This window comes from Pseudomonas sp. TE3552, assembly GCF_056278945.1.
This window is the reverse complement of record NZ_JBWBQJ010000001.1, coordinates 6,202,656-6,259,290: the sequence shown is the minus strand read 5'-3', so window position 1 is coordinate 6,259,290 and position 56,635 is coordinate 6,202,656. Positions and strand designations below refer to the sequence as shown.

52 protein-coding genes, 4 tRNA genes and 2 pseudogenes (2 of these 58 only partly in view) are annotated in these 56,635 nt (G+C 58.9%); 25 read left to right on the top strand and 33 right to left on the bottom strand.

The window, feature by feature from the left end; translation table 11 throughout:
• From pgi to ACZ9BB_RS28415, 5 genes are all read left to right on the top strand, one after another.
• Nucleotides 1-1,117, top strand: partial view of a glucose-6-phosphate isomerase gene (gene pgi / locus ACZ9BB_RS28435; RefSeq protein ID WP_476218112.1) — the 3' portion only. The gene continues 548 nt to the left of window position 1, outside the view; 1,117 of the gene's 1,665 nt are visible here — the last part of the coding sequence; its start codon lies beyond the left edge, outside the window; it ends in the stop codon at nt 1,115-1,117.
• Between the two features lie 236 nt (nt 1,118-1,353).
• Nucleotides 1,354-3,291, top strand: coding sequence for an acetate--CoA ligase (gene acs / locus ACZ9BB_RS28430; RefSeq protein WP_476218110.1), 1,938 nt, complete (start codon nt 1,354-1,356; stop codon nt 3,289-3,291).
• A gap of 208 nt (nt 3,292-3,499) precedes the next feature.
• Nucleotides 3,500-4,516, top strand: coding sequence for a class I SAM-dependent rRNA methyltransferase (locus ACZ9BB_RS28425; RefSeq protein ID WP_476218108.1), 1,017 nt, complete (start codon nt 3,500-3,502; stop codon nt 4,514-4,516).
• 94 nt (nt 4,517-4,610) lie between these two features.
• Entirely contained in the window at nt 4,611-7,562 is a 2,952-nt protein-coding gene (locus ACZ9BB_RS28420) for a DUF748 domain-containing protein (protein ID WP_476218446.1), read from the top strand.
• Nucleotides 7,562-7,858: a DUF2845 domain-containing protein gene (locus ACZ9BB_RS28415; RefSeq protein WP_019582868.1), complete on the top strand. Its 297-nt coding sequence runs from the start codon at nt 7,562-7,564 to the stop codon at nt 7,856-7,858. Before ACZ9BB_RS28420 ends, ACZ9BB_RS28415 begins: the two co-directional genes overlap by 1 nt.
• Nucleotides 7,859-8,031: 173 nt before the next feature.
• Here ACZ9BB_RS28415 and ACZ9BB_RS28410 read toward each other — a convergent pair whose 3' ends face one another.
• Complete coding sequence (locus ACZ9BB_RS28410; protein WP_476218107.1) at nt 8,032-8,388, bottom strand: BON domain-containing protein; 357 nt, start codon at nt 8,386-8,388, stop codon at nt 8,032-8,034.
• A 323-nt stretch (nt 8,389-8,711) separates the two neighbouring features.
• Entirely contained in the window at nt 8,712-9,125 is a 414-nt protein-coding gene (locus ACZ9BB_RS28405) for a pilin (RefSeq protein ID WP_476218105.1), read from the bottom strand.
• A 226-nt stretch (nt 9,126-9,351) separates the two neighbouring features.
• Here ACZ9BB_RS28405 and pilB point away from each other — a divergent pair, with 226 nt between their 5' ends.
• Genes pilB through yacG form a run of 5 tightly spaced genes read left to right on the top strand, consistent with a single transcriptional unit; the run spans nt 9,352 to nt 13,963 of the window.
• Nucleotides 9,352-11,052 carry a type IV-A pilus assembly ATPase PilB gene (pilB, locus tag ACZ9BB_RS28400; RefSeq protein ID WP_476218103.1) on the top strand — a complete coding sequence of 567 codons (1,701 nt, stop codon included), beginning with the start codon at nt 9,352-9,354 and terminating at the stop codon, nt 11,050-11,052.
• A gap of 2 nt (nt 11,053-11,054) precedes the next feature.
• Nucleotides 11,055-12,272 carry a type II secretion system F family protein gene (locus ACZ9BB_RS28395; protein WP_476218101.1) on the top strand — a complete coding sequence of 406 codons (1,218 nt, stop codon included), beginning with the start codon at nt 11,055-11,057 and terminating at the stop codon, nt 12,270-12,272.
• Between the two features lies 1 nt (nt 12,273).
• Nucleotides 12,274-13,146 carry a prepilin peptidase gene (locus tag ACZ9BB_RS28390; RefSeq protein ID WP_476218099.1) on the top strand — a complete coding sequence of 291 codons (873 nt, stop codon included), beginning with the start codon at nt 12,274-12,276 and terminating at the stop codon, nt 13,144-13,146.
• Entirely contained in the window at nt 13,143-13,766 is a 624-nt protein-coding gene (coaE, locus tag ACZ9BB_RS28385; protein WP_476218098.1) for a dephospho-CoA kinase, read from the top strand. The genes ACZ9BB_RS28390 and coaE overlap by 4 nt, the downstream gene beginning before the upstream one ends.
• On the top strand, nt 13,763-13,963 hold the full coding sequence (gene yacG, locus ACZ9BB_RS28380) for a DNA gyrase inhibitor YacG (RefSeq protein ID WP_007938961.1): 201 nt from the start codon (nt 13,763-13,765) through the stop codon (nt 13,961-13,963). Before coaE ends, yacG begins: the two co-directional genes overlap by 4 nt.
• A gap of 9 nt (nt 13,964-13,972) precedes the next feature.
• Here yacG and ACZ9BB_RS28375 read toward each other — a convergent pair whose 3' ends face one another.
• The 3 genes from ACZ9BB_RS28375 to ACZ9BB_RS28365 all read right to left on the bottom strand — a co-directional run bounded on the left by ACZ9BB_RS28375 (nt 13,973) and on the right by ACZ9BB_RS28365 (nt 15,950).
• On the bottom strand, nt 13,973-14,188 hold the full coding sequence (locus ACZ9BB_RS28375) for a hypothetical protein (RefSeq protein ID WP_008015127.1): 216 nt from the start codon (nt 14,186-14,188) through the stop codon (nt 13,973-13,975).
• A gap of 63 nt (nt 14,189-14,251) precedes the next feature.
• The gene (locus ACZ9BB_RS28370) at nt 14,252-14,941 is read right to left on the bottom strand and encodes an energy-coupling factor ABC transporter permease (protein ID WP_476218095.1); all 690 of its coding nucleotides are present in this window, start codon (nt 14,939-14,941) and stop codon (nt 14,252-14,254) included.
• Nucleotides 14,942-15,017: 76 nt separating this feature from the next.
• Nucleotides 15,018-15,950, bottom strand: coding sequence for a LysR family transcriptional regulator (locus tag ACZ9BB_RS28365; protein WP_476218093.1), 933 nt, complete (start codon nt 15,948-15,950; stop codon nt 15,018-15,020).
• Nucleotides 15,951-16,071: 121 nt separating this feature from the next.
• On the opposite strand from ACZ9BB_RS28365, the gene ACZ9BB_RS28360 reads away from it, so the two are divergent.
• Nucleotides 16,072-16,314, top strand: coding sequence for a DUF2790 domain-containing protein (locus ACZ9BB_RS28360; protein ID WP_454187823.1), 243 nt, complete (start codon nt 16,072-16,074; stop codon nt 16,312-16,314).
• Nucleotides 16,315-16,334: 20 nt separating this feature from the next.
• On the opposite strand, the gene ACZ9BB_RS28355 is transcribed toward ACZ9BB_RS28360, so the two are convergent.
• From ACZ9BB_RS28355 to ACZ9BB_RS28340, 4 genes are all read right to left on the bottom strand, one after another.
• Complete coding sequence (locus tag ACZ9BB_RS28355) at nt 16,335-16,784, bottom strand: methyl-accepting chemotaxis protein (RefSeq protein WP_476218445.1); 450 nt, start codon at nt 16,782-16,784, stop codon at nt 16,335-16,337.
• Nucleotides 16,785-16,981: 197 nt separating this feature from the next.
• On the bottom strand, nt 16,982-18,250 hold the full coding sequence (locus ACZ9BB_RS28350) for an OprD family porin (protein ID WP_476218091.1): 1,269 nt from the start codon (nt 18,248-18,250) through the stop codon (nt 16,982-16,984).
• Between the two features lie 112 nt (nt 18,251-18,362).
• Entirely contained in the window at nt 18,363-19,574 is a 1,212-nt protein-coding gene (locus ACZ9BB_RS28345) for a benzoate/H(+) symporter BenE family transporter (RefSeq protein WP_476218089.1), read from the bottom strand.
• Nucleotides 19,575-19,699: 125 nt separating this feature from the next.
• Complete coding sequence (locus ACZ9BB_RS28340; RefSeq protein ID WP_476218087.1) at nt 19,700-21,043, bottom strand: aromatic acid/H+ symport family MFS transporter; 1,344 nt, start codon at nt 21,041-21,043, stop codon at nt 19,700-19,702.
• A gap of 255 nt (nt 21,044-21,298) precedes the next feature.
• Here ACZ9BB_RS28340 and ACZ9BB_RS28335 point away from each other — a divergent pair, with 255 nt between their 5' ends.
• The 6 genes from ACZ9BB_RS28335 to ACZ9BB_RS28310 all read left to right on the top strand — a co-directional run bounded on the left by ACZ9BB_RS28335 (nt 21,299) and on the right by ACZ9BB_RS28310 (nt 26,007).
• Nucleotides 21,299-22,402, top strand: a complete 1,104-nt coding sequence (locus ACZ9BB_RS28335) for an AI-2E family transporter (RefSeq protein ID WP_476218085.1) — start codon at nt 21,299-21,301, stop codon at nt 22,400-22,402.
• Nucleotides 22,403-22,424: 22 nt separating this feature from the next.
• On the top strand, nt 22,425-22,874 hold the full coding sequence (locus ACZ9BB_RS28330; RefSeq protein WP_476218084.1) for an ion channel: 450 nt from the start codon (nt 22,425-22,427) through the stop codon (nt 22,872-22,874).
• A gap of 87 nt (nt 22,875-22,961) precedes the next feature.
• Nucleotides 22,962-23,588: a DUF1780 domain-containing protein gene (locus ACZ9BB_RS28325; protein WP_476218082.1), complete on the top strand. Its 627-nt coding sequence runs from the start codon at nt 22,962-22,964 to the stop codon at nt 23,586-23,588.
• A gap of 153 nt (nt 23,589-23,741) precedes the next feature.
• The gene (locus ACZ9BB_RS28320; protein ID WP_123497141.1) at nt 23,742-23,915 is read left to right on the top strand and encodes a DUF3094 domain-containing protein; all 174 of its coding nucleotides are present in this window, start codon (nt 23,742-23,744) and stop codon (nt 23,913-23,915) included.
• Nucleotides 23,916-23,975: 60 nt separating this feature from the next.
• The gene (locus tag ACZ9BB_RS28315; protein WP_476218080.1) at nt 23,976-25,274 is read left to right on the top strand and encodes an NAD(P)/FAD-dependent oxidoreductase; all 1,299 of its coding nucleotides are present in this window, start codon (nt 23,976-23,978) and stop codon (nt 25,272-25,274) included.
• Between the two features lie 331 nt (nt 25,275-25,605).
• Nucleotides 25,606-26,007, top strand: a complete 402-nt coding sequence (locus ACZ9BB_RS28310) for an HvfA family oxazolone/thioamide-modified RiPP metallophore (RefSeq protein WP_476218078.1) — start codon at nt 25,606-25,608, stop codon at nt 26,005-26,007.
• Nucleotides 26,008-26,068: 61 nt separating this feature from the next.
• Here the strand turns inward: ACZ9BB_RS28310 and ACZ9BB_RS28305 are convergent, their stop codons facing one another.
• From ACZ9BB_RS28305 to rluD, 9 genes and pseudogenes are all read right to left on the bottom strand, one after another.
• On the bottom strand, nt 26,069-26,932 hold the full coding sequence (locus ACZ9BB_RS28305; protein WP_476218443.1) for a methyl-accepting chemotaxis protein: 864 nt from the start codon (nt 26,930-26,932) through the stop codon (nt 26,069-26,071).
• Nucleotides 26,924-27,694 (bottom strand): annotated as a pseudogene (locus tag ACZ9BB_RS28300) (MCP four helix bundle domain-containing protein); the annotation flags it as partial. The gene ACZ9BB_RS28305 and the pseudogene ACZ9BB_RS28300, both read right to left, overlap by 9 nt.
• Nucleotides 27,695-27,842: 148 nt before the next feature.
• A tRNA-Pro gene (locus ACZ9BB_RS28295) sits at nt 27,843-27,919 on the bottom strand.
• A 94-nt stretch (nt 27,920-28,013) separates the two neighbouring features.
• Nucleotides 28,014-28,089 (bottom strand) — tRNA-Lys (locus ACZ9BB_RS28290).
• Between the two features lie 5 nt (nt 28,090-28,094).
• A tRNA-Pro gene (locus ACZ9BB_RS28285) sits at nt 28,095-28,171 on the bottom strand.
• Between the two features lie 9 nt (nt 28,172-28,180).
• Nucleotides 28,181-28,256: transfer RNA gene (locus ACZ9BB_RS28280), tRNA-Asn, on the bottom strand.
• Nucleotides 28,257-28,554: 298 nt separating this feature from the next.
• Nucleotides 28,555-31,119 carry an ATP-dependent chaperone ClpB gene (gene clpB / locus ACZ9BB_RS28275; protein WP_476218076.1) on the bottom strand — a complete coding sequence of 855 codons (2,565 nt, stop codon included), beginning with the start codon at nt 31,117-31,119 and terminating at the stop codon, nt 28,555-28,557.
• Nucleotides 31,120-31,249: 130 nt separating this feature from the next.
• Entirely contained in the window at nt 31,250-31,975 is a 726-nt protein-coding gene (pgeF, locus tag ACZ9BB_RS28270; RefSeq protein WP_476218074.1) for a peptidoglycan editing factor PgeF, read from the bottom strand.
• Nucleotides 31,972-32,934: a 23S rRNA pseudouridine(1911/1915/1917) synthase RluD gene (gene rluD, locus ACZ9BB_RS28265; RefSeq protein WP_007901932.1), complete on the bottom strand. Its 963-nt coding sequence runs from the start codon at nt 32,932-32,934 to the stop codon at nt 31,972-31,974. The genes pgeF and rluD overlap by 4 nt, the downstream gene beginning before the upstream one ends.
• Nucleotides 32,935-33,085: 151 nt before the next feature.
• Between rluD and ACZ9BB_RS28260 the strand changes: the two genes are divergently transcribed.
• The 6 genes and pseudogenes from ACZ9BB_RS28260 (at nt 33,086) to ACZ9BB_RS28235 (ending at nt 39,972) form a co-directional block, all read left to right on the top strand.
• A complete protein-coding gene (locus ACZ9BB_RS28260) occupies nt 33,086-34,102 on the top strand; it encodes an outer membrane protein assembly factor BamD (protein ID WP_476218072.1) in 1,017 nt (338 codons plus the stop codon).
• Nucleotides 34,103-34,410: 308 nt separating this feature from the next.
• A complete protein-coding gene (locus ACZ9BB_RS28255; RefSeq protein WP_476218070.1) occupies nt 34,411-36,408 on the top strand; it encodes an S-type pyocin domain-containing protein in 1,998 nt (665 codons plus the stop codon).
• Nucleotides 36,398-36,658 carry a bacteriocin immunity protein gene (locus tag ACZ9BB_RS28250; protein WP_476218068.1) on the top strand — a complete coding sequence of 87 codons (261 nt, stop codon included), beginning with the start codon at nt 36,398-36,400 and terminating at the stop codon, nt 36,656-36,658. The genes ACZ9BB_RS28255 and ACZ9BB_RS28250 overlap by 11 nt, the downstream gene beginning before the upstream one ends.
• Before the next feature lie 156 nt (nt 36,659-36,814).
• A complete protein-coding gene (locus ACZ9BB_RS28245; protein WP_476218066.1) occupies nt 36,815-37,048 on the top strand; it encodes a PP0621 family protein in 234 nt (77 codons plus the stop codon).
• Nucleotides 37,038-38,629, top strand: a pseudogene (locus tag ACZ9BB_RS28240) (ATP-binding protein). The gene ACZ9BB_RS28245 and the pseudogene ACZ9BB_RS28240 overlap by 11 nt, the downstream one beginning before the upstream one ends.
• A gap of 2 nt (nt 38,630-38,631) precedes the next feature.
• The gene (locus tag ACZ9BB_RS28235) at nt 38,632-39,972 is read left to right on the top strand and encodes a sigma-54-dependent transcriptional regulator (protein WP_476218064.1); all 1,341 of its coding nucleotides are present in this window, start codon (nt 38,632-38,634) and stop codon (nt 39,970-39,972) included.
• A gap of 40 nt (nt 39,973-40,012) precedes the next feature.
• Here the strand turns inward: ACZ9BB_RS28235 and thiO are convergent, their stop codons facing one another.
• From thiO to ACZ9BB_RS28200, 7 genes are read right to left on the bottom strand one after another with little or no spacing between them, the layout of a single operon-like run.
• Nucleotides 40,013-41,113 (bottom strand): glycine oxidase ThiO, encoded by a 1,101-nt coding sequence (thiO, locus tag ACZ9BB_RS28230; protein WP_476218062.1) that lies wholly within the window; start codon nt 41,111-41,113, stop codon nt 40,013-40,015.
• Nucleotides 41,114-41,168: 55 nt separating this feature from the next.
• Nucleotides 41,169-41,570 (bottom strand): type IV pilin protein, encoded by a 402-nt coding sequence (locus tag ACZ9BB_RS28225; RefSeq protein WP_476218060.1) that lies wholly within the window; start codon nt 41,568-41,570, stop codon nt 41,169-41,171.
• A gap of 13 nt (nt 41,571-41,583) precedes the next feature.
• Nucleotides 41,584-44,706, bottom strand: a complete 3,123-nt coding sequence (locus tag ACZ9BB_RS28220; RefSeq protein WP_476218058.1) for a pilus assembly protein — start codon at nt 44,704-44,706, stop codon at nt 41,584-41,586.
• Nucleotides 44,693-45,172 carry a pilus assembly PilX family protein gene (locus ACZ9BB_RS28215; protein ID WP_476218056.1) on the bottom strand — a complete coding sequence of 160 codons (480 nt, stop codon included), beginning with the start codon at nt 45,170-45,172 and terminating at the stop codon, nt 44,693-44,695. The genes ACZ9BB_RS28220 and ACZ9BB_RS28215 overlap by 14 nt, the downstream gene beginning before the upstream one ends.
• Nucleotides 45,173-45,183: 11 nt before the next feature.
• Entirely contained in the window at nt 45,184-45,897 is a 714-nt protein-coding gene (locus ACZ9BB_RS28210; RefSeq protein WP_476218055.1) for a PilW family protein, read from the bottom strand.
• Complete coding sequence (gene pilV, locus ACZ9BB_RS28205) at nt 45,894-46,343, bottom strand: type IV pilus modification protein PilV (RefSeq protein WP_476218053.1); 450 nt, start codon at nt 46,341-46,343, stop codon at nt 45,894-45,896. Before pilV ends, ACZ9BB_RS28210 begins: the two co-directional genes overlap by 4 nt.
• Nucleotides 46,340-46,813, bottom strand: coding sequence for a GspH/FimT family pseudopilin (locus tag ACZ9BB_RS28200; RefSeq protein WP_476218051.1), 474 nt, complete (start codon nt 46,811-46,813; stop codon nt 46,340-46,342). Before ACZ9BB_RS28200 ends, pilV begins: the two co-directional genes overlap by 4 nt.
• Before the next feature lie 131 nt (nt 46,814-46,944).
• On the opposite strand from ACZ9BB_RS28200, the gene ACZ9BB_RS28195 reads away from it, so the two are divergent.
• Nucleotides 46,945-47,493 (top strand): GspH/FimT family pseudopilin, encoded by a 549-nt coding sequence (locus ACZ9BB_RS28195; RefSeq protein ID WP_476218049.1) that lies wholly within the window; start codon nt 46,945-46,947, stop codon nt 47,491-47,493.
• Here ACZ9BB_RS28195 and ispH read toward each other — a convergent pair.
• The 6 genes from ispH to murJ form a co-directional block, all read right to left on the bottom strand.
• Nucleotides 47,470-48,417, bottom strand: coding sequence for a 4-hydroxy-3-methylbut-2-enyl diphosphate reductase (gene ispH / locus ACZ9BB_RS28190; protein WP_105343783.1), 948 nt, complete (start codon nt 48,415-48,417; stop codon nt 47,470-47,472). The two genes, ACZ9BB_RS28195 and ispH, sit on opposite strands and share 24 nt — an antisense overlap.
• Before the next feature lie 61 nt (nt 48,418-48,478).
• Nucleotides 48,479-48,931 (bottom strand): FKBP-type peptidyl-prolyl cis-trans isomerase, encoded by a 453-nt coding sequence (fkpB, locus tag ACZ9BB_RS28185; RefSeq protein WP_476218047.1) that lies wholly within the window; start codon nt 48,929-48,931, stop codon nt 48,479-48,481.
• On the bottom strand, nt 48,924-49,436 hold the full coding sequence (gene lspA / locus ACZ9BB_RS28180) for a signal peptidase II (RefSeq protein ID WP_447794491.1): 513 nt from the start codon (nt 49,434-49,436) through the stop codon (nt 48,924-48,926). Before lspA ends, fkpB begins: the two co-directional genes overlap by 8 nt.
• A complete protein-coding gene (gene ileS, locus ACZ9BB_RS28175) occupies nt 49,429-52,260 on the bottom strand; it encodes an isoleucine--tRNA ligase (protein ID WP_476218045.1) in 2,832 nt (943 codons plus the stop codon). The genes lspA and ileS overlap by 8 nt, the downstream gene beginning before the upstream one ends.
• Nucleotides 52,261-53,211, bottom strand: a complete 951-nt coding sequence (ribF, locus tag ACZ9BB_RS28170; protein WP_476218043.1) for a bifunctional riboflavin kinase/FAD synthetase — start codon at nt 53,209-53,211, stop codon at nt 52,261-52,263.
• Between the two features lie 128 nt (nt 53,212-53,339).
• The gene (murJ, locus tag ACZ9BB_RS28165; protein WP_476218041.1) at nt 53,340-54,878 is read right to left on the bottom strand and encodes a murein biosynthesis integral membrane protein MurJ; all 1,539 of its coding nucleotides are present in this window, start codon (nt 54,876-54,878) and stop codon (nt 53,340-53,342) included.
• Between the two features lie 388 nt (nt 54,879-55,266).
• Here murJ and rpsT point away from each other — a divergent pair, with 388 nt between their 5' ends.
• Nucleotides 55,267-55,545: a 30S ribosomal protein S20 gene (rpsT, locus tag ACZ9BB_RS28160; RefSeq protein WP_007901883.1), complete on the top strand. Its 279-nt coding sequence runs from the start codon at nt 55,267-55,269 to the stop codon at nt 55,543-55,545.
• Nucleotides 55,546-55,662: 117 nt separating this feature from the next.
• Here the strand turns inward: rpsT and ACZ9BB_RS28155 are convergent, their stop codons facing one another.
• Nucleotides 55,663-56,127: a CreA family protein gene (locus ACZ9BB_RS28155; protein WP_007938427.1), complete on the bottom strand. Its 465-nt coding sequence runs from the start codon at nt 56,125-56,127 to the stop codon at nt 55,663-55,665.
• Between the two features lie 12 nt (nt 56,128-56,139).
• A protein-coding gene (gene proB, locus ACZ9BB_RS28150) for a glutamate 5-kinase (protein WP_019581269.1) crosses the window boundary here: on the bottom strand, nt 56,140-56,635 show its 3' portion. It continues 623 nt past the right edge of the window; only the last 496 of its 1,119 coding nucleotides appear in the window; the start codon falls outside the window, past its right edge; its stop codon occupies nt 56,140-56,142.

Genomic DNA, 56,635 nt, shown 5'->3' with positions numbered 1-56,635 from the left:
TTACCTGGCGAACATCGACGGCAGTGAATTCCACGAACTGACCATGAAGCTGCGCGCCGAGACCACGCTGTTCATCGTCTCGTCGAAATCCTTCAACACCCTCGAAACCCTGAAGAACGCCCAGGCCGCACGCGCCTGGTACCTGGCTCAGGGTGGTTCGGAAGCCGAGCTGTACCGTCACTTCATTGCCGTATCCAGCAACAATGCTGCTGCGGTGGCGTTCGGTATTCGCGAAGAAAACATCTTCCCGATGTGGGACTGGGTCGGCGGCCGTTACTCGCTGTGGTCGGCCATCGGTTTGCCGATTGCACTGGCCATCGGCATGTCGAACTTCAAGGAACTGCTGTCCGGTGCCTACACCATGGACCAGCATTTCCAGAGCGCGCCATTCGAACAGAACATGCCAGTGCTTCTGGCCTTGCTCGGCGTCTGGTATGGCAACTTCTGGGGTGCGCAGAGCCACGCGATCCTGCCGTACGACCACTACCTGCGCAACATCACCAAGCACTTGCAACAGCTGGACATGGAATCCAACGGCAAGAGCGTGCGCCAGGACGGCACGCCAGTGTCGACAGACACGGGCCCGGTAATCTGGGGCGGCGTCGGCTGCAACGGTCAACATGCTTACCACCAGCTGCTGCACCAGGGCACCCAACTGATCCCGGCCGACTTCATTGTGCCGATCGTCAGTTTCAACCCGGTGTCCGACCACCACCAGTGGCTGTACGCCAACTGCCTGTCGCAAAGCCAGGCGCTGATGCTCGGCAAGACCCGCGCCGAGGCCGAAGCCGAGCTGCGTGACAAGGGCATGGCCGAGGATGAAGTGCAGAAACTGGCGGCACACAAGGTGATCCCGGGCAACCGTCCGAGCAACACCCTGGTGGTCGAACGCATCAGCCCGCGTCGTCTTGGCGCGCTGGTGGCGCTGTACGAACACAAAGTCTTCGTGCAAAGCGTGGTCTGGGGCATCAACGCCTTCGACCAGTGGGGCGTGGAACTGGGCAAGGAACTGGGCAAAGGTGTCTATAACCGCCTGGTCGGCAGCGAAGAAACCCCGGCTGACGATGCATCCACCCAAGGCCTGATCAACTACTTCCGCGGTCGTCACCGCGGGTGATCTGACACCACACGACTAACCTTGTGGGAGCGAGCCTGCTCGCGATTGCGGTCTGACATTCAACATCAATGTTGAATGTCATGTCCCATCGCGAGCAAGCTCGCTCCCACATTGTTTTTGCGTCGGTCACAAGTTCGGCGGCCAGCCTCTTCCATACCGGTTGGGCGTTCGACTTGAACCCTTCCCCCACTCGGCGCATCTTTATTATTGTCGCAAAACAAGAATAAGGAACCGTCATGTTCGATATCAGCACGTTCCCCAAAGCCGATGCCGTCCGCCGGGCTGCGCACTTGAGTCAAGACGACTATCAACGCCTGTACCGTCAATCCGTCGAACACCCCAGCACCTTCTGGGCCGAACAGGCCACACGCTTTCTTGACTGGAGCGCGCCGTGGCAGACCGTCCAGCGGTATGACCTGAAAACCGGTGAGGCGAGCTGGTTTGCCGGCGGAAAGTTAAACGTCAGTTACAACTGCATCGACCGTCATCTGGAAACACGCGCCGATCAAATCGCGATCATCTGGGAAGGCGATGACCCCGCCGAATCCGCTCAGATCACCTACAAAAAACTCCATCACAACGTCTGTCGACTGGCCAATGTGCTCAAAAGCCGTGGCGTGAAAAAAGGCGACCGCGTGTGCATCTACATGCCGATGATCCCCGAAGCCGCCTACGCCATGCTCGCCTGCGCGCGGATCGGCGCGATTCATTCGGTGGTGTTCGGCGGATTCTCCCCGGACTCGCTGCGTGACCGGATCCTCGATGCCGACTGCCGCACCGTGATCACTGCCGACGAAGGCGTGCGCGGCGGTAAATTCGTGCCGCTCAAACAGAACGTCGACACGGCGCTGCAAAGCTGCCCCAACGTGAACACCGTGATCGTAGTCGAGCGTACCCAAGGCCAGGTCAACTGGGTCGACGATCGGGACATTTGGTACCACCAGGTTTTACGCGATGTCAGCGACGATTGTCCGCCAGAGCCGATGGACGCCGAAGACCCGCTGTTCATCCTCTACACCTCCGGCAGCACCGGCAAACCCAAAGGTGTGCTGCACACCACGGGCGGCTATCTGCTGCAAGCGGCGATGACCTTCAAGTACGTACTCGACTATCGCGACGGTGAAGTCTTCTGGTGCACCGCCGATGTCGGCTGGGTCACCGGCCACAGCTACATCGTCTATGGCCCGCTCGCCAACGGGGCCACCACGCTGATCTTCGAAGGCGTGCCGAGCTACCCCAGCACCTCGCGCTTCTGGCAGGTGATCGACAAGCACCATGTGAACATCTTCTACACCGCCCCGACTGCCCTGCGTGCGCTGATGCGTGAAGGTCCCGAGCCGTTGAAAGAAACGTCCCGCGAGAGCCTGCGATTACTCGGCACCGTCGGTGAGCCGATTAACCCGGAAGCCTGGGAGTGGTATTTCAATACGGTCGGCGAGCAGCGCTGCCCGATTGTCGATACCTGGTGGCAGACCGAAACCGGCGGCATCATGATTAGCCCCCTGGTCAGCGCCCAACGGATCAAACCCGGTTGCGCGTCCCAACCGATGTTCGGCGTACAGCCGGTGTTGCTCGATGAACACGGCAAGGAAATCAAAGGCGCCGGCAGCGGCGTGCTGGCCATCAAATCCAGCTGGCCGGCGCAGATCCGTAGCGTCTACGGCGATCCGAAACGGATGGTCGAAACCTACTTCAAGCCCTATCCCGGCTACTACTTCACCGGCGATGGCGCACGCCGCGACGAAGACGGCGATTACTGGATTACCGGGCGCATCGACGATGTCATCAACGTCTCCGGACACCGCATTGGCACCGCCGAAGTGGAAAGCGCCCTGGTGCTGCACGACAGCATTGCCGAGGCCGCCGTGGTCGGTTATCCCCATGACATCAAAGGCCAGGGCATCTATGCCTTCGTCACCCCCATGAACGGCGTCGAAGCCAATGACGAACTGAAGAAAGAACTGCTGGCCCATGTCAGCAAGGAAATCGGCAGCTTCGCCAAACCGGACTTGATCCAGTGGGCTGCGGCCCTGCCGAAAACCCGTTCGGGCAAGATCATGCGGCGGATTCTGCGCAAGATTGCCTGCAACGAACTGGACACTCTTGGCGACACCTCGACCCTCGCCGACCCGAGTGTGGTGCAAGGGTTGATCGACAAGCGCCTGAACCAATGAGCCCATGTTGTGCATTGGCGGAGGCCAAGGTGTAGCACTGGCAATCGAAAGAGCTTAAAAGCATCGCGAGCAGGCTCGCTCCCACAGTGGATTTGTGTCGTTCATCATTTCAGTGTGGGAGCGAGCCTGCTCGCGAAGGCAGCACCTCGGTTCTGCGCCAAGCTGTTAAACTCCCGCGCCCCCATTTCCCTCCTGCAAGGCGCCCAGCATGTCTTCCTTGAATCAGGCGCTGCGCGCCGCCCTCGATCGTCGTCAGGACTTGCTTGCCGAGCTGCATCAGCAAGGCACCGATTGCTATCGCCTGTTCCATGGCAGCCAGGAAGGTGCCGGCGGCCTGACCATCGACCGCTACGGTCCGCAACTGTTGGTGCAGAGCTTTCACCAATCGCTGGAACGCGATGCCCTGCTGCAATTGCACGAAATCGTCAATCAACACCTGGGCCTCGACACCCTGCTGGTCTACAACGACCGCTCCCGCGGCAACTCACGCATCGACCGCGAAGACACCGTTTACCGCGCCGACGAGGCCGCCCTGCAAGATTTGATCGGCCATGAATGGGGCCTGAACTACCGGGTGCGCGGGCGCCACGCCGGCCAGGATCCGTTGCTGTTTCTCGACCTGCGCAACGCCCGCGGCTGGGTCAAGGCACACAGCAAAAACAAAAGTGTGCTGAACCTGTTTGCCTACACCTGTGGCGTCGGCCTCAGCGCCGCGGCGGGTGGCGCAAGCGAGGTGTGCAACCTGGACTTTGCCGAAGGCAATCTGGCGGTCGGTCGTGAGAACGGCTTGCTCAACCCGCAATTGCCGACGATGGAATTCATCCAGTCAGATTACTTTCCCGCGATTCGTCAATTGGCCGGTCTGCCGATCAGCCAGCGTCGCGGCCAGAAACTGCCAAGCTATCAACGTCTGGACCCGCGTCAGTACGATTTGGTGCTGCTTGATCCTCCAGCCTGGGCCAAGAGTGCGTTCGGCACGGTCGACCTGTTACGCGACTACCAAAGCCTGCTCAAACCGGCACTGCTGACCACCGCCGACGATGGCGTACTGATATGCTGCAACAACCTGGCGAAGGTCAGCATGGACGATTGGCGCGAGCAGGTTTTGCGCTGCGCAGAGAAGGCCGGGCGCCCGGTGCGCGAGTGGACAGCGCTGACACCGGGCAGCGATTTCCCGTCGATGGATCAGCAGCCGCCACTGAAAACGCTGATTCTGCAGCTCTGAAAATTCGCACCGATAATCAGATAAATCCTATAAAGCCTGGTTGCTTCGGAACCGCAAACGCATGCCATACTCCAAGGCACTCCGATTCCGACAGATGAAGCCGCACATGCCCAAAGGATTGATTCGCGCTATCGGCGCCTTGTTGACTGCCCTGGCTCTTTATAGCCTGCTGGGGTTTCTGATTTTGCCGGGTATCGCGTTGCGAATCGCCAACCAACAATTGGCCAACTACGCCACGACACCCGCGACGATTCAGCGGATCGAACTCAACCCGTTCAGCCTTGAAGTCACCCTTTGGGGCCTGGTCATCGGCGAGCCGGGCAAGGAGCAAGTGGGCTTCGAGCGCCTGTATGCGAACCTGCAGATCGACAGTCTGTGGACCAAGGCGCTGCACCTGTCCGATATCGAACTGGACAAATCCAAGACCGAAATCCGCTTTAGCAAGGACGGCACGCTCAACCTGCTCGGGCTGTTCAAAATCCCCGCCAGCGAACCGACCCCGGTCGACCCAAACGCCAAACCCTTCCCGCTGCGGGTGGAGCGGATCAAACTGGCCGGCGGCTACGTGCACTTCGAAGATGCCCGGCCCAGCGAGCCGATCGAATTCCTCTACGACAAACTCGATTTCGAGCTGAAGAACCTCAGCACCCTGCCCGACGACAACGCCGACATGACCCTGGTCGCGGTCGGCCCGGCTGGCGGGCAGATCGACTGGACCGGCAATTTCAGCCTGACCCCGATCGCCTCTGAAGGTAAGCTGAAAATCACCGATGGCAAGATGAAATCCTTCTGGCCTTATGTGCGCGATGCTGTGCCACTGGTCCTGGAAAACGGCGTCCTGAACCTGAGCACCGACTACAAACTCAATCTGAACAAGGGCACCGAACTGCTGCTGAACAACGTCGCCGTCAGCATCGCGCCTTTCGCCATAAAGGCTCCGGACGGCCGACCGCTGGCGAAGCTCGAACGGCTGGACATTAGCGACACCACCGTGGATCTGGCCAAGCAGCAAGTGGTGGTCGGCAAGATTCGCAGCCAGAAACTGGAAACCTGGGCCGCCCTCGAAGCCGATGGGCAACTCGATTGGCAAAAACTGTTCGCCAGCCAGCCGTCCAAACAGGCTGCCAAAGCCAACGCCGAACCCACCAACACACCCGCGGCAGCCGATTCACCGAAGCCCGAACCGACTGCGCCGAGCAAGCCCTGGCAGGTGCTGCTCAAAGACGTGCAACTGCGCAATTATCAGGTGCACCTGGCCGACCGCAAGGCACAACCCGCCGTAGCGCTGGAGCTCGGCCCGCTGAACCTGGACCTGCAGAATTTCGACAGCCTCAATGGCTCCCCTTTCAACCTCAAGCTCGATACGGGCGTGGGCAAGCAAGGCAAGATCATGGCGGACGGCACGGTCAATCTGGCCCCGATCAGCGCCAAACTGAACGTGCAGACCAGGGATATCGACCTGCGCGTCGCCCAGTCCTACATCAACCCGTTCATTCGCCTCGAACTGCGCAGCGGCATGCTGGGCAGTGATCTGGCGGTCGACCTGAAGAGCACCGAGCCGCTGGCGTTCAGCGTCACAGGTAAAGCCCAGATCGATCAGTTGCATACCCTCGACACCCTGAAAACTCGCGACTTCCTCAAGTGGCAACAGTTGGTACTCGAAGGTCTGAACTATCAGCACGGCGACAGCCTGTCGATCGACAAGGTCAACCTGTTCCAGCCCTATGCGCGCTTCATGATCAACGATGATCGCACCACCAACATTGACGACCTGCTGATCCCGCAACCGCCGGACTCCGGCGCCAAAACGGCTGCTGCCAAACCTGCCAGCAAGGAAAAACCGCTGGGCATCCACATCGGCGGCATTGCCATCAATGACGGTTCGGCAAACTTCGCCGACTTCAGCCTGACGCCAAACTTCGCCACGGCCATTCAACAGCTGAACGGGCAGATCGGCACCATCGACAGTCGCCACGTAAAACCGGCCAGCGTCGACGTCAAAGGCAAGGTTGACCGCTATGCACCGGTGACTATCAAGGGTTCGGTCAACCCATTCGACCCGATGGCCAGCCTGGACATCGCCACCAGTTTCAAACGGGTGGAACTGACCACCCTGACGCCCTATTCCGGCAAGTTCGCCGGCTACCGCATCCGCAAGGGCCGGCTCAATCTCGACCTGCATTACAAGATCACCAACGGCCAGCTCCTGGCCGAAAACAAAGTGGTGGTCGAGCAGCTGCAACTGGGTGAAAAAGTCGACAGTCCGGATGCAGTAAGCCTGCCGCTGAAACTGGCGATTGCCTTGCTCAAGGATGTCGACGGCAAGATTTCCATCGAACTGCCGGTGAGCGGCGACCTGAACAACCCGCAGTTCAGCATCATGCCGATCATCTGGCAGACCCTGCGTAATCTGATCGTGAAAGCGGCTGCGGCGCCGTTCAAAATGATTGGCGGGCTGGTCAGCGGCGGTGGTTCAGAGGACCTGGGTACCGTGGCGTTTGCACCAGGTTCAAGTGACTTGAACAAGGAAGCCGAAGCGACATTGATCAAACTGTCCCAGGCGCTCAAGGAACGTCCGGCCCTGCGCCTGGAAATCGAAGGCACTGCCGCCAAGAGCAGCGACGGCCCGCTGCTCGCCGAGCAACGCCTGGAACGGGAATACCAGTACAACTACTACAAAATGCTCCAGCGCCGCGGTGACAAAGTGCCGGCCCAGGCCTCCATGCTCGAAGTGCCGGACAGCGAGAAAGGCCCGCTGCTCGAAGGAATCTACCGCACGCGCCTCAAGATCCAGCCGCCCGCGGAATGGAAGGATCTGGGCAAGGAAGAGCGCAACAAAAAAATGCGTGAAAGCGTGATCGGTTTCTGGAGCTCCAGCGAGGTTCTGTTGCGTCAACTGGGCCAGGAACGGGCCAGCAGCATCAAGGACTACCTGGTGGACAAAGGACAGTTGGCCGATGACCGTGTGTACTTCATCGACGCCAACCTCGGTGAGGCCGAAAGCGATGGCCGCGTGGTGACGGCCATGCATCTGGATGCCGAGTGATGGGCGCGCAATGGCTTATGAGCCTGGCCCTGGTATTGGCTGCCGGCCAAGCCGCGGCGGCCGATACCCTGCGCTGCGGCAGTCAATTGATCAGCGTCGGGGACAGGTCCAGCGAAGTGCTGCAAAAATGCGGAGAGCCCGTCGCCCGCGACCTGCTTGGCTACAAGCGCAGCGCCAATCGACGGGAAGAGTTTCAGGTCGAGGAATGGACCTACGGGCCCAACAGCGGGATGTACCAGTACCTGCGCTTTGAAGGAAACCGGTTGGTTCAAATCACCAGCAAACGCGGTAACTGAACTCGCTCCCACAGTTTTTTGCGTTGCTCCTAATAGAACAGGCCCCGACACGAATGTCGGGGCCTGTAACGGCCACGTCCATATGGCCTTTCGCATGAACTCTCAAAAAGCGACAGACGTATGACCTGGCCCGCCTGCCGCATCTTCTCCCGGTCCAGGCGAGAAGCCTTGCCTTACTCGGCTTTCAGGCCATCAGCGGATACCGCTTTGACGCCTTTGATTTTCTTGGCGATAGCCACGGCGGTTGCTTTCTGAGCGTCAGTCACCGCAACGGTAGACGACAGCGACACGACGCCTTTGTTGGTTTCGACTTTGATATCAGTGCCTGGAATGCCTTTTTCGGTCACCAGGTCTGCTTTGACTTTGGTCGTGATCCAGGTATCGGAAGTAGCCTCTTTGGCTTTGGTCACTTCACCGGCGGCCAGCACCATAGGAGCCTGGCTGGTTGGAGTGGTCTGTGCAAATGCAGCGCTGGTCATGGTCAGGGTCAGCGCGGTAGCAGTAGCGGCAGCGATAGCGAACTTCTTCATACGAGTAACTCCTGTTCTTCTGGAAAGTCTGCTGCGTGTCGTCTTGTCAGCAGGGTTACCAGAGACAGTGCGAACGCTATGCCAACTGCTCGATAAAAAATAAATACATATAAATCAATAACTTAATAACAATGACAATTTTCGAAATCATGCAAAATGCATGAGTACAAAATTATCGACATGCAACTTGCGGGTTTTAGCGCAGGCCTAAAGCCATGAATTGTCGGGGGTTTTCGTGATCATCCAAATCGCCCCCAAATGACCAACAAAAAAATGCCCCGCGTCGTGAGAAGCGGGGCATTGTTTATGCCGGGTGATATGGATCAGGTACCGGTGCAGCCTTTAGGTGCGTACTCTTGTAGAGCCGTCGTAGCGCAAGTCCAGCCACCGGCGAGGGTGCGCGAAAGCGTAACGGTTTTGCCGAGCACCGGCCCCGGTGCGTTGAGAATCGTGCAACCAATACTGCCCACACCGGTAGAGGCGGTACCTGTCGCTGTAATCGTGCAATTACCCGTGGGGGTCGTCGCGCCGATCCCGGCGGGGGCGGCAATATCGGTGCCTTGATTAATAATGTCTTCGAAAGGCACCTTCAGTGCCGAGATTTCTGCAACCGCAGCGGTGACCTTCGCCCGTGATTGGTACTTCGAATACTGCGGCAACGCAAACGTCGCCAGAATCCCGATGATCGCCACCACGATCAGCAGTTCGATCAGAGTAAAACCTTTTTGATTGTTCATAGACAGGCTCCATGCATGAGTCGAAATCTCATGATCTGAATAGGGCAAAGCACAGGTCATGCCAAGCCATGCGCGCCCCGGCAGGCGGGGCGCGAGATCGCGACAAAGACCTTTCCTACTCCCAGAAACCGCACTATCTGACACTTTTTGTCACCTCACACCGGCTGGTTTGGTTCCACTGCTTGACTAGGCTATAAGTCATTAACTGTCTGCGTCCGGTATCCCAATGAATGACATTGCCCTTAGCGGTCTGGCCAAGCAATTGGTATTGGCCGAGCTGATCACTGACCAAAGTGCACAACAGGCGTATCAGCAAGCCCAACGCAATCGAATCTCGCTGGTCAGCTATCTGGTGCAGAACAAACTGTTGAAAAGCTGGCAGGTCGCCGAGGTGGCCTCGGAGCATTTCGGCATGGCCCTGCTGGACCTCAACTGCCTGGACAAGGACACCCAACCCCGAGGGCTGGTCAGCGAAAAGCTGATCCGTCAGCACCACGCCCTGCCCCTCTGGCGGCGTGGTAACAAGCTGTTCGTGGGAATTTCCGACCCGACCAATCATCAAGCCATCAACGACATCCAGTTCAGCACCGGGCTAAGCACTGAAGCCATCCTGGTGGAAGACGACAAGCTCAGCGATGCCATCGAAAAATACTTCGACAGCCACGCCACCGGTATGGAGGACATGGCCGATGTCGACCTCGACGGTCTGGACATCGAGTCGGTCGATGAGCAGAAACAGGATTCCATTGCCGGGCAAGATGCCGACGACGCCCCCGTGGTGCGTTTCGTCCACAAAATGTTGCTTGATGCGATCAAGAGCGGTTCGTCCGATTTGCATTTCGAACCCTACGAAAAAACCTACCGCGTGCGGATGCGCACCGACGGCATGCTGCGGGAGGTCGCCAAGCCGCCGACGCAACTGGCCAACCGCATCGCATCCCGGCTGAAAGTCATGGCCAGCCTCGACATTTCCGAGCGACGCAGACCCCAGGACGGGCGCATCAAGATGCGCCTGTCCAAAAGCAAATCCATCGACTTTCGGGTCAACACCCTGCCAACCCTGTGGGGTGAGAAGGTGGTGATCCGGATCCTCGACCCCTCCAGCGCACAAATGGGCATCGATGCCCTCGGCTACGAGCCTGAGCAGAAAGACCTGTACATGGCCGCCCTCAAGCAGCCACAGGGGATGATCCTGGTGACCGGCCCCACCGGCTCAGGCAAGACCGTGTCGCTCTACACCGGCTTGAACATCCTCAACACTGTCGACATCAACATCTCCACGGCCGAAGATCCGGTAGAAATCAACCTGGAAGGCATCAACCAGGTCAACGTCAACCCCAAACAGGGAATGGATTTCGCCCAGGCGCTGCGCTCGTTTCTGCGCCAGGACCCGGACGTGATCATGGTCGGCGAAATCCGCGACCTCGAAACCGCCGAAATCGCCATCAAGGCCGCCCAGACCGGGCACATGGTGCTTTCCACCCTGCACACCAACAGCGCCGCGCAAACCCTGACCCGCCTGCACAACATGGGGATTCAAGGGTTCAACATCGCGACGTCGGTCAGCCTGATCATCGCCCAGCGTCTGGCGCGCAAGCTGTGCAGCCACTGCAAGAAGCCGATCGACATTCCCCGCGAGGCGCTGCTCAAAGAAGGCTTCCCCGAGGAACGCATCGGCTCGTTCACGATCTATGAACCGGTCGGTTGCGATCAGTGCAACGGCGGTTACAAAGGGCGAATAGGGATTTATGAAGTGGTAAAGAACACCCCAGACCTGCAACGGCTGATCATGGCCGAAGGCAATTCACTGGAAATCGACATTCAGATGCGCAAGGACGGCTTCAACGACCTGCGCACTTCGGGCCTGCTCAAGGCCATGCATGGCATCACCAGCCTTGAAGAAATCAACCGGGTCACCAAGGACTGAACATGGCGGTCAAAGCAGCGAAAATCAGCGTGTATGCCTGGGAAGGCACGGATCGCAAAGGTGCGAAAATGACCGGCGAGCTGACCGGACAAAATCCCGCGCTGATCAAGGCCCAGTTGCGCAAGCAGGGTATCAACCCGGGCAAGGTACGGAAAAAATCCGCGTCCATTTTCAGTGCCGGTAAGCGCATCAAACCCTTGGACATTGCCCTGTTTACCCGGCAGATGGCGACCATGATGAAAGCCGGCGTACCGCTCCTGCAATCGTTCGAGATCATCGGCGAAGGCTTCGATAACCCGAACATGCGCAAGCTGGTGGACGAACTGAAACAGGAAGTCTCGGCCGGTAACAGCTTCGCGGCTTCGCTGCGCAAAAAACCTCAGTATTTCGATGAGCTGTACTGCAACCTGGTGGATGCCGGCGAACAAGCCGGCGCCCTGGATACCCTGCTGGAGCGGGTGGCGACCTACAAGGAAAAGAGCGAAAGCCTCAAGGCCAAGATCAAGAAGGCCATGACCTACCCGTTGGCCGTGGTATTCGTCGCGATCATCGTGACCGGGATTCTACTGGTCAAGGTTGTGCCGCAGTTCGAGTCGGTGTTCTCGGGGTTTGGCGCCGAACTGCCGGCGTTCACCGTAATGGTCATCGGTTTGTCGGAGTTCATGCAGGACTGGTGGTGGATGATACTCGGCGTGCTGGCTGGGGGGATCTTCGGCCTGCGCCATGCCTTCAAGAATTCCCCTGGCTTTCGCGACCGGACGGATACCTGGCTGCTGAAACTGCCATTGGTTGGCACGCTCATGTACAAGTCCGCCGTGGCCCGATACGCCCGCACCCTGTCGACGACGTTTGCCGCCGGCGTGCCACTGGTCGAAGCCCTGGAGTCAGTGGCGGGCGCGACCGGCAATATCGTGTTCAAGCGAGCGGTGTTGCGCATCAAGCAGGATGTTTCCACCGGCATGCAGTTGAATTTTTCCATGCGCACCTCCGGTATCTTTCCGACGATGGCGATCCAGATGACGGCCATTGGCGAAGAATCTGGCGCACTGGACGACATGCTCGACAAAGTCGCGAGCTTCTACGAGGCCGAGGTGGACAACATGGTCGATAACCTGACCAGCCTGATGGAGCCATTCATCATGGTAGTGCTGGGGGTTATCGTCGGCGGGCTGGTGGTTGCAATGTACCTGCCCATCTTCCAACTCGGCTCAGCGATCTGATATGTCCTTGAACGAATTCCTGAGTCTCAACCCGTTGGCCTTCGTGATCGTCGCCGGGGTGATCGGCTTGCTGATCGGCAGCTTTCTCAATGTGGTGGTCTGGCGCCTGCCGAAAATGCTTGAGCGTGAATGGCGCCTGCAAGCCCATGACGTACTGGATTTGCCACCCGAAGCGCCTGGCCCGGCTTATAACCTGATACTGCCCCACTCCGAATGTCCCCACTGTGGCCATCGGATTCGAGCGTGGGAAAACATTCCCGTACTCAGTTATCTGTTTTTACGCGGGCGCTGCTCGAACTGCGCCGCGCCCATCAGCAAACGTTACCCGCTGACCGAACTGGCTTGCGGCCTGCTGTCGGCGTTGGTCGCCTGGCATTTCGGTTTCGGCTGGCAGGCCTGCATGGTGCTGGTCTTTAGCTGGGGCCTTTTGGCAATGAGCCTGATCGACGCCGACCATCAGCTGTTGCCGGACGCGCTGGTACTGCCGTTGATGTGGCTGGGGTTGATCGTCAACAGCTTCGGGCTCTTCGTCTCACTGCATGACGCGCTGTGGGGCACGGTGGCCGGCTACATGGCGTTGTGGTCGGTGTTCTGGCTGTTCAAGCTGATCACCGGCAAGGACGGCATCGGCTACGGTGATTTCAAGCTATTGGCGATGCTTGGCGCCTGGGGCGGCTGGCAGATCCTGCCCATGACCATCCTGCTGTCATCGCTGCTGGGGGCCATCATCGGGGTGATTTTGCTGCGCCTGCGGGACGCGAAAACCTCGACGCCGCTACCCTTTGGCCCCTATCTGGCCATTGCCGGCTGGATTGCCTTGCTCTGGGGTGGTCAAATAACCGGCTTCTATTGGCTGTTTGTCGGTTTGAAATGAATACCCCTGTGGAAAAACCCTGGATTCTCGGCCTGACCGGCGGCATCGGCAGCGGCAAAAGCGCGGCCGCCCAGCACTTCATCGACCTTGGCGTGCACGTGGTGGACGCCGATCATGCGGCTCGCTGGGTGGTGGAGCCGGGACGCCCGGCACTGGCGAAGATCGCCGAACACTTTAGCCCCCGCGTACTGCAAGCCGACGGCCAACTGGATCGTGCGGCCCTGCGCAAGCTGATCTTCGAAGTGCCAGATGAGCGCCGCTGGCTCGAAGCACTGCTGCATCCGCTGATCGCCGAGGAAATCGCCCACCATCTGGCCAAGGCACAATCACCTTACGCGATTCTGGTTTCGCCGCTGCTGATCGAGTCCGGGCAGTACGCCATGACCCAACGGGTCCTGGTGATCGATGCCCCGGAACAGTTACAGATCGAACGCACCCTGCGACGTGACCAGACTAGCGAACAGCAGGTCCAGGCGATCCTCAAGGCCCAGGCCGGCCGACAGGACCGCGTGAGCCATGCCGACGATGTGGTGGTCAACGACCGCGACCTCGCCTGGCTGCACAGCGAGGTCGAACGCCTGCATCACTTTTACCTTACTTTGCGTGGAGGCCAGTCATGAGCCAAACCCCAACCGTCGATTGCCCAACCTGCGGCGCCCCCGTCGAATGGAGCCCCGAGAACAAATTCCGGCCGTTCTGTTCGGATCGTTGCAAACTGATCGACCTGGGCGCCTGGGCGTCGGAAGAACACAAGATTCCGGTGCCTCCCGATGCCGAGGACGAGCTGTTCAGCGGCGACTTCGATCCGCGTCACTGATCACGACCCTCAGGGCCGCATAAAACCATAGTCCTGGCCCTCGTCGAGGTTCTCGGCGAGAAACCGCAACTCATCGGCCAGGTCTTCGACATTGCGTACCGCCTTGCTCTGCTGCACCACCGCACTGAGCAAGGCGCGCAGGCTCAATCCCGGATCGAAGCCCACCTCTTGCGCCACATCCAGACTCTGACGCAACTCTTGCCTGGCCCATTCGTAGACACTCATTTCCATGCTCCTGAAGGTTTTCAGGAGCATGGATTCGTCAACGTTTTTTGGATTTGATGTGGATCAAGATTTGGGATCGTCATCTTTCCAGGGCGCCGAAAGATAGCGCGTGCGATTGAATGTCTCCAGCCACTCGGGGCAGAACACCACCAATGCGCTGACCACCATGCCGTTGATAAACGCTTCCGGAAAAATGAGCAGCCACAGATATCCGACAAAATCTTCCAGCCAATATGGCATGGCAAAACGCTCGTCATACCACAGCAGCGTCAGTGCCAGAATCAGGCATGACAACGCCGACAACGCGGCGGCCAAAAAACCGGAACAGAAGATATACACAAAGGGATTACGCGGTTGGGCACGCTCCACCAGGATGGCGCAGCACTCGGTGACCAGCACCGGTAGCAGAATCAGCAGCGCGCCGTTGACCCCCACTGCCGCCATGTCCTGCCGCCCGAGCAGCACCAACCCCACTTGCGCCACCAACCCGCCGACAATCGCCAACGGCCAATCCAGCAGTAACGTCACGGCCGTCATGCCGATGAAGTGATAGGACACGCCGGTATCAAAATCCCGGCGTACCAGCCAGAGCATGAACAGCGCGAACACCGTGCCGAACAACAGATGCTGGCGGCGGCTATCGCTGAACAGTTCGACCCAGGGTACTCGCGCAATGGCCCAGATCAGCACTGGCGCATAGATCAACCACCCCACCGTCAGGGTTTCGGAGGACAGTAACTCGGCACCGATCATGGCTGGGCACACTCCCTTGACTTGCCGAAAGAGAACAGGCCCTCAGTCTACACCGCCCTTTGCACGCCCTTCGACGTCAGGCCCAATGCCGTGGATCGTTCATCACCGCGTCATGTTCGGCGAACAGCTTGGGCAATTCGACCTTGAGAAAGGCCACCCAGGTCCGGACCTTGGCATCGAGAAAACGCCGCGACGGATACAATGCGTACACATTGCGTTGACGGGGGCGCCACGCCGGCAGCAGGCGCAGTAACGTGCCGTCGCTCAACGGGCGCGTGGCGGTATAGAACGGAATCAGGCTGATCCCCATGCCGGCCTCTGACGCCTTGACCATTGACTCGGCGACGTTGCATTGAAAGGTCTTGGCCGGGTGGACGGCATGCTCCCCATGGTCGTCCTTGAACACCCATTGATCGCTGTACAACGGGTCGATCATGCGCAAGCACCGATGATCGTTCAGTGCCAGTGGCGTGTCCGGTACGCCCCGGCGTTGCAGGTACTCCGGCGAGGCGCAGGGCACGCTGTAAATCTGCCCGATGGCATGGGCGACCAATTGCGAGTCGGCCAGTTCATGGGCAATCGAAATCACCACGTCGTGCCGGTCCTCCCACGGATCTGGATTACGTTGCGACAGGGTCAGCTCGAACACCACATCAGGGTAAATCTCGCTGTAGCGGGCGATCAACGGCGTGATCAACACGCCCAGGCCATTCATGCTGTGCACCCGCAATCGTCCACTGGGTTTGAGATGGGCGCCGCGGGCCTCTGCCGTTGCCTCCTCCATTTCTTCGAGTATTTGCCGGCTGCGCAGCAAGAACCGTTCCCCGGCCTCGGTCAGGCTCAACCTGCGTGTGGTGCGTTGCAGCAAGCGAGCTTGCACATGCTCCTCCAGATCCGCCACCAATCGCGACACTTGCGCGGTCGACAGGTCCAACGCATCGGCGGCGGCGGTAAAACTTGCGCTGTCCACCACGCGGACGAACACCCGCAAGTTATTGAGCAGATCCATAAGCCCTCCAGGGGCGGTGACTGTTACGTTTCATGTAAGGCAGCATCAGGCGTTGGCCCCTTTATCGGTCGCGGGCAAGGCCTAGAATTGAGCCATCGGAATCAACACGGAGTACGGAAAAATGAAAACCCTGATCAGCCTGTTTCTGACCCTCGCCGCCACCTCGGCCCTGGCCGCCGGCAACGCGCCAGCCGCCACCTCGTACAACCCGGCGCAGCCGCTGGACATCGCTAAGGTGGTTTCAGTGACGAACACCGCAACCGCTTGCGGGGTTGTGCCAGCGACCATGGAGTATGTCGATCATCAAGGCCAGACCCATCGTGTGACCTACGAGGTCATGGGTGATTGCACCAGCAACCTGTAATCACTGGCACACCGCGCGACTCACTCGATCATCCGTTTCGCCCGTAAGGCCAGGTCATGTAAACCGGCCAGCCGCGCCATGATGCGCTCGACCACTTCCACCCTGGCCACCGCACCGCTTTGCAGCTCGCCCATCGAGTGCAACGCTACCTGGGCTTTTTCCAGACCTAGGCGGGTTGAACCAGACAACTGCTGCAGCCCCTGGCGTGCGTTTTCAGCGGACTGCTCCAGCCCCGTCGCGATTTGCCTGATCTGTGCACTGGAGTCCGCCGCCTGACGCGAAAGGTTGCGCACCTCATCCGCCACCACCGCAAACCCGCGGCCGTGACTACCCGCCCGCGCGGCTTCAATGGCGGCATTCAACGCCAACAGGTTAGTCTGACGGGAAATATCCTGGATGCTGCCGACGATCGAGCCAATCCGAAACGATTGACGGCCGAGCTCGTCGAACACTTGATCCAGACGCTGCATGTAGAGGTTCAGATCATCCAGCACACTAGCCGACGACTGCATGCTCAGCGTACTGGCCTTCACCCGTTCGCCTGCCGCGCGCGCCAGCTGATTGGCGAAGCGCATGTCTTCCTCGGTTTGCAGCACGGACTCGGTCAGCTTCTCCAGCGTCACGGACACAGCACCGAATGGATGCGGTCGTTGTGCTTGTTCAGTACTCATAACAGCTTCCACGTGTAGCTGAGGATCAGGCGGTTTTCGTCGATATCACTGCGGTAGTTGGAGCGCGCCATAACATTACGCACGCGGATCCCGAGGCCTTTGAGACTGCCACTCTGCAGCACATAACCGAGGTCCAGATCACGTTCGCGGTCCTTGCCTTCAAACCCCTTGCCGGTGTCGACATTGTTGCCGCTGATGTAACGCACGGTGCTGGTCAAGCCTGGCATGCCGAGGGCCGCGAAATCGTAGTCGTAACGCGCCTGCCAGGAACGCTCATCGGTGTAGGCGAACTCGTAGGTCGGCACTTCGTTGCCCAGCGGTGAGATATTGGCAAACACTCGCGGGAACGCGCTGTCGCCGAACATGCCCTGATAGCCGACATAAAACGTGTGGCCGCCACGCTTGGCCGACAGCAAGGAGAAGAACGCCTGGTTGTCGATGTTGCCCAGCAGCTTTTTGCCGTCTTCGCGCGAGTCGTAGTAACCGAGGTTGGCACCCAAGGTCCAGTCGCCCATCGGCTGGCTGTGCTTGAGGCCAAGGAAGCGCTGGTTGTAGATATCTTCCAGTTGCCCATACCAGGCGCTGACCGAGCTGCGCTTGTCATTGAAGGAATAATCAGCGCCGGCAAAGTTGAAGCCGTCACTACTGACCTGACGCTGCGGCACATGACCGAGCATGGCTTGCATTTTTTCGTCGCCGGCCTCGTTGCGCAGGCTGGTCGAACTCAAGTGGCCACCCTGCAAAGTCAGGCCATTGATCTCATTGGAGCTGATGCTTGCGCCCTGATAGCTGGGCGGCAGCAGGCGGATATCGCTGAAGGCCAGCACCGGCAGGTTGGGTTGCAACTCCCCCACCTTCAACTCGGTCTTGGAGTAACGCATCTTCAGTGCACCTTCCAGTCGGCTGTAATTATCCGCCGCACGCCCATCATCGTGCACCGGCAGCAAACCGGTATTGACCCGGTCCGGGCTGCTGTCGAGTTTGAGGCCGAGCAGGCCGATGACATCCACACCAAAACCAACGGGGCCTTGGGTGTACCCCGATTTGACGTTGAGGATGAAGCCCTGCGCCCACTCTTCGGCCTTCGACTGCCGGTTGGCCCCGACGATGTCGGAAAAGTCCCGGCTGAAATAGTAATTGCGCGCTTGCAAGGTGGCCGTGGTGTCTTCGATGAAGCCGCCCTCGGCGGCTATCACGCCGCTGGAAAAGCCCGAGACTACAGCCAGGGACAGCACTGAACTGGTTGTTGAAAGAATCTGTTTCATCGCATTTCTCTTATTGTTATTGATCGACAGGTTGAAGTGCTCCACCCGCAGCTAACTCACTGCGGGGGATAGTGAAAACGGATAAGGATTCGGGGTGCGATCGCCGACGAAGTCAGCGCCCAGCCTCCTGTGCAGGGGTTGCCTGAACCACAGGCGCGGGACGCCGGGCACTCAACAGCAGGTGCGTGACCATGCCGAAAATCAGCCCCCAAAAAGCGGCGGACAAACCAAACAACGACATGCCCGAAGCGGTGGTGAGAAAGGTCACCAGTGCGGCTTCGCGATCACTCGGCACCGCCATTGCGCCGGCCAGCGCCCCGCCTATCGCGGCGAACAGCGCCAGCCCGGCCAGGGCCGCAATCAGTTCCTTGGGGAACGCCGAAAACAACGAAACCAGCGTGGCACCGAAGATCCCCAGCACCAGGTAGCACAACCCGCCCACGACCCCGGCGACATAGCGTTTGCCCGGGTCTTCATGGGCCTCGCGGCCGGTACAAATGGCCGCGGTAATCGCCGCCAGATTCAGCCCGTGACAACCGAACGGTGCCAACAGCGCAGTGCCCAACGCACTGTTGGCAATGATCGGGCCAGCCGGCGTTGAGTAACCGCTGGCGCGCAGCACCGCCATGCCGGGAACAAACTGGCCGGTCAGCGCCACCATCACCAGCGGCAAGGAGACATTCAGGATTGCACTCAGGCTGAACGCGGGGGTGATCCATACCGGCGTGGCCAAACCGATCACCAGCGCTTCGCGGTGCAAATCACCGCTGAGTAACGCAATCGAACAGCCCACCAGCAGCACCATCAACACCGCATAACGCGGCATCACCCGCTTGCAGACCAGGTAGGTGACGAACATCGCCAGTACCAGCAACGGTTTGCCTTGCAACGAGACGAACAACCCGGTGCCGAAGCTGAACAGAATCCCCGCCAGCATCGCCGCCGCAATCGCCGCGGGCAATTTGCCGATGATCCGGTCAAACGCCCCCGACACACCGACCAGAAAGATAATCAGACTGCTGACCAGATAAGCACCCACTGCCTCCGGCATGGAGATCCCCGGCAACAGGGCCACCAGCAGCGCCGAGCCCGGTGCCGACCACGCGATGATCACCGGGACGCGGTAGCGCAGGCTCAAACCGATGCCGAGCACGGCGCTGCCGATGGAAATCGCCCAGACCCAGGACGACAACACTTCCCGCGAGAGGTGCGCGGTCTCGGCGGCCTGAAAAATGATCACCAAGGGCCCGGCGTAGGAAATCACCGTGGCGATGAATCCGGCGACTGCGGCCGACAGGGAAAAGTCCTGGAATAACGCTTTCATGGAACCTCGCCGCAAGACTCGTCAGGCGATCCGTGGCACAGGGCCCGGCCGCTCTTGTTCGGAAAAAATCGTGTGGGTGACCAGGCAAGGCGACACGGCATGACGCCGCGCCGCCACTGCCTGGTTTAAGCGCTGGTCGGCGCCAGTGTCTGGGCAGCACCTTTGGCGCTGCGCTGACTGCTGATGGCGAACACGGTCATGGCAAGGGCGGCCACTGCGCCTGGCAAGGCAAACGCCATGAAGTTCAGTTGTAGCGGCAGGCTGATCCCCAGCAAGACACCACCCAAGAGCGGACCGACGATGGCGCCGTTGCGGCCGATGCCCGACGCCCAGCCCAGACCGGTGGAGCGAATGGTCATGGAATAGAACTGCGCGGCGCAGGCGTATAACAGAATCTGTGAGCCGATGGTGGTGGCGCCGGCAACGGCGATCAGCAGGTACAACACCGGCATCGGGCTGTTGAAGCCAAGCAAAGTGATCGATACGGCAGCAATGATGAAGAACACCGCCAACACGCGAGGCAGGTTGAGCTTGTCACCCAGTACCCCACCGCCGACTGCGCCGAAAATGGCACCGAAGTTGAGTACCAGCAGGAACGACAGACTCGAGCCCAGGCTGTAACCGGCGTTGGCCATCAGTTTCGGCAGCCAGGAACTCAAGGCGTAGACCATCAGCAAGCAGCAGAAAAATGCCAGCCACAGCATCAGCGTGCGCAGCGCACGGCCCTCGCGGAACAGTTGCAACACCGGGGTGCCAGTGCCCTTCACTTCGCTCATGTGCAATTGATCGCCGGCGTGTGCGATGTAAGCCGGGTCAACCCGTTCCAGGATGTTGCGCGCCTCGTCATCGCGCCCCTGACGCAGCATGAAACCCACCGACTCGGGCAGGAAGTACATGATCAATGGCAACAACAGCAACGGCAGCAACGCCACGTAAAACACCGACTGCCAGCCAAAACTCGGGATCAGCACGATGCCGAGCCCCGCCGAGAGCATGCCGCCCACCGAGTAGCCGCTGAACATGATCGCCACCAGCGTGCTGCGGATTTTCTTTGGCGCGTACTCATTCATCAGCGCCACAACATTGGGCATCACCCCGCCAATCCCCAGGCCGGCAATGAACCGGCAGAGACCGAACTCGGTGGGGTTACGGGCAAAACCATTGAGCACGGTAAAACCGCTGAAAAGCATCACGCACAGGGTGATGGCTTTTTTGCGACCGATCTTGTCCGACAGCGGGCCGAAAAACAGCGCGCCGAACATCATCCCGAACAACGCATAACTTCCCAGCGCCCCGGCTTGCAGGGGACTGAGCCCCCACTCTTTCATCAGCATCGGCAACACCACGCCGTAGATCACCAAATCGTAACCGTCGAAAATAATGATCAGGGCACACCAGAACAGCACCATCCAGTGAAAGCGATTGAATCGTGCATTGTCGATAACCTCATGTACGTTGATCTTGCGCATGGCATCTATCTCTTGTTGTTGTTTTTTTAAGAGTCGGTAAAGCGGCTTACGTCCGTACAGCCGAGGGTAGAGACGCCGGGTACCAGGCAATATCCGCTTTGCGCAGATCGCTATCCGTTTTGTGCAGTGCCCTGAACAAAGGCAAACCGGCCATTGCGGGCAGTCGCGAGCGCGGCCGAACACGTGATTGTCAGCACGTCTATGCTGGACGTACCCGGCTCATGTCTTTGCTCCTATCTACAGGAGGAAATATCAATGATTCCCACGTCCATTTCCGAGAAGGTTTTTTCCCGAGGTCTGCTCGATGTATTGATTCGTGCCGGAGTGATTGCCGTTCTGGTGATGTTCTGCTTTCAGATATTCAGCCCATTCCTCCATCTGATGCTGTGGTCGCTGATCCTGGCAATCACCCTCTACCCATTGCAAATCAGGTTCAAAGGCATGCTGGGGAATAAGGATGGGATCACGGCGACGCTGATCGTGTTGATCGCCATCGGTATCCTTATGGTGCCTGTCTATTTGTTGGGAACCTCGCTTGCAGATTCCTTGGAGCGGGCGATGAGTACGGTCAAAAGTGACAGCTTCCAAATTCCCCCTCCGTCCGATGCGATTGCCGGTTGGCCGATCGTGGGGAAACCTCTTCATGGCTTATGGATGCAAGCCGTCACCAACCTGCCAGATCTGATGCACAAGTTCTTACCGCAAATCAAAGGCGTCAGCCTCGCCCTGCTGAGCAAGCTTGCGGGTGTCGGCATGGGGCTCCTTTTATTCATTGCTGCCCTGATTATTGCCGGTATTTTTTTAGCCTATGGCGAAAGTGGCCACCGTAGCGCAGTGCAGATCGTTTCGCGTTTCTGTGGTCCAGCCAAAGGGCCAAAAATCGCCGATCTGTGCACCGCTACCATCCGTGCAGTGGCATTGGGGGTGGTCGGCATCGCCTTCATCCAGATGTTACTGGTGGGCATCGGCTTTGTGTTCATGGGCGTCCCCGGCGCAGGTCTGCTCGCCTTGGCGGTACTGCTTCTGGGCATCATGCAATTACCGGCCACCCTGATTACCCTTCCGGTCATCGCCTTTGTTTTCGCGAATGAAGGTGCCAGTACGGCGACCATTGCGTTTGCAATCTATGTTTTCATCGCAGGATTGGTCGATAACGTCCTCAAACCGTTGCTGCTGGGTCGTGGTGTCGATGTGCCGATGCCTGTGGTGCTGATCGGTGCTTTGGGAGGTATGGTCACGAGCGGCATCCTCGGTTTGTTTATCGGCCCGGTGATACTTGCGGTCGGCTATCGGCTGTTCTGGCAATGGGTGGAGGATCAAGCACAAGAACCCGGGCCCGACAACCAGGGACAGACCTGACACCGATGCCGAGGATATTCCCATGCTATTGAATCTGCTGGCCGGCCTCCCCGTGATGCTGTTTTGCCTGCTACTGCAAGCTGTTTTCGTGACCATATGCCTGCGTCATTACGTGCATTTCAGACATGTCCAGCCAGATCGTGAATCGCAATGGTTGAATATTTCATTGTTATCGATGGTGATGCTGCTGATGTTGCTCGGTAATTTCGTGCAAATCGCCATCTGGGCCGCGCTGTTCATGCTGCTCGGTGAATTCGACGCGTTTGCCACCGCGCTGTATCACTCAGCGGTCAACTTCGCCACGCTGGGCTACGGCGATATCGTCATGTCCTCGCGCTGGCGTATGCTTGGCCCATTGGAGGCAGCCAATGGCATCCTGATGTTCGGTGTCTCCACCTCGGTGATGACCGCAGCGGTAATGGATGTCATAAAGCACAATTTAGACCAGCTACAGCCGCGTGAACGCCCATAGGCATGCCAGGGAAAAGCGGGGGAAGCTTTCCCCTCTCCTGAAGGATTTTATTTATTCAGGTCACATTTGAACGCTAAGCTTGGGCCTATGGATGACTCAGATTATTTACGCCTGCTGACCATTGCGGCCGAGCAAGCCAACACGTTCCTCTCCAATGCCCGCAAATGGGAGCGTGAGCGTTGGGTTTGCCAGCGCCTGCTGCAGGGTCTGAACATTCCCTATCGCGCCGACGAATTCGCCCCCGCCGGGGAACCGCCGGACGTGCTGTTCCGTGAGGCGAATTTCGAGGTGTTCTTCGTACTCGACGAGGGCCGGCGCCTCAACGATGAATGGCGCGACGAGCTGCAACGTCGGCGCAGCGCGTTTTCCCTGAGCCAGTTGGTGCGCCGTGAGGCCAAGCCCCGACGCATCCCGGCCAATGAATTTCTGTTGAGACTGGCGCCGACCTTGCGCAAAAAAGCGCATAACTACAAAGAGCGCGGCATGGACCTGGGGGAGCTGGACATCATCGCCTTCGCCAGCCTCAAGCGCGAAGTGCTGGACCTCAACAGCCACTTTCCACCACCGACCGAATACCTGCGCCAGGGCTGGCGCTCGTTGTCGTTGGTCGGCCCGACCTTCGCCCGAGTGTTATTCGCGCACCCGGAGGCCCCGGATTTCCTGCGCAGCAACCTGGGTCGCAGCATCGTCTTCGATGTCGGGATCAGCCTGTGAGTCCGTTGCAGGAGTGGGTCGCCGAGTGTTACAAAGTCGAGTCCTTTGCCATTCCAGCCAGCGACTATGCTCCGTTCCACACCGGATAATTCGCAACATCGCTGCGCGCTGTAGCGTCTACACATTCAGCAACGTCTACCTGACGAGGCCTTTATGACCAGCCGCCTGAACCCCGACGACCAGAAGCATGTCGAAGAGTACCTGAACCTGTCCCAGCACCAAGTCGAGCGCCGGCCCTTCCGGCCGTGGATGCTCCTGGTGGTGGTGTTGGCAGTGACCATGGGTTTAGGCCTGTTGAGCCGACTTATCAGTTATCTGACGCTATGAGCAGCATTGCGCTCGCTCGGGTAATTGCACCGATTTCTTTTAGCCTTGCGAGATATCCCCATGACTCATCGTATTGTCATCGTTGGCGGCGGCGCCGGCGGTCTGGAGTTGGCTACCCGTCTGGGTAAGACTCTGGGCAAGCGCGGCACGGCCAGCGTGATGCTGGTCGACGCGAACCTGACCCACATCTGGAAGCCGTTGTTGCACGAAGTGGCGGCAGGTTCCCTGAACTCTTCCGAAGACGAACTCAACTATGTTGCCCAGGCAAAATGGAATCACTTCGAGTTCCAGCTGGGGCGCATGAGCGGGCTCGATCGTACGCAGAAAAGAATCCAGTTGGCCGCCACCTATGACGAGGCCGGTCTGGAACTGGTACCGGCGCGTGAAGTGCCTTACGACTCGTTGGTGATTGCCGTCGGCAGTACCACTAACGACTTCGGCACCCAGGGCGCTGCGCAGCATTGTCTGTTCCTCGACACCCGTAAACAGGCCGAGCGCTTCCATCAGCAACTGCTCAATCACTACCTGCGCGCCCACGCCGGGCAAACCGACACGGTGCAGCAGATCAGCGTGGCCATCGTCGGCGCCGGCGCCACCGGGGTCGAACTGGCCGCGGAGCTGCACAACGCCGCCCATGAACTGGCGGCTTACGGCCTGGACCGGATCAAGCCGGAAAACATGCATATCACCCTGATCGAAGCCGGGCCACGGGTATTGCCGGCCCTGCCGGAGCGCATCGGCGGGCCTGTGCATAAAACCCTGGAGAAACTCGGGGTCAACGTCATGACCAATGCCGCGGTCAGTGAAGTGACCGCAGACAGCCTGATTACCGCCGACGGTCATGTGATCAAGGCCAGCCTGAAAGTCTGGGCCGCCGGGATTCGTGCGCCGGGTTTCCTCAAGGACATCGATGGCCTGGAAACTAACCGCATCAATCAGCTGCACGTGCTGCCGACCCTGCAAACCACCCGAGACGAGAACATTTTCGCCTTCGGTGACTGCGCGGCCTGCCCACAACCGGGCACCGAACGCAATGTGCCACCACGCGCCCAGGCGGCGCACCAGCAGGCTTCGTTGCTGGCCAAATCGCTGAAACTGCGGATCGAAGGCAAAACACTGCCGGAGTACAAGTACACCGACTACGGCTCGCTGATCTCGCTGTCACGTTTTTCGGCTGTGGGTAACTTGATGGGCAACCTCACCGGCAGCGTGATGCTCGAGGGCTGGCTGGCGCGGATGTTTTATGTGTCGCTGTATCGCATGCACCAGATGGCATTGTATGGCGCGTTCCGCACGGCGATGTTAATGCTGGGCAGCAAGATCGGCCGCGGGACTGAGCCGCGGCTGAAACTGCATTAAGATCTTCAGCGTCAATTAGGGCCTCTTCGCGGGCAAGCCTCGCTCAGGTTATACGTCGGACATAAATTCCATGGCCGACTCAAATCCCGAGCGAGGCTTGCCCGCGAATGGAGCACCGCGATCCAGCTTTCGAGCACTTGTGTGTCTCACTGTATCCCTCCTCCCGATTCTATCCCTTCGCTTACAAACTCCCTCCTTCGCGACACAGTAGCGATACACCACACCCGCTAAATGACCACACCCGAGCAAGGCAGCGTCTGCTTCGGTCATCGCCGCGCTCACGTGGCGTCCTTTATCGAACGGTTGTGTCGCGCAACCCAGGAGATTTGTAATGTCCCGTACCACTACTCTCAGCAAAAACACCATTGGCCTGCTTGGCGCTGTCCTGGCCGGCGGCATGACGTTGTCCGGCTCCGTGTTCGCCTCGCAACCTCTGACTCAGGGCTACCTGCTTGCGTCGGCGGAACAGGTCGTGAAAACGCCTGAAGGCAAATGCGGTGAAGGCAAGTGTGGCGATGCTTCGATGGCCAAGACCGACACCGATGGTGATGGCCAGGTATCCCGGGCGGAGTTCTTGAAAGTGGCACCCAAGGCCGACTTCGACAAGATCGACACCAACCACGATGGTCAGATCTCGGAGCAAGAGGCGTTCGATAACGTGAAAGCCAACTACGAAGCCAATGGCAAAAAAATGCCAAAGGGCTTGTTCGAGCACCTGAAAGACAATAGCTAAGCCTCGCAAGACCAGGCCCTGCTTCTCCGTCGAGAAGCGGGGCTTTTTTCATCTGGCGGATTTACACCTGAAACCGCTGGACCATGGTCCGCAACGAATTGGCCAATTGCGACAGCTCATGGCTCGAGGCGCTGGTCTGGTCAGCGCCGGCGGCGGAGCGCACCGACAAATCGCGAATGTTCACCAGGTTGCGATCGACCTCACGGGCCACTTGCGCCTGTTCCTCGGCGGCGCTGGCGATCACCAGATTGCGTTCGTGGATCTGGTGAACCGAAGCGGTGATGGTCTGCAACGCTTCACCCGCACGCTCGGCCAAGGCAAGCGTGCTGGCCGCCCGCGAGGAGCTGGCTTGCATGGAATCCAGCGCCTGGGTTGAGCCAGTGCGCATACCCTGAACCATTTGTTCGATTTCCTGAGTCGATTGTTGCGTGCGGTAAGCCAAGGCGCGCACTTCGTCGGCGACCACCGCGAAACCTCGACCGCTTTCGCCGGCGCGGGCCGCTTCGATGGCCGCGTTGAGGGCCAGCAGGTTGGTCTGTTCGGCAATGGCACGAATCACATCCAGTACTTTGCCGATGTCCTGGGACTGGTTGGCCAGCGATTGCACCAACCCGCCCGTCGTCTGCACGTCGCTGGCGAGGGCGCTAATGGCATTGACGGTTTCGCTGACCCGCTCCTGGCCAACGTGTGCCGACTCACTGGATTGGCGTGTGGCGTCGGAGGTAGAAACCGCATTGCGCGCGACTTCCTCCACCGCCGTGGTCATTTCGGTGACAGCTGTCGCGGCTTGTTCAATTTCGTTGTTCTGCTGTTGCAGGTTCTGAGTGCTGTCGAGCGTGACCGCGTTCAATTCATCGGCCGCCGTCGCCAATTGCGCCGCCGAACCGCTGATACCCTGCAAAGTTTCACGCAGGTTGTGCTGCATGGTCGCCAGCGCCTTGAGCAAGCGGCTCACTTCATCGTTACCATGGGTTTCGATGGAGCGAGTCAGATCGCCTCGCGCTACGCTTTGCGCGGCATTCAAGGCCTCTCCCAAAGGTTTGACGATGCTGCGGGTCAGCAGCATTGCAAGGCCGATCGTGGCCAACGCCGCGAGGGCAATGAACAGGCTGACGATCATCCGGGAGTTGGCATAGTGCTCTTGGGATTTCTGGCTTTCGGCAGCCACTTGCCGGGTGAACAGTTCCGCCAGATCGTTGAGCTGTTTGCCCGAACCATCGACAACGGTCTTCATGTCGACCAGCAGCAGTTTGCTGAGTTCGTCACGGCGCCCCTGCTCCGCCAGCGTGAACGATTGGGCGATGCCCGATCGGTAAGCGGCAAAGGTTTTCTTGAACTGGTCATACAACTCCCGACCTTCGGGCGTGGTGACCAGCTTGTCATAGCTGGCAATCCTGTCGCTCAGCTCCTTGTCGCGGGTGTCCATCTGACTGCGGTACTGAGGGATGTTCTTCGGGTCCTGATCCAGGGCCATGCGCAGCGAAATGGTACGGATGCGCAGCATCAGCTCACGGATCTCGTCACCGCCGCGAATGCTCGGCAGCCATTGGCTCTCCACCGCCACCTCACTGTCGCGAATACTCGACATCTGCCCCAGTGCAAATATTCCGAGTAACGCCACCAGTACCGCAATCATGGCAAAACCCAGCGCGGCGCGAGGGGCAATATTCAGCTGACGAAGAAACATAACGAGCGCCTTTGTTTTTATTGGCTGGAGTGGAGGCCCTGTGTGCCCCGTTAGCTCGTTATCGGCAAGTTGTACGATGACTTGAAGCGATCTGTTTTTTCGCAGACAAAAAAAATCCCCGTATCTTTCGATACGAGGATTTTTAATATGGTCGGGGTAAGGGGATTCGAACTCCTGACATCCTGCTCCCAAAGCAGGCGCGCTACCGGACTGCGCTATACCCCGGTAAAAAAGGCACCCGTTTAAAGGCGCCTTCTGCGAACAGAGCTTTTGGCGTCTGATCTTAAGATTCGATTCCAGCGTTAACCGGTTTCAAAAATGGTGGGTCGTGTGGGATTCGAACCTACGACCAATTGGTTAAAAGCCAACTGCTCTACCAACTGAGCTAACGACCCAAAAATGGTCGGGGTAAGGGGATTCGAACTCCTGACATCCTGCTCCCAAAGCAGGCGCGCTACCGGACTGCGCTATACCCCGGTTTGAAATTGGCTCCGTGACCAGGACTCGAACCTGGGACCCAATGATTAACAGTCATTTGCTCTACCGACTGAGCTATCACGGAACTACATATTTCAATTTACAACTGTGAAGCTTGCTTCACCTCTTCGACCCGTTCGCATCGCTGCGTTCGTGTGTCTGAGGCGCGCTATTCTACAATCTTAAGCACCTCTGTCAACCCCCTAAATTGCTTTCAAGTTAATGATTTGCAACTTATTTCAGATTCCTGCTTGGGGAGCAGAAACCCCTCGGGGTGACTTACTGCGGGGCGCACTTTACAAGCCTTTTCCTTTGAGTTCAACAGCCTAACGAAAAAAAGGCCTCGCAATGCGAGGCCTCTTTCAATTTGCTGCCGCCGGGAATCAGACGAAGACGATTTCGTCGTTTTCCACGGTGCCCTTGGCAGTCTCGCCAGGCATGTATCGACCCGACAGAATCAGCTGTGCCAACGGGTTCTCGATCCAGCGCTGAATCGCCCGTTTGAGCGGCCGTGCGCCATAGACCGGGTCGTAACCGACGGCGATCAACTTATCCATCGCTTCCGGGCTCAGCTCAAGCTTGAGCTCGCGCTCGGTCAGGCGGCTACGCAGGCGACCCAACTGGATCTCGGTAATGCCGGCGATCTGATCACGAGCCAATGGCTCGAAGATCACCACTTCGTCGACCCGGTTGATGAACTCCGGACGGAAGTGCGTGGAAATCGCATCCATCACCGCCGCACGCTGCGCTTCGCGATCCCCTACCAGCTCCTGGATCTGCACCGAACCCAGGTTGGAGGTCATGACGATCACAGTATTTTTGAAATCCACTGTGCGGCCATGGCTATCGGTCAAACGGCCATCTTCAAGCACTTGCAGCAAGATGTTGAACACGTCCGGGTGGGCCTTCTCGACCTCATCCAGCAGGATCACCGAGTAAGGCTTGCGACGCACCGCCTCGGTCAGGTAACCGCCCTCCTCATAGCCCACGTAGCCTGGTGGCGCGCCGATCAGACGAGCCACGGAATGCTTCTCCATGAACTCGGACATGTCGATCCGCACCATCGCCTCTTCAGTATCAAAGAGGAACTCGGCCAGCGCCTTGCACAGCTCGGTTTTACCGACACCGGTCGGGCCGAGGAACATGAAAGAGCCGCTCGGGCGATTCGGATCGGACAACCCGGCACGGGAACGCCGCACCGCGTTAGAGACGGCGATCACCGCTTCGTCCTGACCGATCACACGCTGGTGCAGCAGGCTTTCCATCTTCATCAGTTTTTCGCGCTCGCCCTCGAGCATTTTCGCCACGGGGATGCCGGTCCACTTCGACACGACTTCAGCGATCTCTTCTTCTGTCACCTTGCTGCGCAACAACTGGTTTTCGCTCTTGCCGTGCTGGTCGACCATTTGCAGGCTGCGCTCCAGGTCCGGGATCACTCCGTATTGCAGCTCGGCCATGCGGTTCAGGTCGCCTTTACGGCGTGCGGCTTCCAGTTCCTGACGGGACTGTTCGATTTTCTGCTGGATCTGCGCCGAACCATGGACTTCGGCTTTTTCCGAGTTCCAGATTTCCTCCAGATCCGAATACTCACGCTCGTGACGGGCGATTTCTTCCTGCAGTTTTTCCAGACGTTTCTTCGCCGCGTCGTCGCTTTCTTTCTTCAGCGCCTGGGATTCCACCTTCAGCTGAATCAGGCGACGTTCCAGACGGTCCAGCACTTCTGGCTTGGAATCGATCTCCATGCGGATGCGGCTGGCTGCTTCGTCGATCAGGTCGATGGCTTTGTCCGGCAACTGACGGTCGGTGATGTAGCGATGACTGAGCTTGGCCGCGGCGATGATTGCGCCGTCGGTGATCGCCACCTTGTGGTGAACCTCATAACGCTCTTTCAGGCCACGCAGAATGGCGATGGTGTCTTCTTCGCTCGGCTCGTCCACCAACACTTTCTGGAAGCGCCGTTCGAGGGCCGCGTCCTTCTCTATATATTGGCGATACTCGTTGAGCGTCGTCGCACCCACACAATGCAGCTCACCGCGAGCCAATGCCGGTTTGAGCATGTTGCCGGCGTCCATCGAGCCTTCGCCCTTGCCGGCACCGACCATGGTGTGCAATTCGTCGATGAACAGAATGATCTGCCCTTCCTGCTTCGACAGTTCGTTGAGCAGGGATTTGAGGCGTTCTTCGAACTCGCCCCGGTATTTGGCACCAGCAATCAGTGCCCCCATGTCCAGGGACAACAGGCGTTTGCCTCTCAGACCATCCGGCACTTCACCGTTAATGATGCGCTGAGCCAGGCCTTCGGCGATGGCGGTCTTACCCACGCCAGGCTCACCAATCAGCACCGGGTTGTTCTTGGTACGGCGCTGCAGGACCTGAATGGTGCGGCGAATTTCATCGTCACGGCCGATCACCGGATCGAGCTTGCCTTCTTCGGCGCGTTTGGTCAGGTCGATGGTGTATTTGTCGAGCGCCTGACGCGACTCTTCGTGGTTGGCGTCATTGACGGCCTCACCGCCGCGCAGATTGTTGATCGCATTTTCCAGGGCTTTCTTGCTCACGCCCTGGCCGAGCAGCAACTTGCCCAGCTTGCTGTTCTCGTCCATGGCGGCGAGCAGCACCAGTTCGCTGGAGATGAATTGGTCGCCCTTCTGCTGGGCCAGGCGATCGGCCTGGTTGAGCAGACGCGCCAGATCCTGCGACATGTTCACGTCGCCGGTCGGATTCTGGATTTTCGGCAACTGATCGAGCGCTTTGGTCAGCTCTTTGCGCAAGCTGTTGACGTCGAAACCCACTTGCATCAACAGGGGTTTGATCGAACCACCCTGTTGTTCAAGCATGGCCTGCATCAAATGCGCCGGCTCAATGGCCGGATGATCGAGGCCGACAGCCAGGGATTGGGCGTCGGACAAGGCTAACTGCAACTTGCTGGTTAAACGGTCTATACGCATGGGGTCACCTTCCTTTTGAGCAGGCCGGACCTATAAACATCCCGAATGAAGAAACCTGCCAGATACCGCTATAGATGTGGTCGATTCTGGAAGATTCAAGCGGCGTACAGTTGATGCAGATCAGAGAAGTCTAGAGTTCGAGCCAGATGAGGGAGGCAAACCGGCCGGTGCGTGAGCTGCGGCGGTAAGAAAAGAAACGTGGATCGGTCACCGTGCAGAAACCACCGCCATACACAGCGGTGACACCACGAGCGGCCAGACGCAAACGCGCCAGCTCATAAATGTCGGCCATGAACTTGCCAGCATTCTGGCTCGGTATAAAGGCTTTATCGGCTTCGGGCAATTGCCGGACGAAGGTTTCGCGCACTTCGGGGCCGACTTCAAAGGCTTGTGGGCCAATGGCCGGGCCGAGCCAGACCAGCACTTCGGCGGGTGGCACAGCCAGATTGTCGAGGGTTGCTTCCAGCACGCCCGCCGCCAATCCACGCCAGCCGGCATGGGCCGCCGCTACGCGAGTGCCGGCACGGTCGCAAAACAGCGCTGGCAGGCAATCGGCGGTCATCGCCGCGCAGGCAATACCGGGGGTTGCCGTCCAACTGGCGTCGGCAGTGACTACCCGGCCTGGGTCAGCATGAGCGACGGCAATGCCGTGAACCTGCTGTAACCAGGCCGGTTGAATCGAGAAATGATCGGTGAGGCGACGGCGGTTTTCGGCGACGGCTTCAGGGCTGTCGTCAACATGATCGCCCAGGTTGAGGCTGTCGAACGGCGCCAGACTGACGCCGCCCGCACGGGTGGTAACGCAGGCTTTCACCCCAGCAGGCGCAGGCCAGTCGGGAATCAGCCAGTCACTCATCCGATGAACGCCTCGCGGTCTTGCTTGAGCAGCGACAGCAACCAGACGAAGTCGTCCGGCAGCGGTGATTCCCAGCTCATGCGTTTACCGGTGGTCGGATGATCCAGCTCCAGGAATCGCGCATGCAGCGCCTGACGCGGGAAATTCTTCAGGGATTCGACCATGGTCACACTGGCAGCCGGCGGAATACGGAAGCGACCGCCGTAGGCAGGGTCTCCGACCAACGGGTAGTTGATGTGCGCCATGTGCACACGAATCTGGTGCGTACGACCGGTTTCCAGCTTCACCCGCACGTGAGTGTGGGAGCGGAAACGCTCAAGTACACGGTAATGGCTGACGGCTTGCTTGCCACCTTCCATCACAGCCATGCGCTGGCGTTGCTGGCCGTGACGACCGATCGGCGCGTTGATCTTGCCGCCGGCCGTCACCACACCAATCACGATGCATTCGTAGATCCGGCTGACACTGCGGCTCTGCAATTGCGTGACCAGCTGTGTCTGCGCCTGAATGGTCTTGGCCACCACCATCAGACCGGTGGTGTCCTTGTCCAGGCGATGCACGATACCGGCGCGGGGCACATTGATGATGTCCGGCACGTGGTGCAGCAAGGCGTTGAGCAAGGTACCGTCGGCGTGACCGGCGGCCGGATGCACCACCAGGCCCGCAGGCTTGTTGATCACCAGGATGTCGTCATCTTCATAGACGATGTCCAGCTCGATGTCTTGAGCGATCCATTCGCCCTGAGCTTCCTGCTCGGCAGTCAACTCAAGGATGGCGCCACCATGAACGATGTCTCGCGGGCGGATAACCGCCCCATCCACAGTCAGGCGGCCGTCTTTGATCCAGGCGGAAAGGCGCGAGCGCGAGTGCTCAGCGAATAATTGTGCGGCGACTTGATCGAGGCGTTGGCCGCCCAATTCGGACGGCACCTCTGCGCGAAGTTCAATTTTATCGGACATGCTCAGACTAGGCGTCGGCACAGCCTTTGGTTTCGGCTGCGCGCTTGTGGTTAAATACGGCGTCTTTTGCCCCGAGGCTTTTCAACGGGGCACTCATCATAACAGGACGGCCCCGCCCAAGACAGCGGCCGTCATAGGGACGCAAGCCGCCATGCAAGTGAAACACCTGCTGCTGATCGCCATCCTCGCATTGACCGCTGCTTGCTCATCGAAGGAAGTCGTAGACGAAAACCTGAGCGAAGTCGAGCTGTACCAGCAGGCTCAGCACGATCTGGACAACAATAGCTACACCGCCGCCACAGCCAAGCTGAAGGCCCTGGAGTCGCGTTATCCGTTCGGTCGCTACGCCGATCAGGCTCAACTCGAGCTCATCTACGCCAACTACAAGAACTCCGAGCCTGAGGCTGCGAAATCCGCCGCCGAGCGCTTCATTCGTCTGCACCCGCAGCACCCGAACGTCGATTACGCCTACTACCTCAAGGGCCTGACCTCTTTTGACCAGGACGTCGGCCTGCTGGCGCGCTTCCTGCCGCTGGACATGACCAAGCGTGACCCGGGCGCCGCTCGCGACTCCTACAACGAGTTCGCCCAGCTGACCAGCCGCTACCCGAACAGCCGCTACGCACCGGACGCCAAGCAGCGCATGATTTACCTGCGCAACCTGCTGGCGGCCTACGAAATCCACGTTGCCGACTACTACCTGACCCGTCAGGCCTACGTTGCCGCCGCCAACCGTGGCCGTTATGTAGTGGAAAACTTCCAGGAAACCCCATCGGTCGGTGACGGCCTGGCGGTGATGACCGAAGCCTACCAGCGTCTGCACCTGGACGAACTGGCCGCGACCAGCCTCGAAACCCTGAAACTCAACTACCCGAACCACCCGAGCCTGGTGGACGGTCAGTTCGTGCCATCGGTAGCCGAAGCCGACAACCGTTCGTGGTTGAGCAAGGCCACCCTGGGCCTGATCGAATCCCGTCCGCCGCTGCCGCCGGGTGAAACCCGCGCCAACCAGGACGTGCAGAAGCAGTTCCAGGACGCCAAGGACGCGATCCCGAACGAGCTCAAGCCTAAAGATGAACACGGCGATGTGATCGAAGAACCGGAACCCGAGTCCAGCAACACCGACCGTTCCTGGTTCAGTCACATGACCTTCGGCCTGTTCGACTGATCGCGCTGAGTGAGAAAAAGGGAGATCTTCGGATCTCCCTTTTTTGTGGGCGTTTTCCAATCGATTAGCCCTCCTTTCCTTGCCAATCCATGACAGCGTTTTCCCTGCATAACCTGGGAAAACTCCCTTTATCGAAAAGAATCTACCTGCCTTATTCCCGCCTCGTGGAAAACGCCCTCCTCCAGTATATGAAACGCCTTACACCACTCTCGGACTCATACCGGACGGGTGTGCTGTAACGTTATATGGCGCAACACAACTGATCGTTTGAAGCTCTTTTAACAACGCACATTCAAAAGGATATGAATATGCAAAAACCACCCGTATTTGAATTGACCGAGGCTGTACATACCACAGCCATAGCCCCTCCCGGCATCAGCCCTGCTCCCGCAACTTCAATACACCTCCCTCCCTCCGGCCAGTTCGCACCTCAACAGATTCTCTCGCAAAGCATCAACAAAATTGCGGAGGCGGTTAAAGAAGTTGAACAGGAGTATCACGCTCAATCCGCTCATCTGTCGCAAACTCTTGAGCACGAACTGGCTGCTACCAGACTGGAAGGTTCGACTGCCCCGGTTCCTCCTGTTGACGCAATCATTCGGGAGTTGGGCGTACGCAATACGCTACTCATACGCAAGTCCGCCGAGCTCCAGCAGAAAACCGCGCTCGCCAATATGTTTTACGGGGCAGACCCTCTCGGCAGGCCATTGAAGGAGTTCTACGTGAGGGCCTTGATGTCGCAGCGGCATTTTGGTCCCGACAGCGTAGTGATTCAGGCTGGGCTTGCTTCGTACAAAGCAGCCTACGAGGCACGACTGCTTACCCAAACTATCCAGATGCTGAATCAACAGCAGGTCACGGTGCTCAACTGGCTGGCTGCGGTACAAGTGCAGAATCAGGCAGAACGAGAAGCGCAACGCTTGGCCGCTGAGGCAGCACGTAAAGCCAGGGAAGCACAGATAGAAGCGCAGCGATTAGCCGCTGAAGCCGTGCGCAAAGCCAAAGAGGCGAAAGAGCGTGAACAGGCAAAGGAGAAGAGACGTGCAGAAGCGGAGGCGCGGCTCAAGAGCCTCGACGATTTCTTCGCCGCCATGGATGCAGCCAAAGCCAGTCGCCCATTCCCCATTTCGGGATCGGCAGTGGCAAGCAGCCCCGTATTTACTCTGACTGCCGGCCGTCTCGCCACCAACCCGGCCACTACCTTGGCTATCAGGGCGGCGCTACAGAGCGCTGTCGCAACCGTCAGTGCGGTGGGCGCCGCATCGGCAAGCGCAGTATTGGTCGGGTTCGCGGCGCTGCTGTTTCCTTCGTCATTGGGTAACAGTGACCGGCACGAAATGCTCCTCCCGCCGACGTCGGATCTGGTCCCCGACAACCTGCACAAATGGAGCCTCACGGTCGAGTCATACAATTCTGACGATCAGCATGCATTGAGCGTTCCGCTCTCGGATCTCGCGCCCGACACACTTTCTGACCTGCATGCCATTGCCTTGGTCAATGGGGATGTCGAACTGCCGGTCGCGATGGGAACGCGAACTGTAGGCAACACCACCGAGTTCTTTGTTGCGGCAGCCAATAGTGTGGCAGTGCCCTCCCGGGTGCCAGTGCGCCTTGCCACTTTCGACCCGGCGCTGAATGTTTACCGATCGTGGGATCCGGATGCCCCATCCATTGGCATGACATGGATTCCGATAGTCAAGCCGGCCGGCTCGTCAACTTCCCTCCCTGCAAGTGAACCCAATGTAGCCATTTACAACGGTACAACTGTCACTGCTCTGAAAGGTCGGATCGACAGTTTCCCCGAGCTGGATCTCATCAGCTTCGGTGGCTTCATCACGGTATTCCCGATTGAGTCGGGTATGCCACCTGTTTACACGATGTTCAGGGATCGGCGGAATGAACCCGGTGTTGTCAGTGGTACCGGACAGTCGGTTTCAGGAAATTGGTTGGGGGCAGCTTCGACTCCGGAAGGTGCACCAATACCTGCAAACATTGCCGATAAACTTCAAGGGAGGGAGTTCTTGAACTTTAATGCGTTCCGCAGAGTTTTCTGGAAGACGGTAGCAAATGAGCAACTCCTGATGGATCAGTTCAGCCAACTTAACAAAATTGATATGAGAGATGGTTTATCGCCAAGTGCAATCCCCTCAGAGCAAGTGGGTGGACGGAAAAAGTATGAGATTCACCATATCAAGCCAATCAGTGAAGGAGGCTCGGTCTACGATATAAATAATCTTCGCGTGCTAACACCAAAACAACACATCGAAACCCACTCTAAGAAAGGAGAAATACGATATGAACCTTAAAGACAAATTTGAAGAATACACAGAATCCGAATATGTGAGCCTGATAAATCGCTTATTCCAAGGAGGATTTTCTTCGGAGGAGGAGCATGACGCCATTGTTGACAACATCGTATCCACTTCAGAACACCCAAACGGCACAGGAGTGTTGTACTACCCGGAAGAAGGCGTTGAAGACAGCCCCGCTGGCGTATTAAAAGCCATTAAAGCCTGGCGAGCATCCAACGGAAAACCAGGCTTCAAACCCGAGTGACCCAAAAGGGTTGATAACGCGTCAAGTCACCCCTGAAGCCTCGCGTAAGGCAGCTGCTTTTGCAGCTGCCTTTTTTATTGCCGCGCTTTATTTAGGCTGTGCGCCTGCCATGTCCTTGGCTAAACTGCCAATTCACTCGTCAAAAAGCAGCTCACCATGCTTCGTTTATTGTTCTGGATCGCCCTGATTGCCGCTGCGGTATGGTTCTGGCGCAAGTTCAAGGGCCCGACCTCGGGCGCCAATACACCGCGCGAGCAAGATGCCCCGCCCATGGTCCGCTGTGCTCATTGTGGCGTGCACCTGCCCCGCGACCGCGCGCTGAGGCTTCAACAGCAGTGGTATTGCAGCCAGGCTCACCTTGAGCAAGGCCCTGGCTCCAGTGATCGCTGAGACCTCCAGTCCCGGCAACAAACAGGCCCAGCGACTGCTGCGTCTTTATCACCTCTACCGCTTAAGCATCGGCATCACCCTGGTGCTGTTGATCTCCAGCAACATGGATAACCGGTTGCTGAGGTTCGCCGATGACGACCTGCTGCGCAATGGCAGCTGGTTGTACCTGGTGCTGAATATCCTGCTGGTGGTCTTTCTGGAGAACACCCGGCGCCCGGCGCAATTGTTTGGCCCCTGGCGCTGGTCGATGTCCTGCTGTTGTGCGGCCTGTTCTACGCCGCGGGGGGAGTGCCCAGCGCTATAGGCAACTTGCTGATCGTGTCGGTGGCCATCAGCAATACCCTGCTGCGCGAGCGAGTCGGCTTGCTGATCGCAGCAATCGGCGCCCTTGGCATTGTGGGTTTGAGCTTCCTGCTGAGCTTCAGCCACCCCACCACCCCCAGCGATTACCTGCAAGTCGGCACCCTCGGCGCCCTGTGTTTTGCCGCGGCATTGCTGGTGCAAGGCTTGATTCGACGACTGGAAGTCAGCGAAACCCTGGCCGAGCAGCGGGCCAGCGAAGTGCTCGGCCTCGAAGCACTCAACGCACTGATCCTGCAACGCATGCGCACGGGCATTCTGGTACTCGACGACCAGCGACGGGTACAACTGGCCAACCACAGCGCCTTGACCTTGCTGGGGCAGGAAAAACTGGAGGGCCAGTTGATCGACGATCATTCGATGCCGTTGGTCGAACGACTCCAACTGTGGTGCAACAATCCGACTTTACGCCCGCAAAGCCTGAAAATCGCCAGCAATGGGCTAGAACTGCAACCGAGCTTCATTGCCCTGGACCAAAGCCCGCATCACCAGACGCTGGTCTTTCTCGAAGACCTTGCCCAAATCGCCCAACAGGCCCAGCAACTGAAACTTGCCGCCCTCGGTCGCCTGACCGCCGGTATTGCCCATGAGATCCGCAATCCACTGGGCGCCATCAGTCATGCCGCGCAGTTACTGCACGAATCCGAGGAACTGAACGGCGCGGATCGGCGTCTGACACAGATTATTCAAGACCACTCTCAGCGAATGAATCGAGTAATCGAAAACGTCCTGCAACTGTCCCGCCGCCAGCAAACCGTGCCGCAACGGCTTGATTTGCGACCGTGGCTGGAACACTTCGTCGCCGAAACCCGCGAAGGGATGACCGAACGTCAACAGATTCACCTGCACATCGGGTCGGGAGACTTCAAAACCCTGATGGATCCGAATCAGCTGACCCAGGTTCTCGATAATCTGTTGCGCAATGCCTGGCGCCATAGCGCCCTGAAGCACGATCAGGCGCAGGCCTGGCTCGAGCTGTTTGTCGACCCGGACAGCCTGTTGCCGACCCTTGAAGTCCTTGACGATGGCCCCGGCGTGGCACCGGACCAGCGCACGCACTTGTTCGAACCGTTCTTCACCACCGGCAGCCAGGGTACTGGCCTGGGGCTTTATCTGTCCCGTGAGCTGTGCGAAAGCAATCAAGCCCGCCTAGACTTCATATCACGCCAAGGCGGCGGCTGCTTTCGCATCACCTTTGCTCACGGACGGAAACAAAGTTGAACATGAGCCCACGGCAAAAAATCCTGATCGTTGACGACGAGCCGGATATCCGCGAACTCCTGGAAATCACCCTGGGACGGATGAAACTCGACACCTTCAGCGCGCGCAACCTCGCAGAAGCGCAGGCGCTGCTGGCTCGGGATACCTTCGACCTGTGCCTGACCGACATGCGCCTGCCCGACGGCACCGGTCTGGCGCTGGTGCAGCATATCCAGCAGCGCTATGCACAAGTGCCGGTGGCGATGATCACCGCCTACGGGAGCCTGGAGACGGCAATCAATGCCCTCAAGGCCGGGGCCTTTGACTTCCTGACCAAACCGGTCGACCTCACTCGCCTGCGCGAACTGGTCATCAGCGCCCTGAGTTTGCCGGCGCCTGGCGGCGCCAGCAGTGCCATCGACCGTCGGCTGCTGGGCGACTCACTGCCGATGCGCAGTCTGCGCAAACAGATCGATAAACTGGCCCGCAGCCAGGCTCCGGTGTACATCAGCGGCGAGTCCGGCAGCGGCAAGGAGTTGGTCGCCCGACTGATCCACGACCAAGGCCCGCGTGCCAGCCGACCGTTCGTGCCGGTGAACTGCGGGGCGATTCCGTCGGAATTGATGGAAAGTGAATTTTTCGGCCATCGCAAGGGCAGTTTCAGCGGCGCCATCGAAGACAAACCCGGGCTGTTCCAGGCCGCCAATGGCGGTACGTTGTTCCTCGACGAAGTGGCTGACCTGCCGCTGGCGATGCAGGTCAAACTGCTGCGGGCGATTCAGGAAAAAGCCGTTCGCAGCATCGGTGGGCAACAGGAAACCGTGGTTGATGTGCGCATCCTCTGCGCCACCCACAAAGACCTCAATGCCGAAGTTGCCGCCGAACGCTTTCGCCAGGACTTGTACTACCGTCTGAACGTGATCGAGCTACGGGTGCCGCCCTTGCGCGAACGCCGCGACGACATTGAATTGCTGGCCAGCCACGTACTCAAGCGGCTGGCGGCTGGCACTGGCCAACCCGTCGCATCACTCCACCCCCAAGCCATCGATGCTCTGAAAAGCTATCGATTTCCAGGCAATGTACGGGAATTGGAGAACATGCTGGAGCGGGCTCACACCCTGTGCGAGAACAAACAGATCGAAGCCGGCGACCTGCGACTGGCCGAAGGCAACTGTAATCCGGACAGTAGCATGCCGGACCTGACACAGATCGACAATCTGGAAGCCTATCTGGAAAACATCGAACGCAAACTCATCCTCCAGGCCCTGGAAGAAACCCGCTGGAACCGCACAGCAGCGGCCCAGCGATTGAATCTGTCATTTCGGTCGATGCGTTACCGGCTCAAGAAATTGGGCCTGGATTGAGGGCCCCTTCGCGATCCGACCGACAACAAAGATCATACGGTCAAATACGCCCGGTCGGCGCGTACGGTGCAGGATCGATAATCGGCGCCCGCCCCAGCATCACATCTGCAAACAACTGACAGGAGGCCGGTGCCAGCACCAACCCGTTGCGGTAGTGCCCGCAGTTGAGCCAGAGCCCGTCAAATCCCGGTACCCGACCGATATAGGGAATGCCTTCCGGCGACCCAGGACGTAATCCGGCCCAATGCCCCACCACCTCGGCATCCGCCAGCGCAGGAATCAACTCCACCGCCGAGGCCTTCAGGCTTTCCAGTGCCGTGTCGGTCGGCGTCTTGTCGAAGCCTTCATGCTCAAGCGTACTGCCGACCAGAATGTGCCCGTCGCGCCGAGGAATGGCATAACGCCCCTTGGCCAGCACCATGCTCGGAAGGAAGTCCGCCGCGCACTTGTAGAGAATCATCTGGCCTTTGACCGGTTCGACCGGCAGCTCCAGGCCCAGCCTTTTCAACAAGTCACCGCTCCAGGCCCCAGCCGTCAGAACCACCTCATCACCCGCAATGGCACCCACCGAGGTCTGTACCCCGAGCACTGCGGCCCCTTCACGGATAAATCCGCTGACCTCGCATTGCTCATGAATTGTCACATTCGGCAGCGCCAGCAACGCTGCCTTCAGGGATTTCACCAGCCGCGGGTTACGCACATTGGCCACATCGGCCATGTAGATCGCCCGTGAAAAACCGGCTCCCAATACCGGCACCGCATCGTGTACCGCCGAGATATCCACAGCCCGTAGCGGACGTTTTTCCCGTTCGGCCCAGGCGAGCGCTTCGGCCTCATCGTCCAGGTCCAGCCAGTACAATCCGGTGGTATGCACTTCAGGATCGACACCGGTGGCGGCGAACAGGCGCTCCGCCAGCTGTGGATAAAAATCCTGGGACCAATGAGCCAACGCAGTGACCGCCGGGCTGTAGCGCCACGGGTAGAGCGGCGAGACAATCCCGCCGCCGGCCCAGGATGACTCCTGACCGACATTCGAGCGGTCCAGCAGCACAACGCTCTGCACTTCGGACGCGAGATTGAACGCCGTCAGCAGGCCAATCACCCCGCCGCCGACAATCACCACTTGCTGTTGCCTGCTCATGTTCTGATCCAACCGTTAGATAGACAGAGGCGCAATGGGCGCCCGAAAAAGAAACTCAGCGACCCCAGCAATCCCTGGTGGTCAGGCCGGATGTTGCATTGACCATGCTTCTGACACCGGTGTTGGTGAGCGTGAAATCACCGCACTTGTCGCTCGCCATGGTCGAACCGGTCTTGCGTGTTGCCGTCAGCAGGAAGGTCTGATCGGTCAGGGTCGGGGTAATGGTGTAGAAATCATTACCGGCACTCAGGCCGGTGGCGTTGGTGTAGACATTATTTTTCGAATAGAAACGCTCAAGGATCTGCGCCTGCTCGGAAAGCAGACTGGCCACTTCAGTACGGCGGCCTTTTTTCACGTACTCGGTGAGGCTCGGGTAGCCGATGGTGATGACGATCCCGATGATCGCAATCACGATCATGATTTCGATCAGGGTAAAACCTCGATTGGATCTGCGCATGCCTCACTCTCACTTACTGTATTTGTCGCCACATGATGCGACGGCCGCTGCCGCCACCGGATTTTTCCACCAGAGTGGTCACGCCACCGCCGGAGTCGTTCACAATCTTGCGGGATGCGTCATTGACGACCGCATTCAGGGTCGGGATCCCACCGGTGAAGATCACCCCGCTGGAAATCGTGTCAGTGCTGTCGACCACCCCGTCAGCATTGGTGTCGAGTACCGCATAGTTGAGCATCTTACCGCTGAACGCATCGAGTTCGACCAGTTTGCCAGAGCCGAAGCCGGCACAGGGGTCAACGGTATCCATACTGGCCGTGGTAAAAACGATTCGCCCTGCCACCAGACTGGCCTGATTGATCACCCGCTCCCCGGTCAGTACGTTGTTGTAGACCAGCGGCAAGTACCAGCCTTTCTTTGCCGGATAGGTCACCTCATTCTGGCTGGTGGTAATGAATTGCCCGCTGCTGCCAGAGAACACGCCAGTCACCGCCTGCGCCTGCAAGCTGGAAACGGTGATTTGCCCCGCGCCCCCCTCCGCATCCCATACCGCGTAGAACGCCTGTAGATCCTTGTTGGTCTTGTCGGCGCTCTCATTGAGCTTGCCAGTGCCGAAAAACACTTCCTTGCCGCCCGACGCGTGATCTGCCAGCAACGGTTGCGCGGTAATCGGCTGGGCTGCGCCACCCGCCGTGGTGAACAACGGCTTGCCGGAAAACGCGACACCCCAGGTGTCGGCAGTGGTGCCACTCAAGTCGAACTTCCACAACCGCCCTTTCAGGTCACCCCCATAGGCGGCCTGCACCACATTCTGCGAATTGACCCTGAGCTTCACCGATGACAGGCCGTTGGTAGTTTCCGTACTGTCGACCACGATTTTCTTGATCAGCGAGCCGTCGCGGATATCCACCACATAAAGTGCTGCCACCCCGGAGTTGCTGCCATAGCCGTTGGAGATGAACGCGGCCCATCGACCATCGGCCAAGCGTGCCACTTCGGGGCGCGCATAGGCATAACCCAGATCATTGAAAACGTTCGCCGTATTGGCTGTGGCCGGCGCGCTGATTTCCCACAACGCGTTAGTCACGTTGCCGGCCGATGCGTCGAACAGTTGCAGCGCATAGAAGGTTTTGCCTCCCGCCCCTGTTCCACCAATCGCCAGGGTTTTCCAGGCGCTGTTGATCTGGGCATCGAACACACCGACCTGGCCATCGACCAGAAACTTGTGGCTCACCCCGTTGATGTAGGTGGAATCAGCGATGTAGCGCAATGATGGCAGCACACTGGAGGGCATGTAGGCGTAGCGCCTGGCACCGTTGACCGAGTTGATGACGTTCACAAAACCGTCGTTGGCGTTCACCACCAGGCTGGCATTCATGTTGGCGGCTTTGGTGGCCAGGTAGGTGCTGTAGGTGGTGTCGTTCACCAGATCGGAAGCGGTTTTGTCCGTGGGCGCGGCCAGCACAAGAGGCGAATTGATGATGTCGCCGAGCAATACGCTGCGCGCTTTCAACCCGGTTTTGTTGGTGCCCTTACTCCATTCCACCAGATCGCTGCCGGTGATACCGGTGGGCAAGCTCTGGCTGAGGGTGGTCTGCTGGGTTGGGGAAAAATTGCCGTAGGCCAGGGTGACGGCGGCGTTGGTCTGCGTGTTCCAGGACTGATAGGTCGGCGCGGTGGCGCCGGGCACGATGGTGGTGTCGGTCGTCCACAGCACCGCGGCCGTGTTAACCGCGCCCGCCGACGTGAAGCCAAAGGACTTGATGGTGCCGCGCCAGTCCTTGGGGTCGTAGCTGGTCTGGAAGTAGGCTGAGTTGCTGGTCAGGGTCGTGCCGCTGGTAACGCCGCTGCCACCTGATCCGGCCTTGGAGGTGATGTCGCTCAAAGCCGAAGAAAGTGCACTGTTCAGTCCCGTGCCATCAGTCGCCTGATAGTACCTTCCCTGTCCGTAGGTCGCAGCGTCCGCCAACATCTGGTTTGCCACGGTGAAACCCACGGTATAGGTATTCATGTTTTGCTTGGGAAAATCCACGGCGTCCCAGCTTTTGCCCGTGGCATCGGTTCCCGTGGAGCGCATGTCGATGTCGAAGGCGAACTTGGCGATGTCATCCAGGAACAGGGTATCGCCCTCGTTGTCGCCAAAACGGTTGGCACCATCGTTACTGCTGATACCGTCCCAGTTCGGTAATGCGCTGTTACCGAGTGGATCGTCGGTCGCAAAGGTATGGTCGTAGGTTGGCAGACCACCGGTGATCACCACCCCGTAATTTCTCTGGCAGCGATACTGAATCGGACTGGTATAGGTGGTGGGTGTCGAGTTGTTGTACGGCGTCATGCCACGAAAATAGCGGGTGATCTCATAATAGGCTTCAGCCAAGGGGCTATTGGCCTGCGCGCTCAGTTCGTCGATTCCGGCGATCAATTCGTTGTAGTTGGCATCGGCCTGAGCCTGGGTCACGGTGCCGCTGACGGCCGACAAATCACTGATCGAGCGGACGATGTAACCACCGTCATCCTTATGGTTGCCGACCGCCAGGTTGAACGTCGCCAGACCGATGCGCAGCGAGCGGTTGCTGGCCACCAACGTCTTGGAAACGTTGCGCGCCACGTTCATCCGGTAATCATTGGGGATGGAGCCATCGGTGAAATCCCGGTCGGAGTTGTTGGCCAGGCTTATCAGATAGGACAGGTAATTCGCCGTATAAAGCGTGTCTTCGCTCCCCACCGGATCGGGAAGCTTGAGGCAAAGCGAATCCAGACCGAGAAGGCTGTTTTTATAAAAACCGTACCATCCATCCTTCGAACATGTCCCGTGAGTCAAACTCGACAGGGCAATATTGTTATCGGTCATATCAAGTTCGCGGCCTTTGTTGCACGAGCCATTGGAGAGGCAAATGGTCACCTGAGTGCGCGTGATCGTCGGGTCGAAGCCTGCCGCCCAGATAATGCTGTTCATACTCTCCGAGTCATCAAGTAACAGCATCACATTGGGTGCCACGGCGGCGGCATTCAATAGCGGCGAATCCGAGGGCGTGAAGGCGTAGGTCGGCGCTGCCAGGTAAAAGCTCAACGCCGCGCCGCAGAACAACTGCAACAACCAATGGCGCCAGCCTGCGCGGGTCTCAGTACTTCGCATAGATACTCTCCACCACACTGCGCGAGTTGCCGGTGATGCCCACGGCGGTCACCCGGTACAGCGTTGCCGACGTGTTGCTCGGCACGTTTACGGCCGTCAGGGTGGTGCCGATGTTCTGCACCCCGTAAAAACCGGTGCCGGAGGCGATCCAGGCCACTCCCGAGGTGGAATTGAAACCGGCGGCGGTGATTACCGATGCCTCGGCCGGCGGCGCGCATTGGCTGGTACCGCTGCAGACCGGCAATGAGTAGGTATTGAGTTGTACCGCGCTTTCGCCGACGCGCAACGCCGCTTCCGCGCTCTGGAACGACTGATTGCGCAGGGTCACGCTGCCGGCCATTTTCTCTTGCAACGTAGCGCTCTGCATCGAGGAAAGGCCAATCAACGTCAGTACCAGCAGAAACACCAGGCTGACCAACAGTGCCATGCCGCGCTGGGCATGAGATGTCATGGGAAAACGACTCATCGGCCTTCCTCTCATGGCAACCGGTTGCGCAAGGCGGCAACCACGTTGAAGGTTTGATTGCGTACCCGATTGTTCGGGTCCGTGAGGGTCAGCGTCAGTCGCACACTGCGGATTCGTGCCGGATCGGACGGGTTGCTGCTGTAGCTGGAGGCGGCCGTATCCGTGGCCGAACTGGCGAGGCCGAAGCTCACGCTGAAGGCACTGACATTGTTTATCAACACCGCCTGAGTCGGCGTGCCGGTACCGACGCCCATCAGCAGTTGGTTATTGCTGAAACTGTAGACCAGCCGCCGGATCGGAAACGCCAATTGCCCCGAAGCCGGCGTGCGTGCACCCGTGTAGGCTGTTGCGGTGTTGCGGCAGTCGGAAACCACCGTCCAGGTCGGCACCCCGCCACTGCCGCCGACATCTGCGGTAACCAGGGTCAACTTGAGATTGGCATTGTCCCAATTGATCGGCGTGATCTGGGCGGCATTGAAGTCCCCCGCCGAGCTGGCATCGGTAATCGTACCCAGGCAACCGAACATACCGACCATGCGGATTTCCTGAATCATCTTGCTCAGGACAAACCGTGCATCTTCCTGCATGCCGGCAGCGGTGTTCTGGCTGGCGTAGGTATTTTTGGCCGCGATGAAAATCTGCGCCACGCCCAGGACCACAATCAGGCTCAACGCCAGGGCGATCAGCAACTCGATCAAGCCGAAACCTCTGCTGGTTCTGGTCATGGTGTCGACGCCGGATCAACGGTGGCGCGGCTGGTGAGGACAAAACTGCGGCGCGAGTCGGCGGTATTGGCGGCCCGCGAGTCGTCCCAGGTAATGGTGATGGTGTACACCCGCTGATTGCGGACGATGCTGCCGGTAGCCGTGGCGCCGCCGAAGTTGACGATGTTGCTGGTGAAGTCGTAGAGATCCTGATCCCGGGCCACGCTCAGGTTGCCCGAAGCAGGTGGCGTGACGGTGTAATCGGCGCCGGAGTTGGCACGAATGCGATCCATCATGTCGTAGGCGATAAAACTCGCCTGACTGGTCATCCGCGAACTGTCGGTGTACTTCAGCGCATTGAGCTGAATCGCTGCCGCCCCCAACAACCCCACGGCCAGAACCAACAACGCGACCAGTACCTCGATCAGCGTCATGCCCTCCTGTGCACGCTTGCTCCAACCCCTCATCCGCAACTTCCACCCAATAGAATTCGTCCGTTCAAACACACATTCAGCGTCCTGCTCTGCGCCCCCAGTACATAACTGATCACAACCGCCGTGGACGGCGCCGCCAAACCACCCAGATTATTGAAATCAATTGCGGTCACTCCTGAGGTTAGCGTCAGAGTGGCGCCACTGCTCATCGCTGGAACAACCCGCAATACATTGGCCGGATTGCCAGTACCGTCATAAACGCTCAGCTCGCCGGTCCAGACACTGCCGCCGGCTGTCGGACGAACCCGGGTGGTGAGCCCCCGGTCAATCGCCTCAAGCCGCGCGTAATTGAGCGCGCGTTGCAAGTCGCCGATCTCGGTGTCGGCCTTGTTGTTTTGTACCGATCGGGTAAACGCTGGAACGGCCAGGGTGATCAGGATCAGAAATACCGCGAGCGTGATCAGCAATTCGATCAGCGTGAAACCTTTTGTACGATGATCCATCGGTGCGCTCCGTTGCCGTCGGCTATACCTGCTTCTACACGCTAGAACATTCGACCGGGGGGCGTACGGTTGTTTTGCCATTACTCGCGCAAGGATCGCGCGGGCCACCACACTCCAGGGAGGGAGATGACATGCATCAGCAAGGTTTCAGCCTGATCGAACTGCTCATGGGACTGACGATTGTCGGGATTGTTCTGCTGTTGGTCAGTCCGGCGTTCGCCGCACTGACAGAATCGAACCATCGGGAGCAAGCGGCGCAGTCGATTGTCAGTGGTATGCGTAATGCCAGAACCGCTGCCATCACACGCAATCAGAGTGTGGTGATACACGGAATCAACGGCGACTGGGGCCAGGGTTGGCGGATCATTCTGGATGTCAGCGGTAAAGGCCCGGAGGACAGCAGCAATCCGTTGCTGGTCGAGCAACAGAGCGACGCTCGAGTGTCAATTGTCGGCAATCGACCGGTCAAGAATTTCGTACAGTTCAGCAGCCTGGGCGAACCGCAGTTGCCCAGCGGTGCCTTTCAAGCGGGGACGGTACATATTTGCGCCAGCCGCAAACCGGTCAGCCTGCACCAGGTGGTGCTGTCCCGGACCGGACGCGTCAGCCTGCGCAGCGATAAGACTGAACAGGCGCTGTGCGCGGGAGGAGAAGATTCAGAGCAGGGAGCGGACGCGTAGCTCTTTAGGCATCGAGAACGTGATGTTCTCTTCACGCCCGGCCAACTCATCGGCCCCGGTGGCACCCCAAGCCTGCAACTGCTGGATCACGCCACGCACCAATACTTCCGGAGCGGAGGCACCAGCAGTGATGCCAATACGCTCGACACCGTCGAACCAGCTCTTTTGCAGGTCTTCGGCGCCATCGATCAGATAGGCCGGGGTGGCCATGCGTTCAGCCAGTTCACGCAAGCGATTGGAGTTGGAGCTGTTCGGGCTGCCGACCACCAGCACCACGTCGCATTCGTCTGCCAGCTGCTTGACGGCATCCTGACGGTTTTGCGTGGCGTAGCAGATGTCATCCTTGCGTGGACCGCCGATCGCCGGGAAACGTGTACGCAGGGCGTCGATCACGCGACTGGTATCGTCCATCGAGAGGGTGGTCTGGGTGACGAACGCCAGTCTTTCAGGGTTGTTCACTTGCAACGCGGCAACGTCTTTCTCGTCTTCGACCAGATAGATCGCACCACCATTGCTGCCATCGTACTGGCCCATGGTGCCTTCGACTTCCGGGTGGCCGGCATGGCCGATGAGAATGCACTCACGGCCGTCGCGACTGTAGCGCGCGACTTCGATGTGCACCTTGGTCACCAGCGGGCAGGTAGCGTCGAACACCTTCAGGCCACGGCCAGTGGCTTCGGTGCGCACGGCCTGGGAAACACCATGGGCGCTGAAGATCACGATCACATCGTCCGGTACCTGATCCAGTTCCTCAACGAAGATCGCCCCGCGAGCCCGAAGGTCTTCGACGACGAATTTGTTGTGGACCACTTCGTGGCGCACGTAGATCGGCGGCCCGAAGACTTCCAGGGCGCGGTTGACGATTTCGATCGCCCGGTCCACACCGGCGCAGAAGCCACGGGGGTTGGCGAGTTTGATTTGCATGCTGTGCCTCGTGTCTTGCGCGCAAGAAGTTAGAACATTGCAGGAGCAGAGCTTGACCGTATTACAGCGCTTTGACGTTGATGATCTCGACGTCAAAGGTCAAGGTTTTACCGGCGAGCGGGTGGTTGAAGTCGATGGTCACTTGCGCGTCATCGAACTCCTTCACCACGCCTGGCAGCTCGGTATTGGCCGCATCGTTGAAGATCACCAGCAATCCCGGCGACAGTTCCATGTCCTGGAACTGTGGGCGCGGGATGATCTGTACGTTTTGCGGGTTAGGCTGACCAAAGGCGTTTTCCGGCTCGATGGCCAGCGTGCGCTTGTCGCCGGCCTTGAAGCCGAACAGTGCTGCTTCGAAACCTGGCAACAGGTTGCCATCACCGACCTTGAAGGTCGCCGGGGCTTTGTCGAAGGTGCTGTCGACGGTGTCGCCGTTCTCCAGGCGCAATGCAAAGTGCAAGGTGACTTCCGTGTTCTGGCCGATGCGTTGCTCAACCAATACCTGTTCAGTCATGAACGGCTTCTCCAGTCTTTTTACTTTTGAACATATCCAGTGCAAGCATCACGGCACCGACAGTAATTGCGCTGTCGGCAAAGTTGAACGCCGGGAAATACCAGCGGTTCTGCCAATGCACCAGAATGAAATCGATCACATGGCCCAGGGCAATGCGGTCGTACAGGTTACCCAGCGCGCCACCCAGCACCAGCGCCAAGGCAACTGCAAGCCAGGTTTCGTTGCGTCCCAGGCGCTTGAGCCAGATCACCAGCACCGCACTGACCACCACCGCGATCAGGGCAAACAACCAGCGCTGCCAGCCGGAGCTGTCGGCCAGGAAACTGAAGGCCGCGCCAGTGTTGTAGGCCAGGGTCCAGCTGAAGTAATCGGGGATCACCACGATTTGCTGGTACATGCTCAGTGAGCCTTCGAAGTAGAACTTGCTGGCCTGGTCGATGACCAGGACCAGCAAACTCAACCAGAGCCAGCTCAGCCGTCCGAAACGGCCAACGGCATTAGGCATAGTGACGAACCTCGCCCGCGCCGCTGATGTTGTCGACACAACGACCGCAGATTTCCGGATGCTCCGGGTTCACGCCAACGTCTTCACGGCAGTGCCAGCAACGGGCGCACTTGGCGAAGCTCGACTTGACCACTTTGAGTTTCAGGCCGCTGACTTCGGTGACCACCGCATCGGCCGGAGCCTGCGTGAACGGTGCAACGGTGGCGGTCGAGGTGATCAGCACGAAACGCAGTTCGTTGCTCAGTTTGGCCAGGTCGGCGCTCAGCGCGTCTTCGGTGAACAGCGTCACTTCGGCTTGCAGGTTGCCACCGACGGCCTTCGCCGCGCGCTGGATTTCCATTTCCTTGTTGACCGCCACCTTCACCGCCATGATCCGCTCCCAGTAGGCACGGTCCAGTTCGAAGCCTTCCGGCAATTCGGTCAGGCCTTCGTACCAGGTGTTGAGCATCACCGACTCGTTGCGCTCGCCCGGCAGGTACTGCCACAGCTCGTCGGCGGTAAACGCCAGGATCGGCGCGATCCAGCGCACCAGCGCTTCCGAAATGTGGAACAGCGCGGTCTGGCACGAACGACGGGCCTTGCTGTCGGCGCCAGTGGTGTACTGACGGTCTTTGATGATGTCCAGGTAGAAGCCGCCCAGCTCCTGCACGCAGAAGTTGTGGATCTTGGAGTAGACGTTCCAGAAGCGATATTCGCCGTAGTGCTCTTGCAGCTCGCGTTGCAGCAACAGGGTGCGGTCCACGGCCCAACGGTCCAGGGCGAGCATTTCTTCGGCCGGCAGGATGTCGGTGGCCGGGTTGAAACCGGTCAGGTTGGAAAGCAGGAAGCGCGCGGTGTTACGGATGCGCCGGTAGGCGTCCGCACTGCGTTGCAGGATCTGCTCGGAAACCGCCATTTCACCCGAATAGTCGGTAGACGCGACCCACAGACGCATGATGTCCGCGCCCAGGGTGTCGTTGACTTTCTGCGGCGCAATCACGTTGCCCAGAGACTTGGACATTTTGCGACCGGATTCGTCGACGGTGAAACCGTGGGTCAGCAGCTCGCGGTACGGCGCGTGGTCATCGATGGCACAACCGGTCAGCAACGACGAGTGGAACCAGCCACGGTGTTGGTCCGAGCCTTCCAGGTACAGGTCGGCGCGTGGCCCCGTTTCGTGGCCCATCGGATGCGAACCGCGCAGGACGTGCCAGTGCGTGGTGCCCGAGTCGAACCAGACGTCCAGGGTGTCGCTGATCTTGTCGTACAGCGGTGCTTCTTCACCGAGCAACTCGGCAGCGTCCATCTTGAACCAGGCTTCGATGCCCTCGACTTCGACGCGCTGGGCGACGATTTCCATCAGCTCGACAGTGCGCGGGTGCAGCTCGCCGCTTTCCTTGTTGAGGAAGAACGGGATTGGCACGCCCCAGTTGCGCTGACGGGAGATGCACCAGTCCGGACGGTTGGCGATCATCGAGTGCAGGCGCGCCTGGCCCCAGGCCGGGACGAATTTGGTGTCTTCGATGGCTTTGATTGCGCGTTTGCGCAGGGTGTCGCCCGCTGTCGGCTCTTTGTCCATGCCGATGAACCACTGCGCGGTGGCGCGGTAGATCAGCGGCGTCTTGTGGCGCCAGCAGTGCATGTAGCTGTGTTCGATAGTGGTGGTGTGCAGCAGCGCGCCGACTTCGGTCAGCTTGTCGACGATGGCCGGGTTGGCCTTCCAGATGAACTGGCCGCCGAAGAACTCCAGCGATGGCACATACACGCCATTACTTTGTACCGGGTTCAGGATGTCGTCGTTGACCATGCCGTAGGCTTTGCAGGTCACGAAGTCGTCTACACCGTAGGCTGGCGCGGAGTGAACCACGCCGGTGCCCGCGCCCAGTTCAACGTAGTCGGCCAGGTAAACCGGCGACAGGCGATCGTAGAACGGGTGACGGAAGTTGATCAGTTCCAGCGCTTTACCGGTGGCAGTGGCGATCACCGAACCTTCCGCGCTGTAGCGGGCCAGGCAGGCCTCGACCAGCTCTTCAGCCAGCACCAGCAGTTTGTCGCCGACGTCGACCAGGGCGTAGTTGAACTCCGGGTGAACGTTCAGCGCCTGGTTGGCCGGGATGGTCCACGGGGTGGTAGTCCAGATCACGATCGAAGCAGGTTTGCCCAGCGATGGCAGACCGAACGCAGCCGCCAGTTTGGCTTCGTCGGCGATCGGGAATGCCACGTCGATGGTCGCGGACTTTTTGTTCTCGTACTCGACTTCCGCTTCAGCCAGGGCCGAACCGCAGTCGAAGCACCAGTTCACAGGCTTCAAGCCCTTGAACACGAAGCCACCCTTGACGATTTCCGCCAGGGCGCGGATTTCACCGGCCTCGTTTTTGAAGTCCATGGTCTTGTACGGGTTGGCGAAGTCGCCCAACACGCCCAGACGGATGAATTCGGACTTCTGGCCTTCGATCTGCTCGGTGGCGTAGGCACGGCACAGTTCGCGGGTCTTGTCCGCGCCCAGGTTCTTGCCGTGGGTCACTTCGACTTTGTGCTCGATCGGCAGGCCATGGCAGTCCCAGCCCGGAACATAAGGCGCGTCGAAACCCGACAGGGTTTTCGAGCGGATGATCATGTCCTTGAGAATCTTGTTCAGCGCATGACCGATGTGAATCGTGCCGTTGGCGTACGGAGGACCGTCGTGCAGTACGAACTTCGGACGATCCTTGCCAATCTCGCGCAACTTACCGTACAGGCCAATGCTGTCCCAGCGCTGCAGAATCTGCGGTTCGCGCTGAGGCAGGCCGGCCTTCATTGGGAAGGCGGTGTCCGGAAGGTTTAGCGTGGCTTTATAGTCGGTCATTTAAGGCTCTTCATTAGCGATTGGCGCTAGGTGCGACAGGGCACGGGCGGCGGCAACATCCGCATTGATCGCCGTCTTAAGCGCCTCCAGAGAGGCGAAACGCTGCTCTTCACGCAGCTTGTGGTGGAAAACCACCGTCAAACGCCGGTCATACAGATCGCCGGCAAAATCTAAAAGATGCACTTCGAGGTGGGCTTTGCCATCCCCTTCGACCGTTGGCCGAACGCCGATATTGGCGACGCCTGGCCAGGTCTTGCCGTCGATGTCGACGTTGACCAGGTAAACCCCGCTCAGCGGTACACGGCGACGCTTGAGCTGCACGTTGGCTGTGGCCGTACCCAGCTGGCGCGCCAGCTTCTGGCCATGCAGGACCCGCCCGGCAATCCGGTACGGATGGCCGAGCAGCTGTTCGGCCAAGGCAAAATCGGCAGCGGCCAAGGCATTACGCACCTGAGTGCTGCTGACACGAATGCCGTCCAGCTCGACGGTCTGCGCCGCTTCGACGGTAAAGCCCTGAAGGACGCCGGCCTGTTGCAAGTAGTCGAAATCCCCGAGCCGGTCGCAGCCAAATCGGAAATCGTCACCGACTTCCAGATGCTGCACGCCGAGGCCGTCCACCAGAATAGTATCGACGAATTCGCTGGCGCTGAGTTTGCTCAGACGCTGATTGAAAGCCAGGCACAGCACCCGGTCGACACCTTCCTCGGCCAGCAGCTGCAGTTTGTCCCGCAGGCGGGCCAGACGGGCCGGAGCGGTGTCCGGGGCGAAGAATTCTCGCGGTTGCGGCTCGAAAATCACCACGCAGCTGGGCACGCCCAACTCGAGCGCACGCTCACGCAGCCGGGCCAGGATGGCCTGGTGGCCACGGTGAACACCGTCAAAGTTGCCAATAGTGGCGACACAGCCCCGATGCTGGGGGCGCAGGTTGTGGAGGCCTCGAACCAGCTGCATAACGCGCTTCTTGCTCATAAAGTGGTCGATTATAACCACACCCGGCGGCCGACGACAGGCAACACCGTAACCAAAGTGATCGAACCGACAAAACCGCCGGCCCGCCCGTGTTTATCGAGGCAAAAACCTCAGCTCAGCGCTTTGCGATTGAAGTCGCGCAAACGGAAGCCCATCAACAGCAACATGCCGAAATACGCCACCACGCCGGCGATCACCAACGCCCCCAGCCGCAACAAACGCTCAAGCATATGCCCCTGTTCCCAAGCTGGCATAAAGTGCATTGCGCCCAGCAATACCGCGGACATTACCGCCACCGCCACCAACAGTTTGAGCCCGAACTTCGCCCAGCCCGGTTGCGGCTGATACATCTGCTGCTTGCGCAATTGATAGAACAGCAGCCCGGCGTTGATGCAGGCGCCAGCGCTGATGGCCAGGGCCAGGCCGGCGTGAGCCAGCGGACCGATCAGCACCAGGTTGAACAGCTGGGTAACGGTCAGGGTAAAAATCGCGATTTTTACCGGGGTACGGATATTTTGTTGCGCATAAAAACCCGGCGCCAGCACCTTGATCACAATAATCCCCAGCAAGCCGACGGAATAAGCGATTAACGCACGCTGGGTCATGGCCGCATCGAAAGCGCTGAACTGGCCGTACTGGAACAGCGAAACCGTCAGTGGCTCAGCCAGAATCCCCAGCGCCAGGGCGCATGGCAATACCAGCATGAAGCACAGGCGCAGCCCCCAATCGAGAATCCTTGAGTATTCGTGGCGATCCTGGCTGGCGTAAGTCTTGGCCAGGGTCGGCAGCAGGATTGTGCCCAGTGCCACGCCCAGCACGCCGGATGGCAATTCCATCAGACGATCGGCGTAATACATCCAGGACACGGAACCGGCCACCAGAAACGAAGCAAAAATAGTGTTGATGATCAGCGAAATCTGGCTCACCGAAACGCCGATGATCGCCGGCAACATTTGCTTCATGACCCGCCAGACCCCGCTATCACGCAGGTTCAGGCGCGGCAGCACCAGCATGCCGATCTTTTTCAGGTGTGGCAGCTGAAACAGCAATTGCGCCAGACCGCCCACCAGAACGGCCCAGCCCAGCGCCATTACCGGCGGATCGAAATACGGCGTCAGGAACACCGCAAAGATGATCATGCTGACATTGAGCAAGGTCGGCACGAAGGCCGGCACCGAGAAGCGGTTCCAGGTGTTGAGGATTGCCCCGGCCAATGAAGACAGGGAGATCAGCAATATATAAGGGAACGTGACCCTTAGCAGATCGGTGGTCAGCTGGAATTTTTCCGGAGAATCGACGAAACCCGGTGCCGTGGCCCAGATAACCCAAGGCGCGGCCAGCATGCCCAACGCGGTGACCAGCGCCAGTACCAGCGTCAACAGGCCCGAAACATAGGCAATGAAGGTTCGCGTCGCCTCCTCGCCCTTTTGGCTTTTGTATTCGGCCAGAATCGGCACAAAGGCTTGGGAAAACGCCCCTTCGGCGAAGATCCGCCGTAGCAGATTGGGCAGTTTGAAGGCGATAAAGAAGGCGTCCGTCGCCATTCCTGCACCAAATGCACGGGCGATTAGGGTGTCACGAACAAACCCCAACACCCGGGAAAGCATCGTGATAGAGCTGACAGCGGCCAACGATTTGAGCAGATTCATTGAAAGAGTTTTTGCCTGTCGATAAACAGCAGGCGAACAACACGCCCACTTATGCGATACTCCGCGCCGCAACAGCACAGAGCCAAAGCTCGCGAGTTTACAGGTCGCACGCCGGAAAGAAATATCCAGCTCACCGCCCCCTTGAAAACGTAGCGAGCGAAGGCAAGACAAGGCGAAAGCAGGCGAGAAAGCGGAGTTGACTTTAGTCAATGAGCATTTCGAGTCTGCTTTCAACGCTGTATTGCCGAGCGCAGTAGTTTTCATGGGGACCGGAACCGGCCACTTAGCGGAACGTTTCTCCCGCCCTTGACAAGACATCAACTCATCGGCATGATTCGCGGCCTATTTTGTTTGCTATTTCCTAAAAAGTCTTTCGAGGAGCTCGACGGTGGCCAACACACCTTCCGCCAAAAAACGTGCAAAACAGGCTGAGAAGCGTCGCAGCCACAACGCCAGCCTGCGTTCCATGGTTCGTACCTACATCAAGAATGTAGTTAAAGCCATCGACGCAAAAGACGCTGCTAAAGCTCAAGCTGCTTACGTTCTGGCCGTGCCAGTTATCGACCGTATGGCCGATAAAGGCATCATCCACAAGAACAAAGCTGCTCGCCATAAGAGCCGCCTGAATGGCCACGTCAAGGCCCTGAACGTTGCCGCTGCTGCCTAAGCGACGCGCTCGTTAAAAAACCGACCTCAGGGTCGGTTTTTTATTGCCTGCGATTTGGCAAACATCACACAAAAAAAATGCGGGAGCGAGCAGGCTCGCCCCCGCATCTGCACCAGATTACTGAGCGTGGGTCCACGGCAGAATCGGAATCGCCGTCACCGCATTCTGCGGGCTACCCTCGATTAAACGATCGCTGTAGACCAGATACACTAGGGTATTGCGCTTCTTGTCGAGGAATCGCACCACTTGCATGGTCTTGAACACCAAGGACGTGCGCTCCTTGAACACCTCCTCGCCATCCTTGAGCTCACCCTTGAAGTTGATCGGCCCGACCTGACGACACGCAATAGACGCTTCAGCACGATCCTCAGCCAGCCCCAGACCACCCTTCACACCACCGGTCTTGGCACGCGACAAGTAACAGGTCACGCCCTCCACTTTCGGGTCATCGAATGCCTCGACCACGATGCGGTCGTTCGGGCCGACAAACTTGAACACCGTCGACACCTGGCCAATTTCCTCGGCAGAGGCCAGCAGCGGCATCGCCAACAACAAGCCCAATAATCCTTTTGCCACACGCATTCAGGTATTCCTTCAGACCAGAATCAGGTTATCGCGGTGAACCAGCTCTGGCTCCGCCATGTATCCCAAGAGACCGACAATCGCTTCAGACGACTGACCGATGATTTTTTGTGCTTCCAGAGCGCTGTAATTAGCCAGGCCGCGGGCGATTTCACGACCGTCCGGCGCCACGCAGACCACCATTTCGCCACGACGGAAACTGCCCTGGACCAGTTTGACGCCCACCGGCAACAAACTTTTGTTGCCCTGGGACAACGCCGTCACCGCCCCCGCATCCAGCACCAGCGTGCCGCGGGTTTGCAGATGCCCGGCCAACCACTGCTTGCGCGCCGCTAGCATGCCGCGTTCTGGCGACAACAAGGTGCCGATGCGCTCGCCCGCCTTGAGGCGGTCCAGCACCCGCTCAATGCGCCCGCCAACGATGATGGTGTGCGCCCCGGAACGCGCCGCCAGACGCGCAGCGCGCAATTTGGTCTGCATGCCACCACGCCCCAACGCACCGCCAGTG

Coding starts and splice junctions, on each gene's coding strand:
- acs (WP_476218110.1), top strand. CDS start 1,354: ATGTTCGATATCAGCACGTTCCCCAAAGCCGATGCCGTCCGCCGGGCT.
- ACZ9BB_RS28425 (WP_476218108.1), top strand. CDS start 3,500: ATGTCTTCCTTGAATCAGGCGCTGCGCGCCGCCCTCGATCGTCGTCAG.
- ACZ9BB_RS28420 (WP_476218446.1), top strand. CDS start 4,611: ATGAAGCCGCACATGCCCAAAGGATTGATTCGCGCTATCGGCGCCTTG.
- ACZ9BB_RS28415 (WP_019582868.1), top strand. CDS start 7,562: ATGGGCGCGCAATGGCTTATGAGCCTGGCCCTGGTATTGGCTGCCGGC.
- ACZ9BB_RS28410 (WP_476218107.1), bottom strand. CDS start 8,388: ATGAAGAAGTTCGCTATCGCTGCCGCTACTGCTACCGCGCTGACCCTG.
- ACZ9BB_RS28405 (WP_476218105.1), bottom strand. CDS start 9,125: ATGAACAATCAAAAAGGTTTTACTCTGATCGAACTGCTGATCGTGGTG.
- pilB (WP_476218103.1), top strand. CDS start 9,352: ATGAATGACATTGCCCTTAGCGGTCTGGCCAAGCAATTGGTATTGGCC.
- ACZ9BB_RS28395 (WP_476218101.1), top strand. CDS start 11,055: ATGGCGGTCAAAGCAGCGAAAATCAGCGTGTATGCCTGGGAAGGCACG.
- ACZ9BB_RS28390 (WP_476218099.1), top strand. CDS start 12,274: ATGTCCTTGAACGAATTCCTGAGTCTCAACCCGTTGGCCTTCGTGATC.
- coaE (WP_476218098.1), top strand. CDS start 13,143: ATGAATACCCCTGTGGAAAAACCCTGGATTCTCGGCCTGACCGGCGGC.
- yacG (WP_007938961.1), top strand. CDS start 13,763: ATGAGCCAAACCCCAACCGTCGATTGCCCAACCTGCGGCGCCCCCGTC.
- ACZ9BB_RS28375 (WP_008015127.1), bottom strand. CDS start 14,188: ATGAGTGTCTACGAATGGGCCAGGCAAGAGTTGCGTCAGAGTCTGGAT.
- ACZ9BB_RS28370 (WP_476218095.1), bottom strand. CDS start 14,941: ATGATCGGTGCCGAGTTACTGTCCTCCGAAACCCTGACGGTGGGGTGG.
- ACZ9BB_RS28365 (WP_476218093.1), bottom strand. CDS start 15,950: ATGGATCTGCTCAATAACTTGCGGGTGTTCGTCCGCGTGGTGGACAGC.
- ACZ9BB_RS28360 (WP_454187823.1), top strand. CDS start 16,072: ATGAAAACCCTGATCAGCCTGTTTCTGACCCTCGCCGCCACCTCGGCC.
- ACZ9BB_RS28355 (WP_476218445.1), bottom strand. CDS start 16,784: ATGCAGCGTCTGGATCAAGTGTTCGACGAGCTCGGCCGTCAATCGTTT.
- ACZ9BB_RS28350 (WP_476218091.1), bottom strand. CDS start 18,250: ATGAAACAGATTCTTTCAACAACCAGTTCAGTGCTGTCCCTGGCTGTA.
- ACZ9BB_RS28345 (WP_476218089.1), bottom strand. CDS start 19,574: ATGAAAGCGTTATTCCAGGACTTTTCCCTGTCGGCCGCAGTCGCCGGA.
- ACZ9BB_RS28340 (WP_476218087.1), bottom strand. CDS start 21,043: ATGCGCAAGATCAACGTACATGAGGTTATCGACAATGCACGATTCAAT.
- ACZ9BB_RS28335 (WP_476218085.1), top strand. CDS start 21,299: ATGATTCCCACGTCCATTTCCGAGAAGGTTTTTTCCCGAGGTCTGCTC.
- ACZ9BB_RS28330 (WP_476218084.1), top strand. CDS start 22,425: ATGCTATTGAATCTGCTGGCCGGCCTCCCCGTGATGCTGTTTTGCCTG.
- ACZ9BB_RS28325 (WP_476218082.1), top strand. CDS start 22,962: ATGGATGACTCAGATTATTTACGCCTGCTGACCATTGCGGCCGAGCAA.
- ACZ9BB_RS28320 (WP_123497141.1), top strand. CDS start 23,742: ATGACCAGCCGCCTGAACCCCGACGACCAGAAGCATGTCGAAGAGTAC.
- ACZ9BB_RS28315 (WP_476218080.1), top strand. CDS start 23,976: ATGACTCATCGTATTGTCATCGTTGGCGGCGGCGCCGGCGGTCTGGAG.
- ACZ9BB_RS28310 (WP_476218078.1), top strand. CDS start 25,606: ATGTCCCGTACCACTACTCTCAGCAAAAACACCATTGGCCTGCTTGGC.
- ACZ9BB_RS28305 (WP_476218443.1), bottom strand. CDS start 26,932: ATGCAGCACAACCTGCGTGAAACTTTGCAGGGTATCAGCGGTTCGGCG.
- clpB (WP_476218076.1), bottom strand. CDS start 31,119: ATGCGTATAGACCGTTTAACCAGCAAGTTGCAGTTAGCCTTGTCCGAC.
- pgeF (WP_476218074.1), bottom strand. CDS start 31,975: ATGAGTGACTGGCTGATTCCCGACTGGCCTGCGCCTGCTGGGGTGAAA.
- rluD (WP_007901932.1), bottom strand. CDS start 32,934: ATGTCCGATAAAATTGAACTTCGCGCAGAGGTGCCGTCCGAATTGGGC.
- ACZ9BB_RS28260 (WP_476218072.1), top strand. CDS start 33,086: ATGCAAGTGAAACACCTGCTGCTGATCGCCATCCTCGCATTGACCGCT.
- ACZ9BB_RS28255 (WP_476218070.1), top strand. CDS start 34,411: ATGCAAAAACCACCCGTATTTGAATTGACCGAGGCTGTACATACCACA.
- ACZ9BB_RS28250 (WP_476218068.1), top strand. CDS start 36,398: ATGAACCTTAAAGACAAATTTGAAGAATACACAGAATCCGAATATGTG.
- ACZ9BB_RS28245 (WP_476218066.1), top strand. CDS start 36,815: ATGCTTCGTTTATTGTTCTGGATCGCCCTGATTGCCGCTGCGGTATGG.
- ACZ9BB_RS28235 (WP_476218064.1), top strand. CDS start 38,632: ATGAGCCCACGGCAAAAAATCCTGATCGTTGACGACGAGCCGGATATC.
- thiO (WP_476218062.1), bottom strand. CDS start 41,113: ATGAGCAGGCAACAGCAAGTGGTGATTGTCGGCGGCGGGGTGATTGGC.
- ACZ9BB_RS28225 (WP_476218060.1), bottom strand. CDS start 41,570: ATGCGCAGATCCAATCGAGGTTTTACCCTGATCGAAATCATGATCGTG.
- ACZ9BB_RS28220 (WP_476218058.1), bottom strand. CDS start 44,706: ATGCGAAGTACTGAGACCCGCGCAGGCTGGCGCCATTGGTTGTTGCAG.
- ACZ9BB_RS28215 (WP_476218056.1), bottom strand. CDS start 45,172: ATGAGTCGTTTTCCCATGACATCTCATGCCCAGCGCGGCATGGCACTG.
- ACZ9BB_RS28210 (WP_476218055.1), bottom strand. CDS start 45,897: ATGACCAGAACCAGCAGAGGTTTCGGCTTGATCGAGTTGCTGATCGCC.
- pilV (WP_476218053.1), bottom strand. CDS start 46,343: ATGAGGGGTTGGAGCAAGCGTGCACAGGAGGGCATGACGCTGATCGAG.
- ACZ9BB_RS28200 (WP_476218051.1), bottom strand. CDS start 46,813: ATGGATCATCGTACAAAAGGTTTCACGCTGATCGAATTGCTGATCACG.
- ACZ9BB_RS28195 (WP_476218049.1), top strand. CDS start 46,945: ATGCATCAGCAAGGTTTCAGCCTGATCGAACTGCTCATGGGACTGACG.
- ispH (WP_105343783.1), bottom strand. CDS start 48,417: ATGCAAATCAAACTCGCCAACCCCCGTGGCTTCTGCGCCGGTGTGGAC.
- fkpB (WP_476218047.1), bottom strand. CDS start 48,931: ATGACTGAACAGGTATTGGTTGAGCAACGCATCGGCCAGAACACGGAA.
- lspA (WP_447794491.1), bottom strand. CDS start 49,436: ATGCCTAATGCCGTTGGCCGTTTCGGACGGCTGAGCTGGCTCTGGTTG.
- ileS (WP_476218045.1), bottom strand. CDS start 52,260: ATGACCGACTATAAAGCCACGCTAAACCTTCCGGACACCGCCTTCCCA.
- ribF (WP_476218043.1), bottom strand. CDS start 53,211: ATGCAGCTGGTTCGAGGCCTCCACAACCTGCGCCCCCAGCATCGGGGC.
- murJ (WP_476218041.1), bottom strand. CDS start 54,878: ATGAATCTGCTCAAATCGTTGGCCGCTGTCAGCTCTATCACGATGCTT.
- ACZ9BB_RS28155 (WP_007938427.1), bottom strand. CDS start 56,127: ATGCGTGTGGCAAAAGGATTATTGGGCTTGTTGTTGGCGATGCCGCTG.